Origin of the sequence: Arthrobacter sp. ES3-54, assembly GCF_029504395.1 — a bacterium.
In the GTDB taxonomy this organism is placed as follows: domain Bacteria; phylum Actinomycetota; class Actinomycetes; order Actinomycetales; family Micrococcaceae; genus Arthrobacter.
In genome coordinates this window covers 1-57413 of sequence record NZ_JAQFIF010000010.1, presented here as the reverse complement: position 1 = coordinate 57413, position 57413 = coordinate 1, and the positions used below count along the sequence as shown (strand labels likewise).

General features: G+C 67.3%; 50 protein-coding genes and 1 tRNA gene (1 of these 51 running past the window's edge). 19 read left to right on the top strand and 32 right to left on the bottom strand.

The annotated features are described in order from the left end of the window. Positions 1-59, top strand: the 3' portion of a protein-coding gene (locus M2428_RS16280) for an RNA polymerase-binding protein RbpA (RefSeq protein WP_026266329.1). 289 nt of this gene lie to the left of the window's left edge; the window shows 59 of its 348 coding nt (coding positions 290-348); its start codon lies off the left edge, out of view; the stop codon is at positions 57-59. A 109-nt stretch (positions 60-168) separates the two neighbouring features. Here the strand turns inward: M2428_RS16280 and M2428_RS16275 are convergent, their stop codons facing one another. The 18 genes from M2428_RS16275 to M2428_RS16190 form a co-directional block, all read right to left on the bottom strand. Next, on the bottom strand, positions 169-915 hold the full coding sequence (locus tag M2428_RS16275) for a polyprenol monophosphomannose synthase (RefSeq protein ID WP_277526991.1): 747 nt from the start codon (positions 913-915) through the stop codon (positions 169-171). 485 nt (positions 916-1400) lie between these two features. Next, the gene (locus M2428_RS16270; protein ID WP_277526990.1) at positions 1401-3044 is read right to left on the bottom strand and encodes an amidohydrolase family protein; all 1644 of its coding nucleotides are present in this window, start codon (positions 3042-3044) and stop codon (positions 1401-1403) included. A 117-nt stretch (positions 3045-3161) separates the two neighbouring features. Then, the gene (locus M2428_RS16265; RefSeq protein WP_277526989.1) at positions 3162-6098 is read right to left on the bottom strand and encodes a DEAD/DEAH box helicase; all 2937 of its coding nucleotides are present in this window, start codon (positions 6096-6098) and stop codon (positions 3162-3164) included. 24 nt (positions 6099-6122) lie between these two features. Then, entirely contained in the window at positions 6123-6917 is a 795-nt protein-coding gene (tatC, locus tag M2428_RS16260) for a twin-arginine translocase subunit TatC (protein WP_277527088.1), read from the bottom strand. Positions 6918-6965: 48 nt separating this feature from the next. Then, entirely contained in the window at positions 6966-7235 is a 270-nt protein-coding gene (tatA, locus tag M2428_RS16255; RefSeq protein ID WP_277526988.1) for a Sec-independent protein translocase subunit TatA, read from the bottom strand. 35 nt (positions 7236-7270) lie between these two features. Further along, complete coding sequence (locus tag M2428_RS16250; RefSeq protein ID WP_277526987.1) at positions 7271-7660, bottom strand: hypothetical protein; 390 nt, start codon at positions 7658-7660, stop codon at positions 7271-7273. A 10-nt stretch (positions 7661-7670) separates the two neighbouring features. Then, entirely contained in the window at positions 7671-9698 is a 2028-nt protein-coding gene (locus tag M2428_RS16245) for a WYL domain-containing protein (RefSeq protein WP_277526986.1), read from the bottom strand. 129 nt (positions 9699-9827) lie between these two features. Next, entirely contained in the window at positions 9828-10223 is a 396-nt protein-coding gene (locus M2428_RS16240; protein ID WP_277526985.1) for an FKBP-type peptidyl-prolyl cis-trans isomerase, read from the bottom strand. Between the two features lie 48 nt (positions 10224-10271). Then, on the bottom strand, positions 10272-11207 hold the full coding sequence (locus M2428_RS16235) for an FKBP-type peptidyl-prolyl cis-trans isomerase (RefSeq protein WP_277526984.1): 936 nt from the start codon (positions 11205-11207) through the stop codon (positions 10272-10274). 111 nt (positions 11208-11318) lie between these two features. Next, positions 11319-12683 (bottom strand): Pup--protein ligase, encoded by a 1365-nt coding sequence (pafA, locus tag M2428_RS16230; protein WP_277526983.1) that lies wholly within the window; start codon positions 12681-12683, stop codon positions 11319-11321. A 1-nt stretch (position 12684) separates the two neighbouring features. Then, entirely contained in the window at positions 12685-13392 is a 708-nt protein-coding gene (gene prcA, locus M2428_RS16225; protein WP_277526982.1) for a proteasome subunit alpha, read from the bottom strand. 1 nt (position 13393) lies between these two features. Then, positions 13394-14236, bottom strand: coding sequence for a proteasome subunit beta (gene prcB / locus M2428_RS16220; protein ID WP_277526981.1), 843 nt, complete (start codon positions 14234-14236; stop codon positions 13394-13396). Between the two features lie 86 nt (positions 14237-14322). Further along, positions 14323-14526, bottom strand: a complete 204-nt coding sequence (locus tag M2428_RS16215) for a ubiquitin-like protein Pup (protein WP_090581157.1) — start codon at positions 14524-14526, stop codon at positions 14323-14325. An 89-nt stretch (positions 14527-14615) separates the two neighbouring features. Continuing rightward, positions 14616-16226, bottom strand: coding sequence for a depupylase/deamidase Dop (gene dop, locus M2428_RS16210; protein ID WP_277527087.1), 1611 nt, complete (start codon positions 16224-16226; stop codon positions 14616-14618). A 59-nt stretch (positions 16227-16285) separates the two neighbouring features. Further along, positions 16286-18097 carry a proteasome ATPase gene (gene arc, locus M2428_RS16205; RefSeq protein WP_277526980.1) on the bottom strand — a complete coding sequence of 604 codons (1812 nt, stop codon included), beginning with the start codon at positions 18095-18097 and terminating at the stop codon, positions 16286-16288. 84 nt (positions 18098-18181) lie between these two features. After that, a complete protein-coding gene (locus M2428_RS16200; protein ID WP_277526979.1) occupies positions 18182-19282 on the bottom strand; it encodes a tRNA (adenine-N1)-methyltransferase in 1101 nt (366 codons plus the stop codon). Between the two features lie 102 nt (positions 19283-19384). Then, on the bottom strand, positions 19385-20572 hold the full coding sequence (locus tag M2428_RS16195; protein ID WP_277526978.1) for a site-2 protease family protein: 1188 nt from the start codon (positions 20570-20572) through the stop codon (positions 19385-19387). Continuing rightward, positions 20565-21326: an HAD family phosphatase gene (locus M2428_RS16190; RefSeq protein WP_277526977.1), complete on the bottom strand. Its 762-nt coding sequence runs from the start codon at positions 21324-21326 to the stop codon at positions 20565-20567. The genes M2428_RS16195 and M2428_RS16190 overlap by 8 nt, the downstream gene beginning before the upstream one ends. 164 nt (positions 21327-21490) lie before the next feature. Here M2428_RS16190 and M2428_RS16185 point away from each other — a divergent pair, with 164 nt between their 5' ends. Beyond that, positions 21491-22396 (top strand): PAC2 family protein, encoded by a 906-nt coding sequence (locus tag M2428_RS16185; RefSeq protein ID WP_277526976.1) that lies wholly within the window; start codon positions 21491-21493, stop codon positions 22394-22396. A 12-nt stretch (positions 22397-22408) separates the two neighbouring features. On the opposite strand, the gene mshC is transcribed toward M2428_RS16185, so the two are convergent. Both mshC and M2428_RS16175 read right to left on the bottom strand, forming a co-directional pair. Next, on the bottom strand, positions 22409-23698 hold the full coding sequence (mshC, locus tag M2428_RS16180; RefSeq protein ID WP_277526975.1) for a cysteine--1-D-myo-inosityl 2-amino-2-deoxy-alpha-D-glucopyranoside ligase: 1290 nt from the start codon (positions 23696-23698) through the stop codon (positions 22409-22411). 15 nt (positions 23699-23713) lie between these two features. Next, complete coding sequence (locus tag M2428_RS16175) at positions 23714-24547, bottom strand: undecaprenyl-diphosphate phosphatase (RefSeq protein ID WP_277526974.1); 834 nt, start codon at positions 24545-24547, stop codon at positions 23714-23716. Positions 24548-24598: 51 nt separating this feature from the next. On the opposite strand from M2428_RS16175, the gene M2428_RS16170 reads away from it, so the two are divergent. Next, entirely contained in the window at positions 24599-25534 is a 936-nt protein-coding gene (locus M2428_RS16170) for an aldo/keto reductase (RefSeq protein ID WP_277526973.1), read from the top strand. Between the two features lie 48 nt (positions 25535-25582). Here the strand turns inward: M2428_RS16170 and M2428_RS16165 are convergent, their stop codons facing one another. Further along, positions 25583-25855, bottom strand: a complete 273-nt coding sequence (locus tag M2428_RS16165; RefSeq protein ID WP_277526972.1) for a hypothetical protein — start codon at positions 25853-25855, stop codon at positions 25583-25585. Between the two features lie 39 nt (positions 25856-25894). Between M2428_RS16165 and M2428_RS16160 the strand changes: the two genes are divergently transcribed. Next, positions 25895-26128 carry a DUF5703 family protein gene (locus M2428_RS16160; RefSeq protein ID WP_018772920.1) on the top strand — a complete coding sequence of 78 codons (234 nt, stop codon included), beginning with the start codon at positions 25895-25897 and terminating at the stop codon, positions 26126-26128. Positions 26129-26200: 72 nt separating this feature from the next. Here M2428_RS16160 and M2428_RS16155 read toward each other — a convergent pair whose 3' ends face one another. Together M2428_RS16155 and M2428_RS16150 are read right to left on the bottom strand one after the other, a co-directional pair. Beyond that, complete coding sequence (locus M2428_RS16155; protein WP_277526971.1) at positions 26201-27364, bottom strand: acyl-CoA dehydrogenase family protein; 1164 nt, start codon at positions 27362-27364, stop codon at positions 26201-26203. A gap of 14 nt (positions 27365-27378) precedes the next feature. Continuing rightward, positions 27379-28695, bottom strand: coding sequence for a M20/M25/M40 family metallo-hydrolase (locus M2428_RS16150; RefSeq protein WP_277526970.1), 1317 nt, complete (start codon positions 28693-28695; stop codon positions 27379-27381). 164 nt (positions 28696-28859) lie between these two features. Here M2428_RS16150 and M2428_RS16145 point away from each other — a divergent pair. Further along, positions 28860-28942, top strand: a tRNA-Leu gene (locus tag M2428_RS16145). 501 nt (positions 28943-29443) lie between these two features. Continuing rightward, on the top strand, positions 29444-30175 hold the full coding sequence (locus tag M2428_RS16140) for a hypothetical protein (RefSeq protein WP_277526969.1): 732 nt from the start codon (positions 29444-29446) through the stop codon (positions 30173-30175). 60 nt (positions 30176-30235) lie between these two features. Here the strand turns inward: M2428_RS16140 and M2428_RS16135 are convergent, their stop codons facing one another. The 4 genes from M2428_RS16135 to malQ form a co-directional block, all read right to left on the bottom strand. Further along, entirely contained in the window at positions 30236-31333 is a 1098-nt protein-coding gene (locus M2428_RS16135; RefSeq protein WP_277526968.1) for an AI-2E family transporter, read from the bottom strand. A 37-nt stretch (positions 31334-31370) separates the two neighbouring features. Continuing rightward, a complete protein-coding gene (locus M2428_RS16130) occupies positions 31371-32891 on the bottom strand; it encodes a CYTH and CHAD domain-containing protein (protein ID WP_277526967.1) in 1521 nt (506 codons plus the stop codon). A gap of 188 nt (positions 32892-33079) precedes the next feature. Further along, positions 33080-33844 (bottom strand): alkaline phosphatase family protein, encoded by a 765-nt coding sequence (locus M2428_RS16125; protein WP_277526966.1) that lies wholly within the window; start codon positions 33842-33844, stop codon positions 33080-33082. Positions 33845-34237: 393 nt separating this feature from the next. Next, positions 34238-36454, bottom strand: coding sequence for a 4-alpha-glucanotransferase (malQ, locus tag M2428_RS16120; RefSeq protein ID WP_277526965.1), 2217 nt, complete (start codon positions 36452-36454; stop codon positions 34238-34240). 311 nt (positions 36455-36765) lie between these two features. Here malQ and M2428_RS16115 point away from each other — a divergent pair, with 311 nt between their 5' ends. From M2428_RS16115 to M2428_RS16095, 5 genes are all read left to right on the top strand, one after another. Then, positions 36766-37119 carry a TraR/DksA C4-type zinc finger protein gene (locus tag M2428_RS16115; protein WP_277526964.1) on the top strand — a complete coding sequence of 118 codons (354 nt, stop codon included), beginning with the start codon at positions 36766-36768 and terminating at the stop codon, positions 37117-37119. Beyond that, on the top strand, positions 37116-37907 hold the full coding sequence (locus M2428_RS16110; protein WP_277526963.1) for a M50 family metallopeptidase: 792 nt from the start codon (positions 37116-37118) through the stop codon (positions 37905-37907). Before M2428_RS16115 ends, M2428_RS16110 begins: the two co-directional genes overlap by 4 nt. Before the next feature lie 9 nt (positions 37908-37916). Continuing rightward, positions 37917-38984: a glutathione S-transferase C-terminal domain-containing protein gene (locus M2428_RS16105; RefSeq protein WP_277526962.1), complete on the top strand. Its 1068-nt coding sequence runs from the start codon at positions 37917-37919 to the stop codon at positions 38982-38984. A 65-nt stretch (positions 38985-39049) separates the two neighbouring features. Next, positions 39050-40174: a serine hydrolase domain-containing protein gene (locus tag M2428_RS16100; protein WP_277526961.1), complete on the top strand. Its 1125-nt coding sequence runs from the start codon at positions 39050-39052 to the stop codon at positions 40172-40174. Between the two features lie 82 nt (positions 40175-40256). After that, on the top strand, positions 40257-41408 hold the full coding sequence (locus M2428_RS16095) for an aromatic acid exporter family protein (protein WP_277526960.1): 1152 nt from the start codon (positions 40257-40259) through the stop codon (positions 41406-41408). A gap of 81 nt (positions 41409-41489) precedes the next feature. Here the strand turns inward: M2428_RS16095 and M2428_RS16090 are convergent, their stop codons facing one another. The 3 genes from M2428_RS16090 to M2428_RS16080 are packed head-to-tail and all read right to left on the bottom strand — an operon-like array spanning position 41490 to position 45167. Next, entirely contained in the window at positions 41490-42407 is a 918-nt protein-coding gene (locus tag M2428_RS16090; protein ID WP_277526959.1) for a MaoC/PaaZ C-terminal domain-containing protein, read from the bottom strand. Next, complete coding sequence (locus M2428_RS16085; RefSeq protein WP_277526958.1) at positions 42404-43744, bottom strand: 3-oxoacyl-ACP reductase; 1341 nt, start codon at positions 43742-43744, stop codon at positions 42404-42406. The genes M2428_RS16090 and M2428_RS16085 overlap by 4 nt, the downstream gene beginning before the upstream one ends. A 10-nt stretch (positions 43745-43754) precedes the next feature. Further along, on the bottom strand, positions 43755-45167 hold the full coding sequence (locus tag M2428_RS16080; protein WP_277526957.1) for an acetyl-CoA C-acetyltransferase: 1413 nt from the start codon (positions 45165-45167) through the stop codon (positions 43755-43757). Positions 45168-45228: 61 nt separating this feature from the next. Here M2428_RS16080 and M2428_RS16075 point away from each other — a divergent pair, with 61 nt between their 5' ends. Next, on the top strand, positions 45229-45981 hold the full coding sequence (locus M2428_RS16075; RefSeq protein ID WP_277526956.1) for a TetR/AcrR family transcriptional regulator: 753 nt from the start codon (positions 45229-45231) through the stop codon (positions 45979-45981). A 43-nt stretch (positions 45982-46024) separates the two neighbouring features. Next, positions 46025-48202 (top strand): acyl-CoA dehydrogenase, encoded by a 2178-nt coding sequence (locus M2428_RS16070; RefSeq protein WP_277526955.1) that lies wholly within the window; start codon positions 46025-46027, stop codon positions 48200-48202. A gap of 91 nt (positions 48203-48293) precedes the next feature. Here M2428_RS16070 and glgA read toward each other — a convergent pair whose 3' ends face one another. Then, entirely contained in the window at positions 48294-49499 is a 1206-nt protein-coding gene (gene glgA / locus M2428_RS16065; protein WP_277526954.1) for a glycogen synthase, read from the bottom strand. 96 nt (positions 49500-49595) lie between these two features. Here glgA and glgC point away from each other — a divergent pair, with 96 nt between their 5' ends. The 5 genes from glgC (at position 49596) to M2428_RS16040 (ending at position 54851) form a co-directional block, all read left to right on the top strand. Beyond that, positions 49596-51017, top strand: coding sequence for a glucose-1-phosphate adenylyltransferase (gene glgC, locus M2428_RS16060; RefSeq protein ID WP_277527086.1), 1422 nt, complete (start codon positions 49596-49598; stop codon positions 51015-51017). A 61-nt stretch (positions 51018-51078) separates the two neighbouring features. After that, a complete protein-coding gene (locus tag M2428_RS16055) occupies positions 51079-52587 on the top strand; it encodes an SDR family NAD(P)-dependent oxidoreductase (protein WP_277526953.1) in 1509 nt (502 codons plus the stop codon). A gap of 19 nt (positions 52588-52606) precedes the next feature. Further along, positions 52607-53074, top strand: a complete 468-nt coding sequence (locus M2428_RS16050; RefSeq protein ID WP_277526952.1) for a pyridoxamine 5'-phosphate oxidase family protein — start codon at positions 52607-52609, stop codon at positions 53072-53074. Positions 53075-53152: 78 nt separating this feature from the next. After that, the gene (locus M2428_RS16045) at positions 53153-53890 is read left to right on the top strand and encodes a VOC family protein (protein ID WP_277526951.1); all 738 of its coding nucleotides are present in this window, start codon (positions 53153-53155) and stop codon (positions 53888-53890) included. 229 nt (positions 53891-54119) lie between these two features. Continuing rightward, on the top strand, positions 54120-54851 hold the full coding sequence (locus M2428_RS16040; protein WP_277526950.1) for a response regulator transcription factor: 732 nt from the start codon (positions 54120-54122) through the stop codon (positions 54849-54851). A 62-nt stretch (positions 54852-54913) separates the two neighbouring features. Here the strand turns inward: M2428_RS16040 and M2428_RS16035 are convergent, their stop codons facing one another. Next, a complete protein-coding gene (locus M2428_RS16035) occupies positions 54914-56614 on the bottom strand; it encodes a GAF domain-containing sensor histidine kinase (protein WP_277526949.1) in 1701 nt (566 codons plus the stop codon). A gap of 158 nt (positions 56615-56772) precedes the next feature. On the opposite strand from M2428_RS16035, the gene M2428_RS16030 reads away from it, so the two are divergent. Beyond that, positions 56773-57270, top strand: a complete 498-nt coding sequence (locus M2428_RS16030) for a pyridoxamine 5'-phosphate oxidase family protein (RefSeq protein WP_277526948.1) — start codon at positions 56773-56775, stop codon at positions 57268-57270. Positions 57271-57413: the final 143 nt, after the last annotated feature.

Below are 57413 nucleotides of genomic sequence, written 5' to 3'. Positions count from 1 at the left end.
TCCTCGAAGACCGCCTCACGATCCTGCGCGAACGCCGCGGCGAACGCCGCTCAGCCTAGCCCAAAGAACACCGGCTACGGCAAGGGCCGGGCCTGCATCATTCTTTTGATGCGGGCCCGGCCCTTTTTAGTCCGGATTGCCATCCGGGGACGGGAGCCGTCCGTGCTGCTAGGCGTCCTGCCTGGCGTCCTGCTTGCCCCGGAGCTTGTTCCAGCGGGCAGTGAGTCCCCATTTGGTGACGTTGATCATGGCTTCGACGACGATGTTGCCGCTCATCTTCGAAGCGCCGAGCTCCCGCTCAACGAAGGTGATGGGGCGTTCCACGATCGTCAGGCCGAGCTTGGCCACGCGCCAGGCCAGATCCACTTGGAAGCCGTAGCCGACCGAGTCCACGGTATCCAGGTTCAACTTCTCGAGCGTGGTCCGGCGGAAGGCGCGGAAGCCGCCGGTGACGTCCTTGATCTTCACGCCCAGCATGATCCGGGCGTAGGTGCTGCCGATCCGGCTGATGGCCTGGCGGTAGATCGGCCAGTTGACCACGCGGCCGCCGGGAACCCAGCGTGAGCCCATGGCGAGGTCCGCGCCCTGTTCCACGGCCTCGATCAGCTGGGGCAGCTGCTCAGGCTGGTGCGAGCCGTCGGCGTCCATCTCCACGAGGATGTCGTAACCGGCGTCGAGGCCCCACTTGAAACCGGCGATGTACGCCGCGCCGAGCCCCGCCTTTCCGGCGCGGTGCAGGACGTGGACCTGGCCGTCTTCGGCGGCCAGGCGGTCCGCCAGCTGCCCCGTGCCGTCGGGGCTGTTGTCGTCGACAACCAGCACGTCGGAAGCGGGCACGGCTGTGCGCAGGCGACCGAGGGTCTTGGGCAACGATTCCAGCTCGTTATAGGTCGGGATGATGGTGAGGACACGCACAGCGAGGCCTTTCCTTGAAGGGAGCGGTCGGTGCGCCGAACGTCAGTCGTTCTGGATATTCAGGCGCAACTTCCCATTATAGGGAGTTACGCGCGCCGGACGGGGCCGGATGACCCCCCCGGGCAGGTCCACCCGCTTCGGGCCAGTTCCGGCAGGCCTCGAATTGCGACGCCGGAACCGTTTTCTGCTGCGAAGTGGACCCGCCCCCTGGGGGTGCCCGTGGTCATGACCAGAAAAGCTCCCGCGGGTGCGGCAACCTGGGATGGACCGGGGACTGCCGGAGCCTGCGCCGTGCGCAACCCTCCGTTGCCCCTCAATGCTACGGGGGCGGACCGATCTGTCAACCGAGCGGTGACCTGCCGTTATGTGCATCGTCCCAGTTCAGCGCATTGTTGCCGCCGTGAATGTTTCGGCTCCGCCGGCCGGATGACGGACCCAGGATCACGCGCCGGCTTCAGGGTGCCGAGGATTCACATGCCAAGGGTTCAGCCGCCGAGGGCGCCGCTGGCATAGAGTTCCTGGCCGTCCCGTACCGTCAGCAGGCAGGCCGGATCCTTGCCGGTGTCCAGCGCCGGCAGAAGTGGTGTGCGGGCGCGCGGATCGGTGCTCCAGGACTGCACCCGGCCGTCGGCAACCTGGACCATGAGTTCCTCGACCTCCCAGACCGCGAAGCTAGCCGGGGCCCCCGGCACCAGTTGCCCGGCCATGGGGTTGGGGTAGCGGGCGGCCCGCCAGCCGGCCCGCGTGTGGCCAAGGAACGCGGCCCGGGCGGAGATCTGTTCCGCAGGATTGGTGTGCTGCAGGCACGCACGCACGCTGGACCACGGCCGCAGCGGCGTCACCGGGCTGTCGCTGCCGAAGCAGATCGGCACACCGGCCGCGTAGAAGCTTGCAAAGGGGTTCATGCCCAGCCGGCGGGAGCCGAGCCGCTGCTGGTACAGGCTGTCCCCGCCACCCCACAGGGCGTCGAAGACCGGCTGCGCGCTGACGGTGACCGAATAGCGCGCCAGCCGGCCGATGGCCGCTGCATCCGCGAGCTCGACGTGCTCGAAACGGTGACCCGCGGCGCGGACGCGCTGCTCCCCCACCTCGGCCGCGGCGAGGTCGAGGGCGTCGAGGGCCGCGTCCAGACCGGCGTCGCCGATCACGTGAAAGCCTGCCTGGATCCCCAGGAGCGAGCACGCCGCAAGGTGGGCGGCTGCCTCGGCCACGGAGAGGTACAGGTTCCCGCGCTCCCCTGGTGCGTCGGCGTAGTCCTCACGGAGGGAGGCGGTCCGTGAACCGATCGAGCCGTCAATGTTCAGGTCCCCGGCGAGGCCGAGGACGGACACGCCCAGGCCGTCAAGGATGGACCGGGCATGCTCCTGCGATGTGGCCAGTTCGCCCCAGTACGGCAGGATCTCCGGGACAGCGTCCCGGCCGTCATTCCAGCCCGCCGCGAGCTGCAGGTCCTCGACACTCCCGATATGGGGGGCGGCCATCTCGGCGAGGGCCACGTAGCCGTTGGCGGCCGCTTCGGCGAGGGCACGCCGCTGGTAGCTGCGCAGGGCGTCGGCCGGCAGCTGGCGGGCCGTGCGGCGGGCCGCCGTGTGCGCCCCGCGTTTGACCTGGCTGCCGCCGGCGTCGCCGTCGAGCCCGTCCAGTCCGGCCGACGCCGCCAGGGAGCTTGAAACCAGGGCCGAGTGGACGTCCACGCGGGACAGATAGACCTGGCGGCCGCCGGCCGCGCGTTCGATTTCGTCCCGGCTGGGCAGGGTGGGATCGGCCCAGGTGCTCTCGTCCCAGCCGTGGCCCAAGACGGCGCCTTTGGCAGGGGAGGCGGCTACGGCGTCGAGCAGCTCAGTGGCCGAGCGCACGCCGGCGAGCTGGAGCCCATCCAGCGCGATTCCGGTTTCCGTCACGTGGACGTGGGAGTCGACGAAGCCAGGGGCCAGGAGCGCACCCTGCAGATCGATCACCTCCATGGAGGAGTCCGCGATCGAAGTGGCGGCCTGCTCGGAACCGACCCAGACGACCGTGTCGCCGTCGACCAGCATGGCCGTCGCAAAGGGATCGGCCGCAGTGTAGACGGAGCCGTTGCGGTACAGCGTGACTTTGCGGGGGGCGGGGGCGGCCGGCGAATTAGTCATGGGGCGGGAACTCCTTGTAACTGGTGGCCGGCCCAGCGCCGGCGGGTTCTAAAGTCGTGGCAGGCCGCGTTAGCGGGCCAGCGAGTGGGCCAGGGGGCGGGCGCACGGCCCGCAGCCCTACGCCACGGAGGAATAGGCGACGACGCCACGTTTGATGAGCTTGATGGCCTGCTCGCACAGCCGCGCAATCCGGGGGTCGAGGTTCGGGATGTCGGCCAGCTGGTCCAGGAGGTCAATCACCTGTTTGACCCAGCGGACAAAGTCGCCCGCAGCGAGGTCGGTGCCGCTCAGCACCTCCTGGAGGTGCCGGCCCTTGGCCCATTTGAAGATCGGCCAGACGAGGCCGAGCTCAGGCTCGCCGGTGAGCGGCAGCTTGTTGGCCTCTTCCACGTCCTCCAGTGCGGACCATTCGCGGACCACGATGTCGACCGCGGACTCCAGGGACACACTCGGCATCTTGGGCCGCAGGCCGCGGTCCTCGCGCTTGGCCTGGTAGACCAGCACGCTGGCCAGGGCGGCGATCTCGGCGGCGTCGAGGTCGTCGAACGCCCCCAGCCGCAGGGACTGCGAAATCAACAGGTCCTTTTCGCCGTAGATCCGCCGCAGGCGTTGCCCGTCCGGGCTGATGGACAGCACACCGGTGTCCGAGGTCTCCAGGTAGCCGTAGCCGGTCAGGACGCCGCATACACGGTCGAAGGTCTTGGCAATGGTGTTGGTCCGGCCTTGGATCTGCCGGATGAGCCCGTCCGTCTCCTGGCGGAGCTTCCACCAGCGTTCGGACCAGCGGGCATGGTCCTCGCGTTCGCTGCAGCCGTGGCACGGGTGGGCGCGGAGCTCGCGGCGCAACTCGTTAATCCGCTTCTCCTGGTTGGGCGCTGCGGAGGCCCGGCCGAAGTCGTCGTCGCGGCGCGGGGGCGCGGGCGGCCGGTGCTCGCGGATCGCGTTGCGCACCGAGGACGCCAGATCGCGGCGGGACTTGGGGACCTTCGCGTTGAAGGACTTGGGAATCCTGATCCGCGTGATCGGGGACAACGGACCTTCAACGTCGTGCAGTCCGATCCGGCGGAGCTGGTTGTCCAGCGTCATGACGGCGGGCCGGGGCTCCCGGGATTCGTGGTCGGAGCTGAGCACCACTGCCAGTCCGGGTGACTTGCCGGCGGGGACATCCACCACGTCGCCTGGCAGCAGCCGGCTCAGGGAGTCCTCGGTGAGGGACTTTTTGGCCCGGGAACTGCCCCTGGAGGCGGTGGTCTCGGCGTCGCCCAAGGCCCGCCGCAAGCGCGCGTATTCGGTGAAATCCCCCAGATGGCAGGTCATGGCCTTGCTGAACCCGGCGATGGACTCCTCGCGGCTCCTAACCTGCCGGGCCAACCCAACCACGGAACGGTCCGCCTGGAACTGGGCAAAGGACGATTCGAGGATCTCCCGGGCACGGGGCCGGCCGAACTGCGCCAGGAGATTGATTGACATGTTGTACGTGGGCCGGAAACTGGAGTTCAGCGGGTAGGTCCGCCGTGAGGCGAGGCCCGCGACAGCCGCGGGATCCGTGCCGGGCTGCCACAGGACCACTGCGTGGCCCTCGACGTCGATGCCGCGGCGTCCGGCGCGGCCCGTCAGCTGGGTGTACTCCCCCGCCGTGATGTTGACATGGGCCTCGCCGTTGAACTTGTCCAGCTTTTCCAGCACGACGCAGCGGGCCGGCATATTGACGCCGAGGGCGAGCGTTTCGGTGGCGAAGACGGCCTTGACCAGCCCGTCGACGAACAGCTTTTCCACAACCTCCTTGAAGGTCGGCAGCATGCCGGCGTGATGCGCGGCGAGACCGCGCAGCAGGCCGTCCCGCCAGCTCCAGAAGCCGAGCACATCGAGGTCGTCCGAGGGGATGTCCTGGGCGGCCTCGTCGACGCGCTGGGCGATGATCTGTTGTTCGCGCTCGGTGGTCAGCCAGAGGCCGGCCGCCACGCACTGGGCCACGGCGGCATCGCAGCCGGCCCGCGAGAAGATGAACGTGATGGCCGGCAGGAGGTCCTGCCGGTCCAGGCTGGCGATAACCTGCGGCCGGCTGGCCTTCCGCACCGGGCTGCGCTGGGCGCTTTGCGGCTCGTCCCGCTGACTGCGTTGGTTGCGGCGCTGGCTCCGGCCGCCATGGCCGAAGCGGCCACGGAAATTCATCTGGCTCTCGGCCCGCGCCATGGAGAGCAGTTCCGGGTTGACCTCGAAGCCGGCCCGCCCGGACAGCTCTGCGGTGACGGCCGCGGGGGCGCCGGCGGCAACTGCTTTGCCTGCTGAGGCCCGGCCGGCAGCCGCCTCCCCTGCAATCGCCTCACCCGGCAGCGCGATCTCATCAAAGCTGGTGTCGCCGGCAAACAGGTCCACGATCTTCCGGCCCACCATGACGTGCTGCCACAGGGGCACCGGGCGGTGTTCGGAGACGATCACGTCTGTCTGCCCGCGGACGGTGTCGAGCCACGCACCGAACTCCTCGGCGTTGGACACCGTGGCGCTTAGAGATGCCACCTGGACCTCGCTGGGCAGGTGGATGATGACTTCCTCCCACACCGCGCCGCGGAAGCGGTCAGCGAGGTAGTGGACCTCGTCCATGACCACGAAGCCGAGATCATTCAGGGTATCCGAGTCCGCGTAGAGCATGTTGCGGAGCACTTCGGTGGTCATCACCACCACGGGGGCGTCGCCGTTGATGCTGGTATCGCCGGTCAGCAGGCCCACCTGGGCGGCGCCGTACTTGGCGGCGAGCTCGGCGTACTTCTGGTTGCTCAGGGCCTTGATGGGCGTGGTGTAGAACGCTTTGAGTCCGCGCTGGAGGGCCAGATAGATGGCAAATTCCCCCACGATTGTTTTCCCGGCGCCGGTGGGGGCGGCCACTAGCACGCCGCGGCCGGCCTGCAGCGACAGGCATGCTTCGCGCTGGAAGTCATCGAGTTCGAATTCGAGCGAGCGGATGAACCCGCCAAGATAGGTTTTGGCTTCGGCGGCCCGCTCGACGCTGGCGCGGTAACGTTCGGACGGCGATTCCGGCCCGGGGTGTGACGACATGCTTCCAGCCTAATGCGCCAAAGGCTAGAGGTTCTCCAGCTCGGAGCTGGGGGTGGCCTGGTCGGCTGTGGCTTCGGTCTCGGCCGCGCGCTTGACGGCGCGCCGCTCGCGCCGGCGGTCGTTGAGCAAGCAGAGCCCGATCGCGGCGAAGAACAGCGCCAGCATGGGTCCGGCCAGGTAGAACATGCTCATCGCGTCGGCGCCGGGGGCGGCCATCGCGGCGAACAGGCAGACCAGGAACACCGTGACCCGCCAGCTCTTCAGGAGCTGCTGGCCCTTGATGAGCCCGGCCAGGTTCAATCCGAACAGGACCACCGGCAGGAGGAAGGCGATGCCGAAGGCGAGCAGCAGCCGCAGCACAAAGGACAGGTACACCTGGGCGCTGATGAAGTTGGAGCCGCCCGACGGCGTGAAATCGGTCAGGACGCGCACCGCGTTGGGGAGCACGAGCCAGGCCAGCAGGACGCCGCCCAGGAACAGCGGCACGGCCGCTGCGACGAAGGACAGGGCCAGGCGGCGTTCCTTCTTATGCAGCCCGGGCACAATGAAGGCCCACAGTTGGTAGAGCCAGACGGGGCTGGCGATGATCAGGCCCAGGAACACGGACACCTGGATCATGAGGTCGAACGAGCTCGCGACGCCGTCGAAGTTCAGGGTGGCCTGCCGGCCCTCGTGCTCGTTGAGGTCGCGGATGGGCTTGATCAGGGCCGCCAGCATTGGCTGGTAGACAAGGAAACCCACTACCGTGCCAAGGACGACGGCGATTGCCGCCTTAAAGAGCCGGTTGCGAAGCTCTTTCAGGTGGTCGAGGAGCGCCATCCTCCCCTCGGGGTTCGATCGCCGGCTCATGGTTAGTGCCATGCGGTCTTAGGCGCGGGTCGACGGCGGAACGTCGGTTCCGTCTCCCGTGCGGCTTTCCGGTGCGCCGGCCTGCGGGTGGTTGATGACACGGCCTTCGACCGGTTCGGAGCCATCCTTGGCCTCGGTGGTGCCGTCCTTCTTCATTTCCCGGACTTCCGACTTGAAAATGCGCATCGACTGTCCCAAGCTGCGGGCCATGCCCGGCAGCTTCGGCGCAGCGAACAGCACCAATGCCAGGACGATGATGATGATGAGATGCCAGCCTTCAAGCCTCATGAGGGGAGGTCCTTTCGTTTGAATACATCCTATGACTAACGAGTTTCGATGTCGCGCAGTGCCTGGGGTTGCCCGCGGTCCTTCTTGCGCTGGATGCGGCGCAGCCGGCGGGCGTTCTGCCGGGCGAACTTGGATGCGTGGTAATCATGTCGCATCCGGGCAGGCGAGGCAAAAACGGCGTCGCCGGGGAGCGGCCGGGGGCCTGTGTCCGTGCTGTCCGGGGCGCCGGCCTCGGCGTCGGCCGTTGCGGGCCCGGTTTCCGGGCCCGGCGGCGAGGGCAGGTGGGAGAACCGTTCGGCGGCTTCACCCAATTCCTCAAGCGTGGTCATGGCTTGCCGGTAGAGCCGCAGGCCGAGCACGCCGAAGAACAGCAGCGACAGCGCGATGAGCGCTATCCAAATAACGATCCAGGACCACCAAGGCATGCAGATCAGTCTATCGGGCATCGGACGAGGCTTCGTATTGCGTCAGGGCCGCGGCGATCCATTCCCGCGACGCGTCTGCGAGGGCGCCTGGCTGCAGGATCCGCACCATGCCGCCGTGCTGGGCTACGAACATCGGCAGCCAGTCCGTGCTGCCGAACCGGATTTCGGCGAGCATGCCGCCGCCGGGCAGGGCCGCGGTGCGCTCGGCGTAGTAGTCGTCAGCGAGGCCGGTGCCGCGGGGCGCAAGTTCCACTACCACCACCGTGTCGTCGTCGTTCGGGGTGAACAGTTTCACCGGAAAGCTGTCCGCCGGTTTCGCCGCGGCGGCCGCCGGCCGGCCGTTGGGTTCGAGCGCTTCGATCCTGTCCAGACGGAAGTTGCGCAGGCCCTTGGCGGAGTGGCAGTACGCCTCGAGATACCACGTGTTGTCCAGCGAATAGAGTCGCAGGGGGTCCACCTCGCGTTCGGACACGGCGTCGCGCTGCGGCGAGAAGTACTTCAAGTGCAGCTGTGCCCCGGAACCGATAGCCGAACGGGCGGTTTCGAGGATGGCGGAGTTGCCGGGGGCCACCTCGGGGCCTGAGAGCGCGGCCGCTTTCAGCCCTTCCTCCCCCGCCGCCGCCATGAGTTTGAGCGTCACCGATTCGAGTGCGCCGCCTTCGGCCAGCTCGGGGAGGCCGTTGAGGGTCTCCAGGCCGGTCAGGAGGGCGCAGGCCTCGTCCACGGTGAACCGTACGGGACGGGTCAGGTCCAGTGCCTGGGTGATGTAAACGTGGTCATCATCCCACTGGATGTCCAGCAGATCGTCGGGGTAGCCTTCCGGGAGGCCCGAGCAGATCAGGATACGCAGGTCGTCCTCGAGCGCCTTGCGGGTGATCCCAAACCTGGCGGCGACCTCGCTGATGTGCAGTCCTTGGTTGTGGACAAGGAAGGGCACGAGCTGCAGCATCCGCTTGAGCTGGTCCTCCGAGGTGCGTTTGCGGGTGCGGCCGGTGGGTCCTGCTGCGGGGAAGGCCACGTCCGGAACGGGCCTGGCGGCGAAGGCTGCGGCGGCGGTGAGCCGGCGGCGGACGGCGCCCTCCAGCTCGGGAGGTGAAATCACGGTGACCCGGGGACCGTAGGAGGCCAACTCCTCGCCCAGCGTCTCGGCATCCCGGAAGGGTAGGGTGAGGCGGTCCGTCCCGGCCGCGGGCCGTTGTAGCCCCAGTTCCTGAGCAGCGCGTTCCAGTGCTGGGTCCGGAACCGCCTGGGCGCGTTTGCGGAGCCCCAGGAGCCGTCCCTGCTCGACGTCGACGACGGCGTTCTGCACCGGCAACTCGGCCAGGGCCGCCAGCTCGGCGCGGACATTGAACGCGGCGGGAGACGCGAAGCTCTCCTTCTCCAGCACGGTCACGGCGGACGTCAGGCGGGAGAGCCGGAAGAACCGCTTGTCTCCCCTGCCGCGGTCGTGACCCACGAGGTACCACTGGCCGAAGCGGCTGCCCAGGCCCCAGGGCTCCACCAGCCGTTCCTGCTCCTGGCCCGTGCTGCTGGCGAGGTAGCTGAACCTGACCGGGTGCTGGGCGTGAATGGCGGCCACCAGGTCTTCGAAGGCCTGGCCGGCGGGCCGGATGCGCGGCTGGACGCCGGTGGGGAGTTCGGCGTCGACGAGGCCGCCGGCGGCCTGCAGCTTGCGGACCGCGTCCACGGCGGCGGAGCCGAGGGCGGCGTGCTCCCAGAGCTGCGCCGCGAGGATGAGGACGGTGCACTCTTCGGGGGTGAGGCTGACGTCGGGCAGCCGGTTCGATTCCTTGCCGATCCGGTAGCGGGTGGTTGCCGGGTCATCGGACCCCCAGCCCGTGTCCGTCACGGTTTCGACGTCGAAGCCAAACTGGCGCAACTCGCCTTTGTCGCGTTCGAACATGCGGCCGAAGGCGACGTCACTGCTCGTGGTGTCGTGGTAGACCTTTTCGCGCAACTCGCCGCGGCGCAGGCCATATTTGGTGTTGAGCAGGGCGATGAGCAGGTTCAGGAGGCGTTCTGTACGTGAGGCGGACACCCCGCAAGGGTACTAAAGCCGATCCCGGAAAATGACGAAAGCGCGGCAACAGCCGGAAGAACTTTTCCGATTGTTACCGCGCCTGCGCCGTGTGGGGCTGATTCAGCCGGTCCTGCAGCGTCGTGTGCCTTAGCGGACGGCGACGAGGTCCACGACGAAGATCAGGGCCTCGTTCGGGCCGATCGCCCCGCCGGCGCCACGGGCGCCGTAGGCAAGCTCAGAGGGGATCTCGAGGCGGCGGCGGCCGCCGACCTTCATGCCCAGCAGGCCCTGGTCCCAGCCCTGGATGACCTGGCCGACGCCGACCCGGAAGTCGAGCGGCGCGCCGCGGCCCCAGGAGGCATCGAATTCTTCACCCGTGGACCAGGCGACGCCCACGTAGTGCGTGGAAACGGTGTCGCCGGGCTTGGCCTCGGCGCCGTCCCCTTCGATCAGGTCGGTGATGACCAGTTCGGTGGGGACGTCTCCTTCGGGGAACTCAATTTCCGGCTTCTCGCGGTCGAGGTTGCGCTGTCCAAATGACATGGTTACTCCTTTGAGATGACGTGTGGTGGTTGCGGTTGTTGCGGTGGGTTACTTGACGCCGAGTATGTCGACCACGAAGACGAGGTCGCCCTTCGCGTCGCCTTGGCCCTGATCACCGTAGGCGAGGGCCTTCGGGACCACCAAAAGGACGCGGGAGCCAACCGTCTTGCCGGTCAGGCCCTGGGTCCAGCCCTTGATGACACCGGTCAGCGGGAAGGTGGCCTTCTTGCCACTTTCAAAGCTGGAATCGAAGACCTTGCCGGTGGCCAGGGCCACGCCGACGTAGTTCACGGTGATGGTGTCGGTCTCCTTGAGGGCCTGGCCCTTGCCGGTGATGAGGTCCTGGGAGATCAGCTTGGTCGGCGCCTTGACGCCGGCGACCGAGATCTCCGGGACGCCCTTGTCGTTGTCCTTGACGGTCGGCAGTCCGGCCGGCGGCGTGACGGCGTCGCCCTCAGGCTTGTCCAGAACCGGCGGAGCGTCCTTGGCGGAGAGCACCTTGACGACCAGGAGCTGCGTCGGCTTGGCCGCAGTACCCTCGGCGGCGGCCTGGCCGGGTACGGCCAGGGCGATGTGGGAGCCAATCTTGGCGCCCACGAACGCGTTATAGATCACGGGGCTGCTGGTCTTGAGCTCGTCGTTCAGCTCCAGCGGCTCGGGATCGTTCGGGAAGGTGTCTTCGAGGGTGGACCCGTCCTTGCCGTTGAAGGCAACGATCGAAATGTTGGCGATCTGGTTGGCCTTGACCCGCTCGCCACTGCCCTCGGTGACCACCTTGACAGTGGGTTCCTTGACGTCGAGCGGCTTGGTGAACTCGACACCGGGGGCCTTCTTGTCACCCTTCTCGGTCAATTTGACCGAGTCCAGCTTGGCGGTCTCACCCGCGGACTGGCTGGTGGGTTCCGGAGCCGGCGGCGCTTCGCTGCCGCCGCAGGCGGTCAGCAGCAGCAGTCCGGGAAGAAGAATTGCTAGTAGTCGGCGCACTTGGAAACTTTCGTCGAGGCAGGGTGGACTCAGTGCCGTTCGGTTTCCCGTGGCAAAGAAAGCAGCGACCGCAAGGCGGCCCTACCCCAGAATAACGTGCGAAGCTGGGTATCAGCCCATCGAGTCCAGCAGCGCATCCACCCGGTCGTCCACGCTCCGGAACGGATCTTTGCACAGGATGGTCTGGTGGGCGCGGTCGTTCAGCTTCAGATGGACCCAGTCCACGGTGTAGTCGCGGCCGAGCTCCTGGGCCCGCCGGACGAAGTCGCCGCGAAGTTTGGCACGCGTGGTCTGCGGCGGGGCGTCCACAGCATCCTTGACCGCGGTGTCGTCCACCACCCGGCGCACCGCCCCGCGGGCTTGGAGCAGGTAGAAGAGGCCGCGGCCGCGGGAAATGTCATGGTACGTCAGGTCCAGCTGCGCAATCCGGGGCGCGTCAAGCCCCAGCCCGTGCCGTTCCCGGTAGTTGTCCATGAGCTTCTTCTTGATGGCCCAGTCCACTTCGGTATCGATCGTGCTCGTGTCGCCGCTTTCGATGGCGTCCAGGGTGCGCTCCCAGAGGTCCAGGATCATGGGCACGTGTGGGTTGTGCGCGCCGTGTTCGGCAACAAACGCCGTCACCTTGCCCAGGTACTCGCGCTGGATTTCCAGGGCCGTAAGCTGCCGGCCGTTGGCGAGCCGCACCAGTGCCCGGCCGCTGAGGTCGTGGGAGATTTCCCGGATGCTGCGGATAGGGTTCTCCATCCGCATGTCGCGCATGATCACCCCGGCCTCGATCATCCGCAGGATCAGGTCTACGGTGCCGATCTTGAGCAGGGCCGTCGTTTCGGACATGTTGGAGTCGCCGACAATCACGTGCAGGCGCCGGTAGAACTCGGCGTCGGCGTGCGGCTCGTCCCGGGTGTTGATGATGGGCCTGGAGCGGGTGGTGGCGGAAGAGACGCCCTCCCAGATGTGGTCGGCCCGCTGGGAGAAGGCGAAGGTGGCCCCGTGCGGGGTCTTGAGGATCTTGCCGGCGCCAGCGATCAGCTGGCGGGTGACAAGGAACGGGATGAGGATCTCCGCGAGCCGGGAAAATTCCCCGCGGCGTGGGATGAGGTAGTTTTCGTGGCTGCCGTAGGAGTTCCCGGCCGAGTCCGTGTTGTTCTTGAACAGGTACACGGTCCCGTTGAAACCTTCCGCTGCCAGCCGTTCCTGGGCTTCGTCCACGAGGTCGCACAGGATCAGTTCCCCGGCGCGGTCATGCGCGATCAGCTGGGCCAGGTCGTCGCACTCGGCCGTGGCGTATTCCGGGTGGGATCCGACGTCCAGGTAGAGGCGTGAGCCGTTGGTCAGGAAGACGTTGGAGGACCGTCCCCAGCTGACCACCTTGCGGAAGAGGTAGCGGGCCACTTCCTCAGGCGCCAGCGGCCGGGACTCCGGACTTGAATAGGAAATTCCGAATTCGGTTTCGATGCCGAATATGCGCTTGTCCATCTCACTTCTCCTCAGCCAGCAATGCCACGATGTCCGGATCCTCGAGCCGGCGGAACGACCGGCGGGTGCCGCGGCCGCTTTCAGATCCCCGGTCCAGTACCGCTACTTCCAGTGCGGATACCGGCAGGGTGGTGGTTTCCTTGTCTGCCACGAGCCCGGCGAGGGCCAGCCGGATCGCGCCCGCGAAGTCGAGTTCGCCCTGCCAGCCCGCCGCGACAGCCTCGGAAACCTTGTCCGCCTGGCCGCCCATCACGATAAAGCCGTGCTCATCGGCGATCGACCCGTCAAAGGTCAGCCGGTACAGATGGTCCGCTTCCTGGGTCTGGCCGACTTCGGCCACGGCCAGTTCCACCTCGAAGGGTTTCTGTTCGGCCGTAAACACCGCGCCGAGGCTCTGCGCGTACACGCTCGCGAGGCCGCGGGCCGTGACGTCCTCGCGGTCGTAGGAATAGCCCCGGACATCGGCGTACCGCACCCCGGCTTGCCGCAGACTCTCAAATTCGTTGTACTTTCCGACCGCCGCAAACGCGATTTTGTCGTAGATCTCGCCGATCTTGTGCAGTGACGGGGACGGGTTCTCCGCCACGAGGGCAATCCCGTCCCGGCAACTGATGACCACCACCGAGCGTCCGCGGGCGATGCCCTTCCGTGCGAAGTCCGCACGGTCCTTCATCAGCTGTTCGGGGGAAACATAGAACTGCTGCGTCATCTCAGGCCTCCCGCTGGGCGACGGTCCGGGATTCGATGACGCGGCCGGCCACGGCGGCGAGATCGCGGTCCGGGACCCGGAAGGCGCCTGTTCGGTTCACGATATACACCACCGGCCATAGTTGCCGGACCGGGTCCGGCCCGCCGGTGGCGGAGTCGTCGTCGGCGGCGTCGTACAGTGCCTCGACGGCGACCGCCACGGCGTCCTGCTCCGAGAGGCCGGGCCGCCAGAGTTTTTTCAGCGCACCTCGAGCGAACATCGAGCCGGATCCCACGGCGTGATGCTCCTGCTCCTCGTAGCGTCCGCCCGTGACGTCGTAGGAGAAGAGCCGGCCGAAGCCCGCGGGCCGGTCGAATCCCGCGAACAGGGGCACCACGGCGAGGCCCTGCATGGCCATGGGCAGGTTGCCGCGAACCATGGCGCCGAGCCGGTTCGCCTTGCCGTCCAGGCTGAGCAGCGTGCCCTCGATTTTCTCGTAGTGTTCCAGTTCAACCTGGAACAGCCGGGTGATGTCCAGGGCGATTCCGGCGGTTCCGGCAATGCCCAGCACGGAGTACTGGTCGGCGGGGAAGACTTTCTCGATGTGCCGGCTCGCGATCACGTTGCCCATGGTGGCGCGGCGGTCCCCGGCCATCAGCACTCCCCCGGCGTAGGTCATCGCCACGATCGTGGTCCCGTGCGGGGCCTGGAGGGGCGCTGCCGGTTGGGCGGCGTGCCCGGTGCCGGGCAACTGGTTGAAAGGCACTTGGCCGAAGGGCATTAAGTCGGGCCGTTCGCGCTGCAGATGCTCGGTGAATGAGGACGTCGCGTTGGCTGCTACTCGGTTGGCTGTTGTTTCCTGCACTAACGCTCTCCCTCAACGTGGTGGATCAACGACACTTCCGGCCCGTAGCCCCTCCCGCCGCCCTCATCCGGCGGCCGGCGGCGCTCCTACTGGCCGCCCTTTTGGACGAATGCGCGGACGAATTCCTCGGCATTGGACTCCAGCACGCCGTCGATCTCGTCGAGGAGATCGTCGACGCCCTGGGTGGCTGCCGACGCCTGGGCGTCCCCTGGGGCCGGCGGCGCGGCGGGGACGTCCTCGTCAACCTCGGTGTCCCGCGACTGCGGCTGCTGCTGCTCCTGGCCTGCCATTGTTTTCTCCTTCATGTCCGTCCCTTTTCTCCTAAGGGACATCCTGTAGCAATAGTGCCACGCTCGGGGCGCCCGCGGGGGCTTTATTCCTAGGAACCGGGGCTGAGTCCCAGCAGTTCAGCCAGGAACGTCCCGGCCTCCCGGTGCCGGGCAAACAGGCCGCCTGTGAGGGCTTCGGTTCCGCGCAGCGGCTCGCGGGTAGGCACGCGCTGGAGCCTGCCTCGGCCGGGGACATCGAAGATCACCGAGTCCCAACTGGCCCCCGCGAGGTCCGCGCCGAACCGGCTGACGCAGCGTCCGCGGAAGTAGGCCCGCGTGTCCGACGGCGGTTCGGTCACCGCACGGGCGATCGCGGCGTCGTCCACGATCCGCTGCATCCGGTCGCGGGCCAGCAGCCGGTAGTAGAGCCCTTTTTCGGGGCGGATGTCAGCCCACTGCAGGTCCACGAGGCCAAGCCGCGCGTTGTCCCAGCCCAGGCCGTCGCGTTGCCGGTAGCCCTCCAGCAGGGACAGCTTGGCGAGCCACTCCACCGAGGAAGCGGCCGCCGCCCGGTCACTGCCGAGTTCGCTCAACGTGGCGGCCCACCGTTCCAGGACCTCGTGGGTGTGGCCGTCACCGTCCACCGCGTCCGCGACGCCGGTGTCCTGCGCGTGCTTCGAGGCGGCCTCCAAATAGATCCACTGCAGGTCCAGGGCGGTGATCCGTCGGCCGTCGCCTAGGCGCAGCAGCGCGGTGAGCGAGGTGTCGTGGCTGACGGCCTGTAGCGCGGCGACCGGCTCGTGGACTTCAATCCGCGGAGCCAGCCCTGCCTCGATCAGGCTTAACACCATGGCGGTGGTGCCGAATTTGAGGAAGTTGGACGCCTGGCTGAGGTTGGCGTCGCCGATGATGACGTGCAGCCGGCGGTACTTGTCCGCGGTGGCGTGGGGTTCGTCCCGGGTGTTGATGATGGGGCGGCGGATGGTGGTTTCCAGGCCCACTTCGGTTTCGAAGAAGTCAGCGCGCTGGCTGATCTGGTAGCCGGCCCGGGCACTGTCCTGCCCGAGGCCCACCCGCCCGGCACCGCAAATGATCTGCCGGGTGACGAAAAACGGCGTGAGGCCGCGCACGATCTCGCCGAACGGCACCGAGCGGGGCATCAAGTAGTTCTCGTGCGAGCCGTAGGAGACCGACTTGTTGTCCGTATTGTTCTTGTACAGGTTGACCGGCGGCAGGTCGGGATCTGCGGCGAGGCGCCGGACGGCGGCCAAAGCCACCAGGTCACCGGCGGCGTCCCAGGTGACGGCAGCCCGGGGGCTGGTCACCTCGGGGCTGGAATACTCCGGATGGGCGTGGTCTACGTACAGCCGTGCACCGTTGCCAAGCACCATGTTCATGAGCAGCGTGCCGGACTCGTCCTCGCCGTCGGCCTCGAGTTCCTGCCGCCCGTAGGCGAGGGCGATCGCCTCGGCGTCGAGGACGGGAGGCTGGTCGGTGAGTTGTTCCGGGTCCGCGCTGCTGCGCTCCAAGGTCCAGCCGCGGGCATCGTGCAGCGGCTCCTCGTCGGTGTAGTCCCACCGCGTTTCGGCGCCGCCGGCGGCGCGCTGCCGGGTCACCTGGGCGTACGCCTGGATGACCCGGGCGGACATCATCGTGGCGTTCGCTCCGGGGGCCGACGGTGCGTGGATGCCGTATTCGGTCTCCGAGCCCATCACCCTCATGGCCCCGCCGACCGGCAGGCCGCCAGAAGTATCGGCGGGCTTGCCGGGGACAACAGCCGTCACAGGTACTGCCCTGTGCTCGGCATCGTTTCGATGGACTTCCCGGGCTCCTGGCCGGCCTTGCCCTGGACGATGGTGCGGATGTACGTGATGCGCTCGCCCTTCTTGCCGGAGATCCGTGCCCAGTCGTCCGGGTTGGTGGTGTTGGGCATGTCCTCATGTTCACGGAACTCGTCCACGACCGCCCGGAGCAGGTGGTCGATCCGCAGGCCCTTCTGCCCGATGGTCAACAGGTCCTTGATGGCGTACTTCTTGGCCCGGTCCACGACGTTCTGCACCACGGCCCCGGAATTGAAGTCCTTGAAGTAGAGCATTTCGGTGTCGCCGTTGGCGTAGGTCACCTCGAGATATTCGTTGGACTTCTCGGTGGAGTACATCGCCTCGACGGTCCGCTGGACCATGGCGTCCACAGTCGCCTGAACGTCGCCGTTGTGCTCGGCGAGGTCGATCTCGTGGAAGGGCAGGTCCGTGGTGATGTATTTGTTGAAGATGTCGGCAGCGGCCTCGGCGTCGGGCCGCTGGATCTTGACCTTGACGTCCAGGCGGCCCGGGCGCAGGATCGCCGGATCGATCATGTCTTCCCGGTTGGAGGCGCCAATCACGATCACGTTGTCCAGCCGTTCGACGCCGTCGATCTCGCTGAGGAGCTGCGGGACAATCGTCGTTTCGACGTCGGAGGAGATGCCCGTGCCGCGGGTGCGGAACAGGGAATCCATCTCATCGAAGAACACCACCACGGGGCTGCCCTCGGACGCCTTCTCCCGGGCGCGCGCGAAGATCAGCCGGATGTGCCGTTCGGTCTCGCCCACGTACTTGTCGAGCAGCTCTGGTCCCTTGATGTTCAGGAAGTAGCTCTTCATGTCCGTCTTGCCGGCGCGCTCGGCGGCCCGCGCGGCGAGCGAGTTGGCGACGGCCTTGGCGATCAGGGTTTTGCCGCAGCCGGGCGGCCCGTACAGCAGGATGCCTTTGGGCGCCTTCAGCCCGTGCTCCCGGTACAGGTCCGGATGCAGGAACGGCAGTTCGACGGCGTCGCGGATCTGCTCGATCTGCGGGCCCAGGCCGCCGATGTCCTGATAGGTGATGTCCGGAACTTCCTCGAGCACGAGGTTCTCCACCTCGGAGCGCGGGATTTTTTCCAGCGCGTAACCGGTGCGTGAATCGATCGACAGTGCGTCGCCGACCCTGAGCCGCTGGGCGAGCAGGGCACCGGAAAGCCGGATGACCCGCTCCTCGTCGGCGCGGCCCACTACCAGGGCGCGGTCCGGCCCCAGCATCTCCTTCAGCGTGACGAGGTCTCCGGCCCGTTCGTAACCGAGTCCGGCGACCACCATCAGGGCCTCGTTAAGCAGGACTTCCTGCCCGACGGCCAGCTGGCTGATGTTGACCAGCGGGCTGATCCCCACGCGCATCTTGCGGCCGGCGTTGAAGATATCCACGGATTCTTCCGTGGCTGCCTGTCCGCTGTTTCCGGCCGTCGGCTGCCGCTTCGGGTTGAGCTGGAGGATTGTGCCGAAGCTGTATGGCGGCTGTCCCTCCTGGTCGAGGGCGTTTTTCAGCCGCAGGATCTCTGCCTTGGCCGTTTCCAGCATGCTGACCAGCTTGGAGTTGTTCTGGGTCGCGGCGGCAAGCTGGCGGTCAATGTGGCGGAGCTTGTCCCGGAGGATGTTTACCTGCCGCTCTGCGACGGACAGCTCACTGGCGGCGTACCGGTCACCCTCGCCGGCTGCGGCGCGGCCCGCGCCCGTGCGCGCGGCAGCATCCGCTGCGTCCTCGGCCGGTGTGCGGCCCGGGTCAGTATTCGGAGTCTCCATCGTGCATCAGCCCCTTCCTGCTCTTCTGTTAAGACCATAGCCCTAAGAAGGCGGGTGCCGCTGGAGACATCCGAAATATGCTGCCTAGTTCGTTATCTCCGGGGCGTCGACGACGTTTGTTCCGGCGATTGCGTCCCGGGCGGCGCGGCGCAGTTTCTTGTCCGAGACCGCACGTTCGCCGACAGCGCCCGGGGTCCAGGCATTGACGTCTTCTTCGTTAAAGTCGGTCTTGGAGGGGCGGCGTTTCACCGAAATTCCAGTGACGCCGTCGGCGAGGCGGCGGGTTACCAGCAGGAAACCGGTGTGGGCGACCATGCGGTGGTCCGGGCGCACGGCCAGGCCCTCGAGGTGCCAGCCGCGGACCATGGATTCCCACGCGTCGGGTTCGGTGAAACGTCCGTCTGCGCGGATGGCTTCGGCTGTCCGCGAAAGCTGCGTCACAGTGGCGACATAATTGATCCACACTCCGCCGGGTGCCAGGACCGTGGCGACGGCGTCGAGGCATTCCCACGGGGCGAGCATGTCCAGGACCACGCGGTCCACGGAGCCGGGTTCCTCGGTGCGCACCACTTCTTCCTGGAAGTCGCCGAGCGAGATCTTCCAGGCCGGGTGCGGGCCGCCGAAGATGGTCTCGACATTGCCGCGGGCAATGTCCGCGAACTCCTCGCGGCGCTCAAAGGAATGCAGGTACCCGTTGTCCCCCACCGCGCGCAGCAGGGAGATGGACAGGGCGCCCGAGCCGACCCCGGCTTCAACAACGCGCGCGCCGGGGAAGATGTCCGCCATGGTCACGATCTGGCCAGCGTCCTTGGGGTAGACCACGGCCGCGCCACGCGGCATCGAGAGTACGAAGTCCGAGAGCAGCGGGCGCAGGGTCTGGTACTGCTGCCCGACATTGTTGACCACCACTGAGCCGTCGGGCTTGCCGATGATCTCGTCGTGGTTCAGGAACCCGCGGTGGGTGTGGAAGGCCCCGCCGACTTCGAGCGTGATCGTGTTCATCCGGCCGCGCTCGTCCGTGAGCTGGACCCGCTCGCCTTCGCGGAACGGTCCGCGGCGGCGCGCCGCGCCGGTCGCACCGTTCGGGGTGGTCGCGGCGGTGGTGCCTGCGGCGGTGTTGGTGCCTGCGGCGGAGGCTGTGCTGGTGCCTGCGGGGGTGATGTTGGCGGCAGTGTCGCTGCTCATGAAGATGTTCCTCGCTCCTGTAAAGCTGTGTGGCCGCGGACATGCCGGCGGGCACCGGTCCTTGCGCGTGGGGGGCCGGAAAATCACGGCCGCCCAGTAACTCTACCGGTTCTGCCCCTGGTTCTGGCGTTCGTTCCGGTACTTGCCTGTAATGGCACGCAGGACGGCGGACTGGCGCAACAGCCCGGTGACCGCGCCCTCGCGGTCCACCACCGCGTACTCCTTCCCATCGAGCTGGGCCAAGTACTGGACCAGCTCCTGGCCCTTGGACCATTCGGGGACATAGGCGCCGGCGCCAAGGGGGTAGGAGACCGCGGTCAGGGCGGTCGCTGCGGCCAGGGCGGCGGGCACGGTGGCGGCGGCTGCGGCGTCGACGATGCCCACGGGCCGGCCGTCCCGGTCGCACAGCACCACGGTGGGCTTTCCTGCCGGCGCCCGGTCCAGGAAGTCGGCGACCGTGGCGGTTTCCGGGAGGCCGAGGGCGGGTTCGGCGAGGGCCGCGGCGTCGACAAGGTACAGCCGGCCCCGCAGGCGGGCCTGCTGGATCGACGCCGATGCGCCCATCCACAGGAAGCTGCCCACGAGGGCGGTGATGAGGGTGAAGGAAATATCCGGCCGTGCACCGCTGATCAGGGGCAGGACTATGAACCACAGGGCCAGGCCGATCACGATGATCCGGCCCGCCCAGCCGGCGGCAATGGTGCCCTTTTCCTGGTTGCCGGTAACTTTCCAGACGGCGGATTCGACCAATCGGCCCCCGTCCAGCGGAAGGCCGGGAAGCACGTTGAAGATGCCGATCAGCAGGTTGGCCCAGACAAAGATGTTGGCCAGGATATCGGCCACACCGCTCAGGTCCCCGTACGCGAGCGGAAGCCAGCCTGCGCCGGCCAGGACGAAATTCGCCGCCGGGCCTGCCAGCGCTACCAGGACGGAGCGGCCAGGTGAGGCAGTGAAACTCTCGAACTGGGTGTGGCCGCCCCAAAGGTTAAGGACAATTTTCTCCGTGGGCCAGTGGAACAGCTTGGCGGTCAGCGCGTGCGCGAGTTCATGGGCCAGCACGGAAATCAGGAGCAGCAGCGCGTAGGCGAAGGCGACGAAGAAAGCGGTCACGCCGAGGCGCGGGTTGTTGCTCTGCAGGACCGGGCCGTACGCGATCACCGTGAAGGCCGCGATGATGAACCAGGAGTACGCCAGAAAGACCGGGATGCCGGCAATGCGGCCCAGCGGGATCCCCTCCCGGCGGCTGGCCGCATTCTTGCCGGGCTGTTTCTGGCTGCCGGTGTCAGCCACGGGGAGCACTCCCGGCCGAGAGGGCGGTTGGCTCCGCCGCGCGCCCGAACGTGGCGTCCGGGAATTCATGCCGCAGGGCCACCAGCTCTTCCAGGTCCGCAACTGTGCGGCCTTCGAGGGTGTCCCAGGTGGCGCGGCGGGGATCGTGCGGGAGGGGCAGGATGTGAGGGATGGCGACCGTGACCACGCCCGAGGCGATGGCGGCGGCGACCCCCGGCACGGAATCTTCCAGGGCCACGCAGTGGTGCAGGCCAAGTTCTGGGTCCCGCTGTTGCAGGAGCTCAACGGCCGTCAGGTAGGCCTCCGGGTGCGGCTTCCCTTGCGTGACCGTGTCCCCCGTGATGAGGAACTCGAAGTAGGGCTCCGGCAGGCTCGCAACGATCTCCCGGGCCAGCGGGGCCTCGGACATGGTGACGAGGGCGCAGCGGACACCGGCCTTGTACAGCTCGTCGAGCAGCTCGCGGGCACCGGGGCGCCAAGGAACGGAGTTCCGGACCTGGCTGACCACATGGCCGGTGAGGGTGTCGATGATGTCGCGCCGTTCCATCGCCACGCCGGCTTCCTGCAGGATGCCCGCGGAAAACGTCAGGGACTGTCCCACGAGCTGCAACGCCTGGTCCTGGGACCATTGTCCGCCGTGGGCTTCAACGAGGGCGCGCTCGGCTTCGATCCAGTAGGGCTCGGTGTCGACAATGGTGCCATCCATGTCCCAGAGCGCTGCTTTAAGGAGGGGCCGGGAAGCTGAGGATCGCATGCCTTCCAGTCTACGGGGAAGCCTGCGGCCGGGCGCCCGCGCTACGCCTACGGCGAATTACGTCCGCCCGGCCGTGGGATTCCGGGCGGAAATTGGGCGAAAAGGGGGCACGCGCAGCGACCGATTGCCTGCGCGGGGCGGGGTCTTGGACGTAGGGTGATGGCATGAACAGCTTCGAGGCAGACCCCACCGAACCAGGCGCCGTCTCCGAGCCGGAGCGGCTGCTGCAACCCGTCCCCGAGGGCCGGCGCATCACCGTCATGCTGGCGGCCTTTGAAGGCTGGAACGACGCCGGGGAGGCCGCCAGTGATGCCCTGCGCTATCTGAACAAGCTCTGGGGCGGCAAGAAGGTCGCGGCGATCGACGCCGATGAGTACTACGACTTCCAGTTCACCCGGCCCACGATCCGGCGGACGGCGGCCGGTGAGCGGAAGATCAAGTGGCCGTCCACGCGGATCTTCAAGGCCAGCGTCCCCGAGTCGAACGTGGACGTCATCTTCGTCCAGGGCACCGAGCCGTCCTACAAGTGGCGTGCCTACACGGCGGAGCTGCTGGTGCACGCCGAGGCCCTGCATGTGGACTACGTCATCCTGGTCGGTGCGCTGCTGGCCGACGTGCCGCACAGCCGGCCGATTCCGGTCAGCACGTCCACGGACGACGCCGCACTGCGTGAACGGATGGACCTGGAGGCCTCGCAGTATGAGGGGCCCGTGGGGATTGTGGGCGTGCTCGGCGAGGTGGCGTTGCTGGCGGGGCTCCCGACCGTCTCGCTCTGGGCGGCCGTGCCGCATTACGTGGCCCAGGCCCCTTCACCGAAAGCGCAGCTGGCCCTGCTGCACCGGATCGAGGAGCTGCTGCAGGTCCCCCTGGACACCACGGAACTGGTGGAGGAGGCCGACGCGTGGGAGCGCGGCGTGGACGAGCTCGCCACCGAGGACCCTGAAATTGCGGCGTATGTCCGCCAGCTGGAGGAGGCCAAGGACACCGCGGACCTTCCTGAGGCCAGCGGAGAATCGATCGCCCGTGAATTCGAGCGCTACCTCAAGCGCCGGGGCAAGGACAAGCCCTAGCGCAGCGTCCGGCTAGAGTTCGACGCCCAGCAGGGCGTTGACGGCGTCGCTCACCAGCGCGGCGTCCGTGGCCGAGGCGGACGGGGTTTCCAGTGCGATTCCCAGGGCGGACTGGGCCCAGGCGTCGACGGCGGCGAGGGCGCCGGGCGCGTTGAGGTCATTGGCGAGCTCAGTCCGCATCCGGCCGATCAGGGCCGTAGCGGAGCCGCTGGGTGCCACGGCGAGGGCCTCACGCCAGGTGCGGAGGCGGTCTTTGGCTTCGGTGAACCCTTCGGCGGTCCAGGACCAGTCCGTGCGGTAGTGGTGGGCCAGGATCGCCAGTCGGATCGCGGCCGGCTCTTCGCCGTCGGTGCGGAGCTTGGAGACCAGGACCAGGTTGCCCTTGGACTTGCTCATCTTTTCCCCATCGAGGCCCACCATGCCGGCATGCGCGAAGTGGCGGGCCAGCGGCACGCCGGCCAGTGAGTACGCGTGGCCGGCGCCCATTTCGTGGTGCGGGAAGATGAGGTCCGAGCCGCCGCCTTGGACGGTGAACGGTTTGGGCAGGTACTCCTGGGCGATCACGGTGCATTCGACGTGCCAGCCGGGCCGTCCCTCCCCCAGCTCGCCGCCGGGCCAGCGGGGCTCGCCCTCGCGGGCAACCCGCCAGAGCAGCGGATCGAGCGCCTGGCGCTTCCCGGCACGGCCGGGGTCGCCGCCGCGTTCGGCGAAGAGTTCCAGCATTTCGGCGTCGGAGAGTCCGGAAATGGACCCCAGGGTCCAGGCGTCGACGGCGTCCGTCGAGTGTTTGCCGGCCGCCTCGACGTCGTAGTAGACGTCGCCGTCGGGCTCGCCACCGGTGCCAGGGACGCGGTACGCGAGACCGTTGTGCAGGAGGCGCTCGATGGCTGGAACGATCAGGGGAACGGCCTCGACGGCACCGATGTAATGATCCGGGGCGAGGACGTTTAGGGCCTCCATGTCGGTCTGGAAGAGCTCGATCTGGCTCGCAGCGAGTTCGCGCCAGTCGACGCCGGTGGCCGTCGCGCGCTCCAGGAGGGGATCGTCGACGTCGGTCACGTTCTGGACGTAGGCGACTTGCTGGCGGCCGTCCCGCCACGCGCGGTTCAGGAGGTCGAAGGCGACATAGCTGGCCGCGTGGCCCATGTGCGTAGCGTCATAGGGGGTGATGCCGCAGACATACATGGACTGCTCGCCCGTGGCCTCCAGGGTGACGATGCCGCCCTTCGCGGTGTCGAAAAGGCGCAGGGCGGGCATGCTGCCGGGGAGCTGGGCAACGGGGCGGGAGATCCAGGATTTCACAGCCCAAGCCTAGTGCTAGGCGCTGATGACATTGAAACCGAGCAGCAGGAACAGGGACATTCCCAGGAGGATCCTGTACCAGACAAAGAGCCGGTAGCCGCGGGTGGAGACGTACTTCAGGAACCAGCCGATGATGACATAGCCCACGATGAAGGCGATCACGGTGGCCAGGGCCGTTTCCGGGAGTCCGTACGGGCCGGTGATGCCTTCCTTGGAGACCACTTTGTACAGCTGGTACAAGCCGCTGCCGAACACGGCGGGGATGGCCAGCAGGAATGAGTAGCGGGCGGCCGCCCCACGCGTGTAGCCCATCAGGAGCCCGGCGCTGATGGTGCCGCCGGAGCGGGATACCCCGGGGAAGAGGGCCAGGGCCTGCGCGAGTCCGTAGTAAAGGCCGTGTTTGTAGGTCAGCTGCGTCAGTTCGCGGTCCTGCCGGCCGATGGTGTCTGCCACCGCGAGGACCATGCCGAACACAATCAGCATGGTCGCAACACCCCACAGGCTGCGGAGCACGGACTCGATCTGGTCCTGGAACAGCAGGCCGAGGACGATGATCGGGACGCTGCCCAGGATCACCAGCCAGCCCATGCGCGCATCCGGGTCGTGCCGGGACACTTTGCCGGTCAGCGAACCGGACCACGCGCGGATGATCCGCAGGATGTCGCGCCAGAAATAGACAATCACGGCCGTCTCGGTGCCCAGCTGGGTGATGGCCGTAAATGCCGCACCTGGGTCTGAGGCCTCCGGCAGGAAGGCGCCGACAATCCGCAGATGGGCGCTCGAGGAAATCGGGAGGAACTCGGTCAGCCCTTGTACCAGGCCCAGCAGAGCCGCTTGTATCCAGTTCACGTTTATAGACCCTACGTTATGAAGCACGGCGACTCCCGTAAGCTTGCTGGCATGCAGCAGCGTTATGTCGGCAACAGTGGGTTGCGCGTGTCCGCCCTATCCCTTGGCACCATGTCCTGGGCCCGGGAAACCGAGGAACAGGATGCCGCCGCCCTGGTGCGGTCCTTCGTCGATGCCGGCGGAACCCTGATCGACACCGCGGCGTCCTACGCCGACGGCCAGGCCGAGGCGATGCTCGGCGGAATGCTGGGCGACGTCGTCGCCCGTTCCGAAGTGGTGATTTCCACCAAGGCAGGACTGACGACGGCGGACGGGCGCCGCAGCGTCGACACGTCGCGCAACGGGATGCTCTCCGGGCTCGACGCGAGCCTTGCCCGGCTGGGAACCGATTACGTGGATCTCTGGTTCGCCCACGCCTGGGATGCCAATGTGCCGCTGGAGGAGACCCTGTCCGCGCTGGACCACGCCGTGCGGTCCGGCCGGGCGCGTTACGCCGGCGTTTCCAATTTCAACGGCTGGCAGACAGCCAAGGCCGCGGCCATAGCGGGCTTTCCCCTCGTGGCCAACCAGTCCGAATACTCGCTCCTGCAGCGCAGCGCTGAGATTGAGCTGATTCCGGCCATCGAGGACGCCGGGCTGGGCCTGATGGCCTGGGGGCCGATCGGCCGCGGTGTCCTGAGCGGAAAATACCGCGGGCACATCCCCGGAGATTCCCGCGCCGCCAACCAGCGGCTCGCCACGTACGTGGAACCGTATCTTGAGGGGCCGGCGTCAAGCGTGGTGGAGGCCGTCGCCATGGCGGCGAAGGGGCTCGGCCGGACGCCCCTCGATGTGTCGCTGAGCTGGCTCCTGTCCCAGCAGGGGGTGGCAACCGCAGTGGTCGGCCCCCGGACACCGGTCCAGCTCAAGGAGATCCTGGATTCGGCCCTCGCGCCGCTCCCGCCGGAGATCGCGCAGGCGCTGGAAGACGTGTCCGACCCGGCCTGAGGCCGGTCCGGGGAGTTCCGCGGGTCCCCCTCGTTCTCAGAGTCTTTGTCAGCTCTCTGAGTTCTGCAGGATTTCGAGGTCCTCTTCGTCGTCGATGTCGTCTTCGTCTTCGTCGTCGTCCTCGTCGATGACTTGGAGGGGCGTCACTTCCCCATACGCCTCGTACAGGGCGTCGTCGTAGACTTCAAAGGCGTCAGCAACGGCGAAGAACGCCGCTTCGACCGCGGGATCCCCGTCACTTCTGCGGGCGGAGGCCGCCGCCAGGTGTTCTTCCAATGCAGAGGTCAGTGACTGAAGCGCGACACGCGGATCGATGCTCATGACTTCACGTTAGTCGGAAAAAGACGAAAATGGAGAGCAATGAAAGAACATTTTCTGAGCAGCTCGGTCCGGCGGGAACGGGACTATGTCAAGCAGTACGAGTACCTCGTTCTGACGGTCGGCCCTGAGGATTCCCTGCCCGAGGCCCGCCGCCGGCTCGTGGAGCACTCCGAGTACGGCAAGTGGGAACTGGAACGCAGCCGCCTCTACGTGGGTGGCGGGCGGCGTTTCTGGTTGCGCCGGAAAGTCATCCAGGTCCAGCGCACCGTCTAGGACTCCCCCGCAAATGTTGCCACGGACATCGGCCGGAGCAAGGGCCCCGAACGCCGCGGCGTCCGGGGCCGCCTAGGGCGTGTCCAGCGGGCCCAGCCAGGCGTTCGCCACGGTATTGTGCGCCGACTCGTCATCTGACGGGTGGAACATGCCGGCCAGCACATCCCGATACAACCGCTCCAGCTCAGAGCCCCGGAAGTAGCTGGATCCTCCGGATACCCGGATCGCGAGATCCACCACGGCGCGCGCCGTTTCCGTGGCCCGGACCTTGAGGCCCACGAGCCGGGGGAACCACTGGCTGCCGTGGTCCACGAGTTCGTCGACATCGGCCGCCACGCGGGACAGCTGCGGGTAGAGCGCATCCATGGCCATCGCCGCCTCTGCCACTTTCCAGCGGATGTCCGGGTCCTGGGCGTAGCTGCGGCCGCCGTTCTTGAACGACGTCCGGCGCTCCACCGCCTCCACCCCGAGCGTGAGTGCCCGTTCGCCGATTCCCGCATACACGGCGGCGAGCAGGGTTTCGAAGCAGGCAAAGATCGCGAAGATCAGGGGGTCGGCGTTCGGGCCCACTGGCAGTTTCCGGAAGATCCGTTCCGCGGGCACGACGGCGCCGTCCAGGAGGGTGGTGTTGGACTGGCTGGCCCGCATGCCGAGCGTGTCCCAGTCCGGCAGGATCTCGTAGCCGGGCGTTGCCCGGGTGATGAATCCGTGGACTAGTTCCCCGGCGCCGTCCTGGGCGGAGGAGTCCTTCCCGAAGATCCCCAGCCGGGTCCATGCCGGTGACAGGCTTGTGAAGATCTTGCGTCCGGTGAAGCTGTAGCCGCCGTCGGGCAGCGGCACGGCCTCGGTGCGGGAATCGAACAGCACGGAGTCGTTGCCGGCTTCCGAATTGCCGAAGGCAAAGACCTCTCCCTGCGCGGCTTCCTGGAGGATGAAATCGAGCGACGAGTCACCCCGGGCGGCCAGCACCTGCGCGACGCCGGTCCACACCAGGTGCATGTTGATCGCCAGTGCGGTGGCCGGCGCAGCCGTCGCCAGCAGGCGCTGCAGCTGCGCCGCCTCCGTCAGCCCGAGTCCGAGGCCGCCGTCGACCGCGGGGACAAAGATCTTCAGGTAGCCGGCCGCCTGAAGGTCCGCGAGGTCCTCATGGAAGAAGGCGTTGTCGCGGTCGTACCCGGCGGCGCGGCCCCGGATCCGTTCCAGCAGCGGCCCGGTGAGAATGTCTTCGGGCGTCATGGCCGGGTGTCCGCTCAGTAGTTGGTGAGCAGGGTGTCCAGCACCCGCGCGCCGAATTTCAGTGAATCCGCCGGGACGCGCTCGTCGACGCCGTGGAACATGCCGGTGAAGTCGAGTTCGTCCGGAAGCATCAACGGGGCGAAGCCATAGCCGGTGATGCCCAGCCGGCTGAGGGACTTGTTGTCGGTTCCGCCGGACAGCGTGTACGGCAACACCTTGGCGCCCGGATCCTCGGAATGCAGGGCATCGATCATCGAATCGACGAGGTTGCCGGCGAAGGGCACCTCCAGGGAGACATCGTTGTGCACGTAGCTGATGTCCACTCCGGTGCCGGCGAGCTCCCGGACGATCTCCAGGACCTTCTCCTCCTGCCCCGGCAGGGTCCGGCAGTCGATGAGGGCCTCGGCCGATTCCGGGATGACGTTGTGCTTGTAGCCGCCCTTGAGCAGGGTGGGATTGGTGGTGTTCTGCAGTGTGGCGCCGACAAAGCGGGCCACAGTGCCGAGTTCCTTCAGGATCTTGTCCGGATCGTCGGGATCAAATTCGACCCCGGTCAGTTCGGTGACCCCGTCGAGGAACTGCCGGGTGGTCGGCGTGAGCTCGATCGGCCAGTTGTAGGCGCCAATCCGGGAGACCGCACCGGCAAGCCTGGTCACCGCGTTGTCGGTGTTGATCTGGGAGCCGTGGCCCGCGCGGCCGTGGGCAACGAGGCGGAGCCAAGAGAGGCCTTTTTCCGCGGTCTGGAGCAGATAGGTGCGCTGCCCGCCGATGGTGGCGGAAAAGCCGCCTACCTCGGAGATCGCTTCGGTGGCGCCCTCAAAGAGTTCGGGCCGCTTGTCGACGGCGTAGCGGGCGCCGTAGGTGCCGCCGGCTTCCTCGTCGGCGAAGAAGGCGAAGATGAGGTCCCGCTTAGGTTTGCGTCCCGTGCGGGCGAAGTTGCGCAGCACGGACAGGATCATGGCGTCCATGTCCTTCATGTCCACGGCGCCCCGTCCCCAGATGAGCCCATCTTTCAACTCGGCGCCGAAGGGGTCAACCGACCACTGCTCGCGGAGGGCGGGGACGACGTCCAAATGGCCGTGGACCACCAGGGCGCTGGCCGAGGGGTCCTCCCCCGCCAGCCGGGTCACCACGCTGGCGCGGCCGGGGGCGGCCTCGAAAATTTCGGCCTCCAGCCCGACTTCCGCCATGAGCCCGGCGGTGTATTCGGCGGCCGCGCGTTCACCGGGGCCGGAGCCGTCACCGTAGTTGGATGTGTCGATGCGGATCAGCTCTTGGCAGATCCTGACGACCTCGTCCTCGGGCCTGGGTTCGGTCCGGTTGTCAGTCATTGCGGCTCCTCTTGGCGGGTGGCTCAATTGCTGGCTTCAGCCTACCCACACCCCCCGGCAAAGCCCCGATTATTTGTTTCCGGAAAAGTCGTGCTAGAGTCTTTCTCGCTGCTTCCGAGAAAAGCAAAACGCTGAGAGGCGAAAACTTCCCGGAATTACCACCTGCGCGGGTGGCGGAATGGCAGACGCGCTAGCTTGAGGTGCTAGTCCTCGAAAGGGGGTGGGGGTTCAAGTCCCCCTCCGCGCACAAGGGAAAACCCCTGGAATCCAAGGATTCCAGGGGTTTTTTTCTGTCCTCACCCATCCGAGCTCCGGCTTCGCCCACACTGAGTGTGAAACGGCCAGGAATGAGAAGTTCTGACCGTTTGCCTCAGGCTCGGCGCGCCCTCGGTAGCGTCGCCAGTGCTCGCAGAGCCGGGTGGGCGATTGCCGGCCCGGTTTCCTATGCCCGGCAACAACAGCCCCGCCTGCGGTGTCAAAAAAAGGTAGTTTACTCTCTGTTGTGCGGCCGACCCGGGCCTGTAGCCTGACCCCATCGCGTCTGGGAGCGGTGCGCGAGGGGGGAGCGTTGCACCGGCCTTCCGTCACCACGGGCTGCCGACAGAAACCACCCCTCACGCCGCTTTCCGGCGAGTAGCTACAGGCCGCATCGGCCGGGGTCCTTACCGGGACACTTCGGCTGGTCGGTACCGGAGCGCGCCGCCCAAGACCGGGAGGCGGACCGGAAAACCGAGAAGGTGGACACTACATGCAGCGAAGAATCACATCGCCGGCCGTCATCCTGGTCGCATTCCTTGCCCTTACCGGCTGCGGGGCCGGCACTAGCACCGCGACGGCAACGTCCGCCGTAACGCCGGCGGCAGTTCAGACAGCCACTCCCACCCCGACTCCGACGAAGAGCTTCAGCAATGCGGACCTGAGCGGTCTGCTTTCAACGCTGAAGGATGCCCAGGGCAAGCCGCTGACTGTGGTCCCGTCAGCACAAATCGACCAGGGCATCCTCAAAGCCAAGGAATTGCTCAAGACAGCCGTATTCACTCCAGCGGCCTGCAAGTCCTTCGCTGACAGCAACGCCCAGATTCCGGACGGCAGCACCTACGCGGGCGCCACTTCGATCTCGGCAACGGACAAAACGGCAACTGTGGTTACGGTCATTGCCCTCAAGGACGCCCAAACCATGACCGAACAACTAAACGCATCCCAAGCCTCAGCTGCGAAGTGCAAGACTTTCACCATCGAAGCGGCCGGCCAGAAAATCACCACAGAGACCACGCCTGTTGCTGCCGAGACTAACGGGGATGTGTCTTTTGCGGCACTCACCAAGCAGCACCTTGCCACAGGCCAGGCCCAAACTGCTATAACCGTTACCGGCATCAAAGGCAACCTTGCCGCGACTGCCGTAAAAACAGGGCTGGCGGTCACTCAGCAAGCGTCAGCCGAACTGACCCAGCTGATCAACACGGTCCTCGCCCACGGCTGACGGTCCATTGGTCCAGGCTCCCCGGGCACCGGCGCCCCGTCCTGGGAGTCTGGACCAACGTTATTGCCGGCCTTCCCCCGCCGGCTGTTCAGGTTCGGCCAGCGGATCGCGGCCGGACCAGGTCTTGAGGATGGTCCAGGCAACGGCGGTGATCGGCACGGCCAGCAGCGCTCCGACGATGCCTGCCAGCACGGTGCCGGCGGCCAGGACGAGCAGGATGGCCAGCCCGTGGATGCTGAGCACTTTGCCCATCAGGACCGGCTGCAGGAAGTGGTGTTCTAGCTGGTTCACGCCGATGACGACGGCGAGGACGATAAGCGCCTGGATGGGGCCGTTGGAGATCAGGGCGACGGCGATGGCTAGGGTGCCTGCGACGGTGGCGCCGACGATCGGGATGAATCCACCCATGAAGATGAACACGCCCAGCGGGAGGGCCAGCGGTACCCCCATGATGGCCAGGGTGATCCCGACGACGAGACCGTCGATCGCGGCGACGATGGCGGTGCCGCGGACGTACCCGCCCAGGACGACGGTGCTGCGGTCCGCGGCCATGCGTGCCTTGGCGCGTTGGTCAGCGGGCAGGAAGCCGATGAGAAAGGTCCGGATCTCAGGCCCGTCCTTGAGGAAGAAGAACAGCGTCACGGCCATCAACACCGCGCCGGCGAAGATTTCCCCCAGGGTGCGTGCCCCCGTGAGGGCTTCTGCACCGAAAGTGCTGGAGGTGAAGAAGTCCCGCACTGAGCCGATGGCGGCGGTGATCTGTTGGTCGCTGACGGGGACAGGTCCAGTGGTGAGGAAGGAGTGCAGCTGGTCAACCCCGGATACGGCGCGGGCTGAGAGCTCGGCCCACTGGCGGGAGACCAGGATAACGATGCCGGTGATGACGCCGCCGACTACGGCGAGGATGGCCACGAACGAGGCAACGACGGCGAGGGCACGCGGGCACGAGCGCCCTGTGAGCCAGCGGACCAGCGGGGAGATTGCGGCGGCCAGGATCACGGCAATCAGGACCGGGATGATGACGAACGGAATGCGGGTCGCCGCCCAGATGATTGCCCAGGCGAGGGCGGCCACCGTGAGGGCCTGCACGGAACGGATGCTGGCGCGGCCGAGTCCGTCCGACCATATGGCCGCAATACCGGTGCGGGGCTCCGTCATGGGCGGTTCTCTCCTTCGCAGCGCTGAGATGTCGCCGCTACTTCCAGTTCAGGGGTTTCGGCCTGGACTTTTGCCACACCTCGTAGAACCGCGCCCGGGCCTGATCGCCGCGCAGCTGCTCCAACGCATGCAGGCGCCCGTAGCTGAATCCGTTGCCCCCACCGCCGGCGGACTGTGCCGCGAGTGCGAGCAGTGTTTCCCGGGTGACGACGCTGTCCTGGAATTCTCCAAGTATTTCCTGGATGCCCTCGGCGGCCCGGGCAAGGGCAGTTGCTTGTTTACCGAAAATCGGGGAAGCCGCCTCGCCGGCATAGCGCAGCCGCTTGGCGCTCTTTCGAACTTCATGCAGTGCGACATCCTGCGACCCCCGTCCGCTGGCACTATCGACGGCGCGGACCGCCTTCTTTAGGCGCTTTTGCTCGGCCGAGACGAGCCGGCCAACCGTCAGCGACGCTTCCTCTTGTGCTGAGGCGCTGAGCGGAGGTGCCGCAAGGAACGCGTCGAGGGAATCGAGGAGGCGGAAGTATCGGTCGCTGTCCAGCGCCGCCAAGCCTGCGGCACGGCCCTGTTGCTGGACGGTGCCGAGGTGCTCTTCGATTTCCTGCGCAACTGGACCGATCAACAGTTCCGTCGGTTCAGCGTTGATCATGTCCTTCAGCCGGGCGCGGATGACCTCGGTATCCCGGGCCTGTCCCACAGCGCCGGCGAGCCACTGCAGTTCAGCCCGCAGGACCTTGGCCGACGTCGTATCTGTGAGCTTCCGGAAGGTCGCCAACGCTGACCGTAACCGGCGCGCGGCCACCCGTAGTTGATGCACCGCGTCCGGCGCATCGGCTCTGACTCCAGGGTCATGCATCTTCAGGGCGAGTACTTGTTGGACAATGTATGACAGCGCGACGTCCGAGGCCGGGCTGTGCCGGCTCGGCTTTGGAACTGCGGCGGGATCACCCGGATAGTTGGGTCCGAGCGCCTTGGCCAGCTTGGACGGCAGGGCGGAAAGGGGCACTCCCTCGGCTGCGAGCAGTGTGTCGGCGTCCTGGAGCAGCTGTCGGGGACCGTCGGCGAGCTCAATTTCCCACTCCCGCCACCGCGACGGTTCCGCCGGGGTTAGCAGGGATTGCGCCTCGACGTGGTCGTCGCTGAAGTGAGCCAGGACCGCGCCGTCGGCGGCGTAAAAGGGGGTCGAAGTCCGGTTGGTCTTGATGCGTGCCACGGGCACCAGCATGTGGCTGCGGGTGTGAACGAGCACTAGCTGACGCAAAAGCTCCGGCACGGCATCCCGATCGCCGCCCAGCGGCTCCCCTATTTCCCGCCGCTCCCCCGCGGTGACTGGGAGCTTGAGGTGCCAGCCTGCCTCCGGACCGCCGGACCGGCGGCGCAGTGTGATCCGCTGCGCGGCCAGCGCCAGTGCCTCGGTATCAAAGTAGACGGCGTCCAGCTGTTCGTTGACGGCTTGCCCTACGCGATCCACCCCGTGGATTGATGCCAGTTGCGGGAGGGCGTCGGCTTCCGAAGGGCAGTACTTGTGTTCCACCTCAATGACTTCGGAGCCGGCCATACTCCATTCTAGGAATTGGCATGCCCGCTCGCCCGTGCCCAAAGCCCCCTATCAAATGGAACCCTTCACGGCGCCTGCGCTGGCCAGGGTGCACGTGGCGAAGCTCCGGTCAAATAGCGGTTGACCGGAGCTTCGGGACCATTATGGGCAGTGCTTCCTGTGTATTCGCAGGGAAAGGCCGCCCGCCGCTATTGGTTGAGCAATTCGCTCATGAGGGGCGCATTGCGGACGTGGTCGGTCAGGGGCGTCAGCCCCCACACGTCCTCGATGGTGTGCAACAAGGAGTAGTGCGAGTAGGCGGCATGGGAAGTGAAGCCTTTCCGCGCAGCCGGACCGGCAAATACCGTCGCCACCCTGTTGTCTTCTTTGCTGCCCTCATCCCACGTGAGCACCAACAGGGAGTTCTGCGTCGTGAAGGCCAGCGACCCAAGGATCCTCGGCACCTCACGGGAGAGCCAGCGGTCTCCGGTGCTGATGGGACAGTCGTGGGTGTCATTGCACATGTCTGGGCTGATGAAGGAGAAGTCCGGCAGGGCCGACGCCGACTGCAGATCCTGTTCCAGCCGTTCGTACGGCACAACATGGTCCGCGCACGAGCTCTTGTCGCTTGTAATCGTTGGGTAGTACAGAAAGGGATTGTGCTTCACCGCGTAGTCCCCGGAGTCCCGCGAAACACAGGGCGCGGGCATGCCCTCGGCGTACATTTTCCAAGTCCGCCCGGACTGTGTGATTTCATCGGCGATGGACCGCACATCCGCGGTGCAGGACTTCGGTTTGCAGTCGCTGGTAATCCCGGCGGTTGTTCCGCTCGTCAGGGCGATATAGTTCGGCAGGCTCGGGTGCATGATCGCCTGGTAGTTGGCAGCCGTTGAGAATTCAGCGGCCAGTTTGTTGAAGTAGCCCGCTTCGCTGGCGCCCATGATCTGCGAGGCCGCCTTGTTTTCCAGGACCATGACCACAATGTGCTGGATTCCGCCGTTGCCCTGCTGCCCCGGCGCCGGGTGCGGCGCTGGCTGTGCGAAGTACGGCGACGGCGGCGGGGTCGCGGCGGGAGGCGTGTCCAGGCTGGACGGTTGGGGCGCGGATTCGGCAGGAGCCGACTCGGCAGGCGCGGATTGGGAGGGCGCGGATTGTGAGGGCGCGGATTGTGAGGGGGCGGGCGGGCCGGCTTGGAAGGGTTGCACCGGAGTGCACCCCACTAACAACATCGCCAGCGCCCCAACGCCGGCCAGCGAGCCCCGGCCGATCCGCGTCATCGGACCATGCTAGCGCCCGGTAGCGGCGCGACCCAAGGCTGTCTGCGGGGCCCTCCTCAGGTCTGGCTCAGGTCCGTTTCAGGCCCCGTTTCAGGTCCCGGGATGGAGCGCAGTCCGGACGGTGCCCAGCAGGGACAGGAACCGTTCATGGCCCGGCAGGTCATCGATCAGTACCACGCCCTCGGGAGCGGCCAGCGGGATGCGCCAGTTTGGGTATTGGGTGCTGGTGCCCGGCTGGTTCTGGGTCCGGGTCTCCCCCACGGCGTCGACGAGCGCCACGCCCAGCAGCGCGGACGGGGCAAGTGCCGTGTAGGCATACAGCGCCTCCACCGTTGTCCGGACGTCGGTGGCGGTGTCCGTCAGCAGCCCGCGCGCCCGGACTTGGGCCAGCACAGCTTCCTGCTCGGCCGCGGCCTCGGCGCGTTCTTCATCAATGGGGCGCCGCAACAGCCCGAGCGATTCCCGCAAAGTGACGTGTTCACCGGCAAGGTAGCCCGCGGTCGGGGGCAGATCGTGGGTGTTGACGCTGGTCAGGCATTGCTGGCGGTAGTGTTCCGGCGGGATCGGGCCGCCGGCGTCGTGCTCGAACCAGAGGATGGATGTGCCGAAAATCCCCCGCTCCGTCAGGTAGCCGCGGACCCACGGCTCGAACACGCCCAGGTCTTCGCCGATCACGAGAGCCCCAGCCCGTTGCGCCTCGAGGGCCAGGATGCCGATGAGCGCCTCGTAGTCGTAATGCACGTATGTGCCGCCCTCCGGGCCGGCGCCCTCGGGGATCCACCACAACCGGAACAAGCCGAGGATATGGTCCACGCGGATCCCGCCGGCGTGCCGCAGTACGGTCCGGAGCATGTCCCGGTAGGCGGCATAGCCGGACTCGGCGAGCCGGCCGGGATGCCACGGCGGCTGGGACCAGTTCTGGCCCAGCTGGTTGAACATGTCCGGCGGTGCGCCCACCGAAACGCCCCGGGCGAGTACGCCGGACAGCGTCCAGGCGTCGGCACCGCCAGGTTTCACGCCAACGGCGAGGTCATGGACCACGCCGATCCCCATACCTGCCTCGCGCGCTGAACGCTGGGCCGCCTCGAGCTGCTGGTCGCAGAGCCACTGAAGCCAGCAGTGGAATTCGATCCGGGCTGCGAGCCTGGGACGCTGCGCGACACAGTACGGCGACGCCGGGGATGACGCCGCCCCGGTCCATTCCGGCGCCGACGGCGGCAGCTCTTCGGCGAGCGCACACCACAGCGCAAAGTCCTCAAGTCCCTGCCCCTGCTCGGCGCAGAAGTCCGCGAACTGCCGGGTGCGGGCCGGACCGCGGCGGACGGCAAACAGGAGTTCCAAGGCCGTGAGCTTCGCCGCGTAGCTGGCGTTGCGGTCCAAGAGGTCCCGGGACCGGTTGGCCGCCTGCAGACCTTCGGCGAGGCGTGCCACCTCGGCCCGGCCGGCAGCGTCCAGATAGCCGTATTCCGGGATTTCCTCCACCCGCAGGTAGAGCGGGTGGAAAAAACGCCGTGTGGCCGGCAGGTACGGGGAGTCTTCGACCGGCGGCGCTGGTTCGGCGGCATGCAGCGGATTGACCAGCACAAAGCCGGCCCCCTGCTCACCGGCAACCGCGGCGAGGTCACCGAGATCTGCGAAGTCGCCAATCCCCCACGACCGGGAGGACCGCACGGAGTACAGCTGGGCGGTCAGCCCCCAGGTGCGCCGTCCCCCGAGCACGGCAGAGGCCCGGAGCTGGCCGGGCGTTACGACAAGCGGGCACTGCGCCAAGGTGCCTTCGGCGTCGGCGTTCAGGGTATGCCAGCCGAGGCCGAGGTCGCCGGGAATGGTGAACGTGGCACGTCCTGTGAGGACGCCGTCGACGCCAACCGGCGCGTCCCAGTTCTCCCGCTGTGTGGGCTCGTGCCTGCTGCCGTCCTCGGCGTCGATCCAGACGCGGACGCCGCTGCCGTGCGGGACGTGGACATCCACGTGGGTTTCCCGTCCCTCCCTCACTACGAGAACCGGCGGGAGGATGCGCCGCCACGGTGCCAGGCGTGTCTCCGCCAGGGAGCGTTGCTGCTCCTCGGCCCCATCGGCGGGGACACCGAGGGCCGCCAGCACATCCCGGAGCGTTCCGGCGGCCACGGAGCGTTCCACCCCGTCCCAACCCCAGTAGCTCGTGTCGACGCCATGGGCCGCGGCGAGTTCGCGCAACAGCGCGTCGGCCGTGTCGGTGCCCCCGGCGTGCCCGGGACTTCCAGGTGTCCCTGTGTTTTCGGGCTGTGCGGGGTTTGCAGTGTTCTCGAGGTGCGTCTGGTCCGCCATGCGCCCACTCTAGACGCTGCCTCCACGCCCCGCGCCCCCCTTCGTGGATATGGAATTCACCTACTAGGTCGTCGAGTCCCTCCATGGTGGCCGCAAGCGACAGGTCGGCGTTCCCCACAAGGAACGGCAGCAGGACCCGGTTCTCGGTCTGCGGGTGCAGCAGCCCGTACAGTGAGCCCGCCTCGGCGAGCGCATGCGGGACGAGGTCGGTTTCGCACCGTTCCACCAGGACCGCGTGCGTGTTCCCGGAGCGGACGGCTCTTTCGGCCCGTTTAGACGCCGCCACAGGGTCCACGCTAGCCTTGCACTCTATGGTTGACGTCGAACGGTTCCGGATCCTGCTGCACGAGGAACGTCGTCGGAAGCTTGCCCTCCTCCCCGCTCTCAGCGAAGACATCACCTCGGTCAATGCCGCTCGCCGGGACTCGAATGTCGACGATGAACACGACCCCGAGGGCAGCACGATCGCCTTCGAACTGTCGCAGGCATCCGCGCTCCTGGAACAGAGCAGGGCTTCCCTCGTGCAAATCGATGCCGCCCTTGCCCGGATGGAAGAGGGCACTTACGGGATCTGCGCCGTGTGCGGCGCCGCGATCCCCGAGGGCCGGCTGGAGGCGAGGCCCTGGACCGCGTACTGCATCGAGCATGCCTCGGGCCGGGCATGACCCGGTCCGGCCTGCCGGTGGTGGATCCGAACCTCGCCCTGACGTGGTGGGAGCGGATCCTTGCCGGATTCACCCACTCCCCCAGCCCGCACGTGACCAGTACCGAGCTCGTTGCGGTGATCCTGCTGGCAGTCGCGGTGTCCCTGCCGCGCCTGACCTGGCGCTACTTTGGCCTGCTTGCCACCGTGACCCACGAACTCGGCCACGCATTTGCCGCCCTCACCACCGGCCAACGGCTCGGCGGCATCCGGCTGGGCCTGGACCACTCCGGCACCACCACGACCTACAGCAGGAGCCGGCTCTCCGCCGCCTGGTCGACCTTCTGGGGTTACCCCGTGCCCGCCGTCGTTGGGGCAGTGATGGTCTGGTGCGGTTTCAACGGCTGGGGCCCGGCCGCCATGTCGGTGGGCACGCTAATCCTGCTGGCGTCATTCCTGTTCCTCCGCAACGGCGTCGGCCTCCTCATCACCGCTGCCGCCGTGCTGGCCTCGGCGCTCCTGGTGCTCTTTGTCCCGCCGGTGTTCAACGGGCACGTGATGATTGTGCTGGGCCTGGCTCTCCTGGTCGCGGCCGTCAGGGACCTCGGCAAACTGGCCAACGTCCATCTGCGGCACCGTGACAGGCTCCCGACGTCGGACGCCTACCTGCTGGCCCGGGCCACCTCCGTCCCCGCCGCGGCGTGGATTGTGCTGTTCGCCGCGGTAGTGGCCGGTGCCTGGTGGTTTGCCTGGCAGCCCATGGCGCCGGTGTTCACGGCCTTGCTGGGATCGTTCAATGCCCGGCCTTAGGCTGGGACCATGAGCCAGAGTACCCACACCGACGATCCGGGATTCAGCACCAAGGGCGCCTACGTGACCGGCGGCGAGGAATTTACCCGCGACACCAACTACATTGAGGACCGGATCACGCGGGGCGGCGGCCCGGGCAGCAACGGCGAGCCCGGCTGGCCGGTGGAACCTGGCCGCTACCGCCTCATCGCGGCGCGTGCCTGCCCGTGGGCCAACCGCACGGTGATCGTGCGCCGGCTGCTCGGCCTGGAAGAGGTCATCTCCCTCGGCCAGCCCGGTCCCACCCACGACGCCCGGTCCTGGACTTTCGACCTCGACCCGGACGGCAGGGACCCCGTCCTCGGGATTGAGCGCATCCAGGACGCCTACTTCCGCCGTTTCCCCGGCTACCCCCGTGGGATTACCGTCCCGGCGATCGTTGACGTTCCCAGCGGGCAGGTAGTCACCAACGACTTCGCCCAAATCACGCTCGACTTTTCCACCGAGTGGGCGCAGTATCACCGGGCCGGCGCGCCGGAACTGTACCCGGAGCACCTGAGGGAAGAGATCGACGCCGTCAACAAGCGCGTCTTCACTGAGGTGAACAACGGCGTCTACCGGTGCGGGTTCGCCGGTTCACAGCAGGCCTACAACGCCGCCTATGATCGGCTCTGGACGGCCCTGGACTGGCTCGAAGACCGCTTGGCCGGCCAACGCTACCTGGTGGGCGACACCATCACGGAAGCCGACGTCCGGCTGTTCACCACGCTGGCCCGCTTCGACGCCGTCTACCACGGCCACTTCAAGTGCAACCGGCAAAAACTCAGCGAGATGCCCGTCCTGTGGGCCTACGCGCGCGACTTGTTCCAGACGCCCGGGTTCGGTGACACCACCGACTTTGTGCAGATCAAGGAGCACTACTACATCGTTCATGAGGACATCAATCCCACCGGCGTGGTCCCGCGCGGACCCGAACTGGGCAATTGGCTCTCGGAACACGGCCGCGAAGCGCTGGGCGGCCGGCCCTTCGGCGACGGCACGCCTCCCGGACCGGTCCGCGCCGGCGAAGAGGTCGCCGCGGGACACGGCGCAGCCTGATGCCGGCGGCGGCCGGCGCGGCGCCGGGATGGGGCACGGCAGCCGGCTCCGCGGACACCTGAGACGTGGGCACAGCAGCGCCGTCCGTCTCGGCTGGCCTTGCCACCCCCGAATTCGCGGAAGTGCGTGAGCTCTTCGACTCCTTCCTGTCCGATGACCCGGGCTACAGCGCGCAACTGTCCGTCTACCGCCGCGGCACCAAGGTGGTGGACCTGTGCGGCGGCCCGGGTTTGGTGCCAGGCGACATCACGGGCACCTATTCCTGTTCCAAGGGAGTCGCCGCGTTTGCGATCGCCCTCCTCGTCCAGGACGGCCGGCTCGACCTCGACCGGACCGTCGCGTCCTACTGGCCGGAGTTCGGCGTCCAGGGCAAGGACCGGCTCACCGTGCGGCAGGCCCTGTCGCATCAGGCGGGGCTGCCCGGCGTCGTCGGCGGTTTTCCCCTGGCGGAGCTCACCACGGCTGCCGCGGCTCGGCGTTTGGCGGCCTCGGCGCCGCTGTGGCGCCCGGGCACGGCCTTCGGCTACCACGCCCTGACCATGGGGATCCTGATGGAGGAGCTCTGCCGCCGCACCTCAGGGATGCCGCTCCAGGGGCTCTACAACGAGCGGATCCGCCGCCCGTGGGGCATCGACTTCTTCCTGGGCCTGCCCGAGGACCAGGAACCGCGATACCGCGAGGTGCTCTACGATCCGGCCCCGGACCAGCCGTGGCTGGATCCGCTCAGCATCGACGGCCTCAACAGCAACGCGCCGGTCAGCACCATCATGGAGCTGCCCAATCATCGCGTTGTGCGGGCCTCGGGAATGAGCAGCGCCGGCGGCGTGGGGTCAGCCGAAGGGCTGGCCAGGCTCTATGCCTCCGCCACAACGGGGGTGGACGGCCGTCCCGCTTTCCTGAGCCCCGCCACCATCGATCTCATGGCCGCGGAGCAAGTTTGGGGACTGGACCGGTGCTCCGGCTCGGACAATGCCTTCGCCGTGGTGTTCATGAAACCCCAGCCGGGACGGAACTTCGGCAGTCATCTGGCGTTCGGACACGAGGGCGCCAATGCGGCCCTTGGTTTTGCGGATCCCGGCTATGGCCTCGGGTTCGGGTATGTGCCCCGCCGCAGCGAAGAGGGCAGGACCGGGGGCCGTGCCCAGCGGCTGTCCGCGGCGGTGCGGCGGGCCGCCGACGCCGCGTCCTGACCGGCGTCGAACGGGCCGGACGGCACCGGGGCCGGTTTTGTCCACTTGTCGCAGCGACCTCCCGGCCCTAGGGTGAGCCGGGATGCTCACTCCAGAAAAGACAGCCGACAGCCCGCCCTCCCTGCCGCGCAGATGGGCCCGGATTGTGTACCGTGCTGTCTCCGCGGCAGTGCTGTGGCCCCGGCTCCAGCTGGCCCTTAAGGCGGCGCTGGCCGCAGGCATCGCCTTCGCGATCGCCCCTTACATGCCGGGCTCCGCCGCCGAGTATCCGTACTACGCGCCTCTGGGCGCCTTGGTGGCCATGTACGAGAACGTGGTCGGTTCCATGCGCCAGGGCCTGCAGACGCTCGTCGGCCTCGCAATCGGCGTCGGGCTGGCGTTCATGCTGTTCAGCCTCGGCTCACCGTCCCCGCTGACGGTTGCGGTGGTCATGGGCCTGGGCGTTATCCTGGCCGGACTGCCGAAGATCGGCTCGGGCCGGGACTGGATCCCGACGGCGGCGCTCCTGGTGCTGCTGGTCGGCGGCCATAATCCGGACACGTTCTCCTTCGGGTACCTCTTCCAGATGGGCGTCGGCGTCACAGTGGGCATCGTCGTGAACCTGCTGGTCTTCCCGCCACTGCACTTTCGGGCCGCGGCCCTGAGCATCGCGGAGCTCCGCCAGGCACTCGCCCAGCAGCTCTGGGATATGGGCAAGGCCCTCAAGGAAAGCTGGCCGCCGGAACATCAGGACTGGTCCCGTCGTTCGGAGGCGCTCGCAGCGCACGCCCGTGCCGTGCGCCTCGCCGTCGAGAAGGCCGATGCGAGCCGCCAGGCAAATCCCCGCCGCCGCCTGCATCCGCGCGATATAGAGCTCGACTACCGGAACCTGCGGGACTTGGAGCGGCTGACCTTCCACGTCCAGGACGTGACCCAAGTGCTCTCGGACGTCATCTGGGCCCATGACACCCCCTTCGTGGTCCCCGACGACTACGCGGCGCCCCTCGGGGACGCCATGGCTTCCGTCGGCGACGTGATGCTTGCCTTGGAGGAGGAACAGCCGGACCGCCAGGCCGAGCTGGCCGCCTCCGCCGACGCGACCATCAACGAACTGACCGCCCGGCTCGCCACCGAACAGCACAGCAAGGACGCCCCGAGCGCGGTGGAATCCATCCTCCTAAGCCTCCACCGCATGCTGCGGGTGGCCACGCCCGGCCGGCCTGAGGCACAACAGGCCAACGCACCCGCAAGCTAGGCCAACACGCGCGCCCGCTGGGCCGGCGTAGCGGAACGGGCGACGGCGGCTCCGGCTGATGTGTCCGGACCGGGAGTCTGGCTACGGCAGCGCCGCGACAGAACCGCTGAAGTGTCGGCGCCCCGACAGCGGGTTCCACGCCACATAGCCGGAACGCTGCCAGGCGCCGCCGTCGGCCTGGACCGTGCTGATGTCCAGCGCCACGCGGGCCGGCAGGAACACGGGCGCCTCGAAGGCCACGTCCCACCGGAACGAGTCCCCCCTGACCGCGCCGACGTCGGCCAGCGCCCGCGACGCCAGGTACATGCCGTGGGCAAGGGAGCGGCGCATGCCCAGGGCCTTGGCAGTCAGGACGCTCAGGTGGATGGGGTTGAAGTCGCCGGACACCGCGGCGTAGGCCCGCCCGGTGTCGACGCCAAGCTGCCACAGGGCCGTGGGGTCCGGCACCGAGAACGGCGGCGGCGGCGTCACGGGCACCGAGGGCTTGTCGATCCCGGGCAGGAACACGCCCTTGGCCAAGTAGGTAGAGACCCCGCGCCAGCGGACTTCTTCCCGCCCGGCGGCACGGACCTCGGCAACGACATCGAGCTGCGTGCCGGCCCGGTGGCCGCGCAGGTTCTCCACTTGGGCCCGGATATCCAGGGCCTGGGTGAACAGGACCGGCGCGGACTGCACCACCTTGTTGCTCAGGTGGATCATGCCCAGCAGGGGCAGCGGAAAATCGTCCCGGTTCATCACGCTCATGGCCAGCGGAAACGCCAGGGCATGGATAAAGCCGGCCGGGAGGACATCGCTCGCGCTCTCACCGATCAGGTGCTGGTAAGCCGTCAGGTTGGCGACGTCGGCCTTCACCCCACGGACCTCGTGGGTGTAGGCGGGCAGTTCGGTGCCGCCGTGCGTGCCCAGGACCCTGCGCCGTGCCGCCGCGGCCGCCGCATTGACGTAGAGCTTGGACAGCGACGGCATCTCGCCCAGGATGACGGTCTGGGATCCGCTCATGCGCCCACCAGGTTCTGCCCGCAGACGCGCAGCACCTCGCCGGAAATTCCGCCCGCGGCGTCGCTGGCCAGGAACGCGATGGCCTCGGCGACGTCACCTGGCTGGCCGCCCTGCTGCAGGGAATTGAGCCGGCGCGCCACTTCGCGGGTGGCGAAGGGGATCCTGGCGGTCATCTCCGTTTCGATGAAGCCCGGAGCGACGGCGTTGATGGAGCCGCCGCGCTCGCCGATCAGCGCCGCTGTGGCGCGCACCATGCCGATCACGCCGGCCTTGGACGCGGCATAGTTGGTCTGGCCACGGTTTCCGGCGATCCCGCTGGTGGAGGCCACGGACACGATCCGGGGCGCGTCGCCGAAGTGCTCCGAAGCCAGGAGGGCCTCGTTGATGCGCAGTTGCGCGGCAATGTTGACGGCGATCACGGAATTCCAGCGGCCCGCATCCATGTTGGCCAGCAGCTTGTCCCGGGTGATGCCGGCATTGTGGATCAAGATGTCCAGCCGGCCGTGCCGTGTCGCGGCGTGGTCGATGATCCGTTGGCCGGCGTCGTTGCGGCTGATGTCCAGCTGCAGTGCCGTCCCGTGGACCTCGTTGGCCACCTCCGCCAGGTGGTCCCCGGCTGCCGGGATGTCGACGAGGATGAGGGTGGCGCCGTCGCGGTACAGCGTACGGGCGATCGCAGCCCCGATTCCCCGGGCGGCGCCAGTCACCACGGCCACCTTGCCGGCCAGCGGCTTCTCGACGTCGTCGGGCAGCTGCCCGGCGCCGGAGCTGACCGTCAGGAACTGCCCGTCCACAAACGCCGAGCGGCCCGACAGGAAGAACCTCAACGCCCCCAGCGTTGCGGGGCTGGTGGTCCGTGCACCGTCCGCGAGCAGGACGCCGTTGCCGGTGGCGCCGGCCCGCAGTTCCTTCGCCAAAGACCGCAGGAGGCCGTCCACGCCCTGCCTGGCGGCTGCCGCTGCCGGCTCAGTCGCGGAGTCTGCGGTGCGGGACACGGTGATGACGCGGGCGTTCGGCGCGAGATCACGCAGCGAGGCGGCGGCCGTGAGCACCGGCTTCTCGAGGTCGCCGGGATGGGCCAGTTCGTCCAGCACCAAGATGATGGCGCCGAGCTTCTCCTTGGGTATCGCGTGGCGGCGGACGTCGAGGTTCCAGGCCAGGAGCGTGGCGGCGAGGTCGTCGGCGCCGCTGGTTGACCCCTGGACCAGGACGGGCCCTTCGATGAGGGGGCGGCCGGGCTCGTGCCGCCGGAGGGCCACCGGCTGCGGGAGGCCGAGCCGCTTGGCGATGTCCTTGCCGAGTCCGTGGCTGACGAACCGGGTGTACTTGTCGCTCATCCGATTCTCCTTAGAGTGCTTCGAGGATTGCGACGACGCCCTGGCCGCCGGCGGCGCAAATGGACACCAACCCGCGGGCCGGGCGCCCGTTGACCTGGCCTTGGGCGTGCAGCATTTTGGCCAGCGACGCCACGATCCGGCCGCCCGTGGCGGCAAACGGGTGTCCGGCGGCAAGGGACGAACCGTTGACGTTCAGTTTGGTCCGGTCGATGCTGCCGAAGGCGCCGTCCAGGCCAAGGCGGGTGCGGCCGAATTCCTCGTCCTCCCACGCGGCCAGAGTACTCAGCACCGTGCCGGCGAAAGCCTCATGGACCTCGAAGAAGTCGAAGTCCGCGAGTGTGAGATTGTGGCGTGCGAGCAGCCGGGGCACCGCGAACGCCGGCGCCATGAGCAGCCCGTCCTTGCCGTGGACAAAGTCGACCGCGGCCGCCTCGCCGTCGACAATAGTGGCCAGCTTGGGGAGGTCGTGGGCGTCGGCCCATTCCTCGGACGCCAGCAGCACGGTGGAGGCGCCATCGGTCAGCGGCGTGGAGTTCCCGGCCGTCATGGTCGCTGCGGCGCCCAGGTTCTTGCCGAATACGGGCTTGAGCGTGGCCAGTTTCTCCAGGCTGGTATCGGCGCGCAGGTTGGAGTCCCTGCTCAGTCCCCGGTAGGGGGTCAGGAGGTCATCGAAGAAGCCGGCGTCGTAGGCCGCGGCAAGATGGCGGTGGCTGTTGAAGGCGAGCTCATCCTGGGCCTCGCGGGTGATCTTCCACTGCGCGGTGGTCAGCGCCTGGTGCTCGCCCATCGACAGGCCGGTTCGTGGCTCCCCCGTGTTCGGGGCATCGGGGGCCAGGTCCTTGGGCCGGAGCCGGCTGAGGACCTGCAGCTTCCGGGACACGGTCTTGGCACGGTTGAGGTCAAGGAGCACCTCGCGGAGTCCCTCGCTGACGGCAATGGGGGCATCAGAGGCGGAGTCGACGCCGCCGGCGATCGCGGAATCGATCTGGCCCAGCTTGATCTTGTTCGCCAGGCCGAGCACCGTTTCCAGGCCGGTCGCGCAGGCCTGCTGGAGGTCGTACGCCGGGGTCTCGGCGGAGAGGGCCGAGCCGAGCACGGCCTCCCGGGTGAGGTTGAAGTCGCGGGAGTGCTTGAGAACGGCGCCGGCAGCGACTTCCCCGATCCGTTCGTCCTGAAGGCCGAAGCGGGCGATCAGTCCGTCCAAAGCGGCGGTGAGCATGTCCTGGTTGGAGGACTTGGTGTACGCGCCGCCGGTCCGCGCAAACGGGATGCGGTTGCCACCCACCACCACGGCCCTGCGGAGCTGCGACGAGGCCGCGCCGCCGTGCTCCTTCTTCCCTGCGGCGGCCTCCACGGCGGAGGTGCCGGCGGCTGGTGCGGGGGCCGGTTGGGGGCGGGGCACTGACGGTCCGTTGACGGACATGGGCTGTCTCCTTCGATCAAAGCGATTACCGATACCCAGCGTACCTGATACGCTTGGTATCGTGAACATCCCCAACGACACTCCGCCCGCCGGGCAGGCCGCCGTGGACGGCCGCGCTTCCCGCTGGCAGTCCCACCGTGAGGAGCGGCGGCGGGAGCTCATCAAGTCGGCCCGGAGGGCGGTGCACGCCCTTGGCAGTGACGCGTCCATGGAGGACATTGCCGCGGCCGCGGGAACCTCAAAGTCCGTCTTTTACCGCTATTTCGGCGACAAGGCCGGACTCCAGCAGGCCGTGGGCGAAGTGGTCCTGAGCCAGATGCAGCGGCGCATCCAGGAGGCGGTCCAGAGCGCCCAGACGCCCCGTGAAGGCCTGTTCGCCATGGTGTCCGCCTACCTGCAGATGGCCGAGACCAGCCCGAATGTTTACACCTTTGTCACGCGCCATGCCCCCGGCGAAGCGGATACCGCCAGCCCGTCCATTTCCACAGCCGGCGCATTGAGCCATTTCTTCGCCGCCATCAGCGACATGATTGCCCGGCCCATGCGCAGCCATCTGGGCGGCGGCCAGGACAAGGAAGCCGTGATCGGCTACTGGCCCAATGCCGCGATCGGCCTGGTGCGGAACGCCGGAGAGCAGTGGCTCGCCAGCCCGCCGGGGCCCGCCAGGCCGGACCAGGAAGCCATGGCGCGGCAGATCACGGACTGGCTCTGTTTCGGCATCGCCCCCGAGCTGCAATCGCCGGCGGACCCGGCAACGGCGGACCCCGCAGGCCAGGGCACGCCGGCGGCGGCTCCGGCCCCGCCTACGAACTGAATTGTCAGCACTAGAGATTGTCAGAACCACAGAAGGAAACGACATGACTGAACTAGCCGACCGCACCACGGGCAACGCGGCCCGCCGCACCTCGACGCCGGCAGCGACCACAACAGCCGGCCGTTCCGGCGCCCAATCCGGCTCCCCTGAGGCGCCCGCCGTCGACGTCGCGGCCCTTGGCGAGCAACTGCTCGGCAAGTGGGCGGCCATCCGGCTGAAGTCCAGGGCCCTCGCCGGCCGCCCGGAACTGCACAAGATCGAGGGGCTGACCCACACCGACCACCGCCAACGCGCGTTCGGACAGCTCAGGATCCTGGTGGACAACGGCGCCGTACACCGCGCGTTCCCCCAGTCCGTGGGCGGCTCGGATGATCACGGCGGGAACGTGGCCGGTTTCCAGGAGCTGGTCATCGCCGACCCGTCGCTGCAGATCAAGGCCGGCGTCCAGTGGGGACTGTTCGGCTCCGCAGTGAACCACCTCGGCACCGCCGGACACCACGAGAAGTGGCTGCCCGGGATCATGAGCCTGGACATCCCGGGCTGTTTCGCCATGACTGAGACCGGCCACGGTTCGGACGTGGCCAGCATTGCCACCACCGCCACGTACGACCCGGCGGCCGAGGAGTTCGTGGTCCACACGCCGTTCCGGGCCGCGTGGAAAGACTACATCGGTAACGCCGCCACCGACGGCCTCGCCGCCGTCGTGTTCGCCCAGCTGGTGACAAAGGGCGTCAACCACGGCGTGCACGCGTTCTACATGGACCTCCGGGACCCCGAGACCAAGGATTTCCTGCCGGGCATCGGCGGCGAGGACGACGGCGTCAAGGGCGGCCTGAACGGCATCGACAACGGCCGGCTCCACTTCACGAACGTCCGGATCCCCCGCAGCAACCTCCTGAACCGCTACGGCGACGTGGACCCCGAGGGCAACTACACGTCCCCCATCGCCAGCCCGGGCCGCCGCTTCTTCACCATGCTCGGCACGCTGGTCCAGGGCCGGGTCTCCCTCGACGGCGCCGCCGTGACGGCGTCGAAACTGGCGTTGAAAACCGCCATCCAGTACGCCACGGAACGCCGGCAGTTCAATGCCTCATCCCAGACCGATGAGGAAGTCCTGCTGGACTACCAGCGGCACCAGCGCCGCCTCTTTACGCGGCTGGCCACGACGTACGCCGCGAGCTTCGCCAGCGAGCAGCTGTTGCAGAAATTCGACGACGTCTTCTCCGGCCGTCACGACACCGACCAGGACCGCCAGGACCTCGAGACCCTGGCCGCGGCGCTCAAGCCGCTCAGCACCTGGCACGCACTGGACACCCTGCAGGAATGCCGCGAGGCCTGCGGCGGCGCGGGATTCCTGATCGAGAACCGTTTCGCCTCGCTCCGCGCCGACCTCGACGTGTACGCCACCTTCGAAGGCGACAACACGGTCCTGCTGCAGCTGGTCGCGAAGCGCCTGCTGGCCGACTACGCCAAGGAATTCCGCACCGTGAACTTCGGCGTGCTGGCCCGTTATGTCGTGGGCCAGGCCACCGGTGTCGCGATCCACCGCACCGGACTGCGCGGCGTCGCCCAGTTCGTGGCGGACTCCGGATCAGTGCAGAAAGCGGCCCTGGCGATCAAGGACGAAGCAAGCCAGCGGACCCTGCTGACGGACCGCGTCCAGACGATGGTCGCGGAGGTGGCCACAGCCCTCAAGGGCGCGAACAGGCTCCCGCAGCAGCAGGGCGCCGCCTTGTTTAACGCGCACCAGCACGAACTCATCGAAGCCGCCCAGGCCCATGCGGAGCTGCTGCAGTGGGAGGCCTTTACAGAGGCGCTCGGGAAAGTGACAGACCCGGGCACGCACAAGGTCCTGACGTGGCTGCGTGATCTGTTCGGCCTGTCCCTCATCGAGAAGAACCTGTCCTGGTACCTCATGAACGGCAGGCTCTCGATGCAGCGCGGACGCACCGTGGGCGAATACATCAACCGCCTGCTCGTGAAGATCCGCCCGCACGCCCTCGACCTGGTGGATGCCTTCGGGTATGGGCCTGAGCACCTCCGCGCTGAGATCTCCACCGGCGCGGAGAAGGTCCGCCAGGACGAGGCCCGGGACTACTTCCGGAAGCAGCGGGCCAGCGGCCAGGCTCCCCTGGATGAGAAGATCCTGCTCGCCCGCGCGGCCCACGAGACAAAAGCCCACGCAGCAAAAGCCCACGGAACAAAAGCCAGCGGCGCCTGACCCAGCGGCGCCTGACCCAGCCGAATTACGACGACGGCGCCGCCCCCTCAGCCGGGGCGGCGCCGTCGTCGTACTGCCGTTTGGACGCGGGTCAGGAGTCCTTGTTGAGCACCGAGCGGTAAACCTCAAGCGTGGTCTCCGTGATGGATTCCCAGGAGAAGTGCTCCTCGGCCCTGCGTCGGCCGGCTTCGCCCATGGCGCGCGCCCGGGCGGGATCGGACACCACTTCGATGAGGGCCTCGGCAAAGTCGGTGACGAACTTCTCCGGGTCCAGTGGGATGCCGGTGCCGTCCGTGACCTGCTCGATCGGAACAAGCAGTCCGGTCTTGCCGTGCTCGACGACCTCCGGGATACCGCCGGTGGCGCTGGCCACCACGGCGGCGCCGCACGCCATCGCCTCCAGGTTGACGATGCCCAGCGGTTCGTAGATGGACGGGCACGCGAACGCGGTCGCGTGGCTGAGCACCTGGATGACCTCGTTGCGGGGCAGCATCCGTTCGATCAGGATCACGCCGCTGCGCTGGCTCTGGAGCTCCTCGATCAGGCGTGCCGTCTCGGCCGCCAGTTCCGGAGTGTCCGCGGCACCGAGGCACAGCACCAGCTGGACGTCGGCCGGGAGCTTGGCGGCGGCCCGCAGCAGGTACGGTACGCCCTTCTGCCGGGTGTTCCGGCCCACAAAAACAACGCTGGGGCGCTCCGGATCGATCCCGAGCGGACGGATGATGTCATCAGCCTCGTCCCGGTTCCACTGGCTGACATCGATGCCGTTGTGGACCACCTTGACCTTGTCCGGATCAACATCCGGATAGCTGCGCAGGATGTCTTGGCGCATCCCTTCCGAGACGGCGATGATGGCGGCAGCGGCCTCGTAGGCGGTCTTTTCCACCCATGAGGACACCGCGTAGCCGCCACCGAGCTGCTCGGCCTTCCACGGGCGCAGCGGCTCCAGGCTGTGGGCGCTGAGGACATGCGGGATGCCGTGGAGCAGCGACGCGATGTGTCCGGCCATGTTGGCATACCAGGTGTGGGAGTGGACCAGGTCCGCGCCGGCTATATCCGGAACGATCCTCAGGTCCACCCCGAGGGTCTGGATAGCGGCGTTTGCTGAGCCCAGGTCTTCGGGCACGGAATACGACGTGACGGTCGCTCCGTGATATCCGGGCTCGCGGGGCGCGCCGAAGGCACGCACCTGAAGGTCCACGCGTTGGGCCAGCACCCTGCTGAGCTCGGCCACATGGACCCCGGCGCCGCCGTAGATTTCCGGCGGGAATTCTTTAGTCACAATATCTATTCGCACATGCACCAAGGTAGTCGTTACGGTGGAACTGATCTAGTGTGAAGACGTTCGGGCATGCCGGACAGCATTGGGGAGTAACGAAGGCGTTCAGGAGCGATCACCATGCCGCATCAAAAGAGAGTTTTGGCAATTGTCCTCGCAGGTGGCGAGGGAAACCGGCTCATGCCGTTGACGGCGGACCGGGCCAAGCCTGGTGTCCCGTTTGCCGGCAGCTACCGGCTAATTGACTTTGCCCTTTCAAATCTTGTGAATTCCCGCTATCTGCAAATTGTGGTGTTGACGCAATACAAGTCCCACAGCCTTGACCGGCACATTTCCGAAACGTGGCGCATGTCCACCCAGCTGGGGAACTATGTGGCCTCGGTCCCGGCCCAGCAGCGCGTGGGCAAGAGCTGGTTCCTGGGCAGCGCCAACGCCATCTATCAGTCCCTGAACCTTATTCATGACGCCAATCCCGACATCGTGGTAGTGGTCGGCGCAGACCACGTCTACCGGATGGACTTCTCCCAGATGGTGGCGCAGCACGTCGCCAGCGGGGCCAAAGCCACAGTCGCCGCCGTCCGCCAGCCGCTGCACATGGCGGACCAGTTCGGCGTGATCGAAACGGACGCGGACAACCCGGAGAAGATTGCCGCGTTCGTCGAGAAGCCGTCCTCGACGCCCGGCCTCGCGGCCGACCCCAGCCAGTTCCTGGCCTCGATGGGCAACTACGTGTTCGACGCCGATGCCCTGATCGAAGCCCTCCACGTTGACGCCGAGCGGCTCGACACCAAGCACGACATGGGCGGGGACATCATTCCCTACTTCGTGAACCAGGGCGAGGCCGGCGTGTACGACTTCACCCTCAACGACATCCCCGGCTCCACCGAACGGGACCGCACCTACTGGCGCGACGTCGGCACCATCGATTCGTTCTACGACGCCCACATGGACCTGATCTCCCCCGTTCCGGTCTTCAACCTCTACAACTCCGAGTGGCCGATCTACACGCGCCAGACCATCTCCCCGCCGGCCAAGTTTGTCCGCGGCAAGTCCAACACGGTGGGCACGGCACTGGATTCCATCGTGGCCAGCGGCGTCGTCGTCTCCGGCGGCATCGTGGAGGGGTCCGTGCTCTCCAACGACGTCTACATCGGCACCTCGAGCCGGGTCCTGGACTCGGTCCTGATGGACAAGGTCAATGTCGGCGAAGGCGCAGTCATCAAACGCGCCATCATCGACAAGAACGTAAAGGTTCCGGCCGGGGCCGCGATCGGACTCGACCCGGAGCTGGACCGCGCCCGCGGGTTCAAGGTCACCGACTCCGGGATCACGGTCCTGTCCAAGGGGCAGCTTGTCCCGGATCCCAGCGATGCGGAACGGGCGCTCTCCGCGGCCAACCTGCGCCTGGTGCCGGATGCTGTCCGGACCGCGACGGAAAACTGGCCCGAACTACGGGAGTCCGTGGACAAAGTGGCCGACGTGCAGGCCGCCGCGGTCGGTGCGGACGCAGCGGCCAAGCAGTCGCCCACGGCATAGGCAGGCGGGGGCCCGGCACTGCGGTCAGGCCGGGCACCCCGCACCCTGTAAAATTAGGGCAATGAGCTTCCCCGATCTGTCCTCCGATCTTCCCACTGCCGAGTCTGGTCTTGCCGAGCTTGGCCTTGCCGAGCTTACCCCGGAGGAAATCCAGGCCTGCCTGAAGGTCCTGAACACGATCCACGCCTATGACGAGGAGCACCCGGACTACGTTTCCGTGCGCCGCGCCACCGGGAAGATGTTCAAGGCCGTCAAGCGCCACCGGCGGGTCAGCAAACGGGATGAGATCGCCGAAGCGGACCGCGCCGTGATCGCCCAGACGGCGACGGCGGCCCCCGACAGGATCGACGACGAGACGCGCGGCAACAAGCTCGCCACGTCCGCGACCGGGGAGATCGCCGGCCATCTGATCAGGTCCCGGCCGTGCTACATCTGCAAGCAGCATTACACCCAGGTGGACGCCTTCTATCACCAGCTGTGCCCCGAGTGCGCCATGTTCAGCCACAGCAAGCGCGACGCCCGCACCGACCTGACCGGGCGCAGGGCCCTGCTGACCGGCGGCCGGGCAAAGATCGGCATGTACATCGCGCTCCGGCTCCTCCGGGACGGCGCCCACACCACCATCACCACAAGGTTCCCGAAAGACGCCGCCCGCCGCTTCGCCGCCATGGAGGACAGCCCCGACTGGCTGCACCGGCTCCGGATCGTTGGCATCGACCTCCGCGACCCGTCCCAGGTGATGGCCCTGACGGATTCCCTTGATGCCGCGGGACCGCTGGACATCATCATCAACAACGCGGCCCAGACCGTGCGGCGCTCCGGCAACGCCTACAAGCCCCTCGTCGACGCCGAGGACGAGCCGCTGCCCGCCGCCCTCCAGGCTGCCAACGGCGGCCCGGAGCTCGTCACCTTCGGCCACGCCCACGACAAGCACCCGCTTGCCCTCGCGAGCAGCGTGCTGGACCATCCCGTACTGGCCGGGGACGCAATCACTTCCCTGGCCCTGTCCACGGGTTCCGCGTCGCTGGAACGTATTGCCTCCGGCACCGCGATCGACGCCGGCGGGCTGGTCCCGGACCTCGCCACGATCAACAGCTGGACCCAGGTACTGGACGAAGTGGATCCCCTGGAAATGCTCGAAGTGCAGCTGTGCAATGTGACGGCTCCGTTCCTGCTGGTCAGCCGGCTGCGCGGCGCCATGAAGCGCTCCACCGCGCGGCGGAAGTACATTGTCAATGTCAGCGCCATGGAAGGCCAGTTCTCCCGCGCCTACAAAGGCCCCGGGCACCCGCACACGAACATGGCCAAGGCTGCGCTGAACATGATGACCCGGACCAGCGCCCAGGAAATGCTCGACGCCGACGGCATCCTCATGACGGCCGTGGACACCGGCTGGATCACGGACGAGCGGCCGCACTACACCAAAGTCCGCCTCATGGAAGAGGGTTTCCACGCGCCCCTGGACCTGGTTGACGGCGCTGCCCGCGTGTATGACCCCATCGTGATGGGCGAGTCCGGCGAGGACCAGTACGGCGTCTTCCTGAAGGACTACAAGCCCAGTCCTTGGTGACAGGTGTAACGTGCTCCACATGGACACCACTACGCCCCCGCCGGATTACTCGCTGACCATGGACCAGTGCTGGGAGCTGCTTGATGCCCAAATCGTGGGACGTGTAGCGCTGATCGTGGACAGCCATCCGGAGATCTTCCCGGTGAACTTCGTGCTGGAGCGGCGGACGATTGTCTTCCGCACCTCTGGCGGCACGAAACTGTGGGGCGCCATCACGGGCAAGCCGGTGGCATTCGAGATCGACGGCTACGACGCCCACGACGAGTCGGCCTGGAGCGTGATGGCGCGCGGCGAAGCCGAACTGATCGAGAACCAGGCGGACAAGGACGCGGCGGACGCCCTGCTCTTGGAACCGTGGCAGCCCGGAGACAAGCCGTATTACGTGCGTGTGGCTCCCAAGGCGCTGACCGGCCGACGCTTCAAGGTCAACCGGCCCGATGTGTGGACCACCCGCCCCTCGGACCAGCGCCGCGCCTCGTTCGAATAGGAAGGGGTTGGCCTAGGACGGGGTTCGCCTGGGGCGGCCCTCCCCTATCGGGTATTACTTGGGGTAGGGTCTGGCGGTATGGCGCTGCGACTTGTTCAGGTGAATTTCAAGGCCCGGGATGACATCGCGCTCGGCCGGTTTTGGGCTGAGGCGCTCGGCTGGGGTGTTTCCAGCGAGGGACCCGGTGTGACCAATGTTGAGCCCGTAGGCTTCGTCTGGCCGGACCCCGTCGCCGTCTGCGTCGATGTAGTCACCGTCCCGGACCCCGAGACGGTGAGGTACCGCGCGCACCTCGATCTCACCACCACCTCTGCGGCCCATCAGGCGGAGCTGGTAGCGCACTTGTTGGAGCTCGGTGCGACGCCCGCCGACGGTTGCCAAGGTGATGTGCCGTGGACAGTCCTGGCCGACCCTGAGGGCAACCTGTTCCGCGTGCTGGAGCCCCGATCGATCTATAGGGACACCGGGCCGATCGCCGCGGTGGTGGTCAGCTGTGCGGATCCGCGGGCCATGGCCCGGTTCTGGAGCGAGGCGACGGACTGGACCCTGCACGAGGTGACCGACGATCATGCCAGGCTGCGCTCGGCCAAGGGCGTCGGACCGTATCTGGAGTTCCTTCGCACGCCCGCCGCGAAGTCCGTGTGTGGCCGTGTCCATCTCGACCTGATGCCGTACCTCGGTGATGATCAGGCAGCAGAGGTGGCCCGGCTGCGCGCTCTGGGCGCCGCTGACGCCGACGTCGGCCAGGGCGATGTGCCATGGGTGTGCCTCGCCGACTCAGAGGGCAACGAGTTCTGCGTCCTCACCCCGGGCTGACGCAGAGCCTCGGCTCCTAAACGCGCGTCCAGGCGATGCAGACGCAGTGGATGTAAGCGTGACACGCCTTAGCACGGCTCGACCCGCAGGCGGCCCGCTGGGCATAATGACCCTTGTCCGTGGCCCCGCAGTGCAGAAGAATGGCAGAGGCTGGGGTAAGTCAAAGAACCACAGAATTCAATGAAACACAGATTCGAGCGGTCCTGAAAAGCGGCCGGACGGGAGAACCATGATTGCCTGGGCAGACGCAGGTCTCACTGCCGCCGATGGCGTGCAGGCGGTGATCCGCGTCTTTATCCTTGATGACCACGAACTTGTTAGACGCGGGCTGCAGGAACTCCTCGAGGGCGAGGGATTTGTGGTGGTCGGCAGTTCCGGATCCGCGGTGGAGGCGACCCGCCGCATTCCCGCACTGCACCCCGATGTCTGTGTGCTGGACGCCCGCCTGCCGGACGGCACCGGCATTGAGGTCTGCCGGGACGTGCGGTCGGTGGACCCGTCCTTGAACTGCATCATCCTGACGAGCTTCGACGACGAGCAGGCCCTGCGCGGCGCTGTCCTGGCCGGTGCGCGGGGATATGTGCTGAAGGAGATCGGCGGCACGGACCTGATCGGCGCCCTGCGGCGGGCAGCAGCGGGCGAGACCCTCTTCGAGGAAGGCGTCGCCGCCGGCATCGTGGACAGCCTGGTGGAGGCCGAGGAGGTTGACCCGCGCACCTCATCCCTCACGCCCCAGGAACGCAAGGTCTTGGAGCTGGTGGGCGGCGGACTGACCAATCGGCAGATTGCCGCCGAAATGTTCCTGGCGGAAAAGACCGTCAAGAACTATGTGTCCTCGCTGCTGGCCAAGCTCGGATTCGAACGACGCACCCAGGCTGCTGTTTTCATCGCCAGCCCGGCGTTTCCCGTGGCCTCCGGCGCCAACGCCGGCGACGGAACCCGGCCGCACAGCGTCCGGTAGCGTCCCGCGCTCAAAATAGCCCCGTCGGCATCGGCCGGCGGGGCACAGCCGGAGGGGCACGGCTAGAGGGGCACTGACCATTCCAGGCTGGTACCGGCGTCGGGCGCGCTCGTGATGATGCATTCGCCGTCGAGCATGCGTGCCCGGTCCTCGAGATTGCTCAGCCCGTTGCGTATTCCGGGTTGGGCGAATCCGGCGCCGTTGTCGCTGATCACCACCGTCACCCGGCCCTTGACCACCGCCACTGAAACCGAGATGGTATCCGCCCCGGAGTGCCGGATGGCGTTGCTGAGCCCTTCCGAAACCACAGCCACCACGTTGTCGGCCTTGTCCGGCGTCACGGCATCCACGGGTCCTGTGATGGTCAGGCGCGGCGCGAAGGGCATGGACTTCGCCGAACTTCGCGTGACCCGACGGATCCGTCCGCTGAGCAATTCGGTATCGGCGATATTGCTCTTCAGAGAGTAAATAGTGTCGCGCAGGCTGCGGATCGCCTCGTCGAGTTCACCTGTGATGATATGGATGCGCTCCCGCGCCAGGTCGTCCTTGGTGAACCGGGTCAGGCTCTGCACGCTCAGCCCGGCGGCGAACAGCCGCTGGATGACGAGGTCGTGCAGGTCCCGGGCGATCCTGTCGCGGTCCGTGAAGACCAGAAGCTCCTCGCGCAGCCGGTGCACCCGGGACAGTTCCAAGGCGAGGGCCACGTGGGAGCCGAAGACGGCCCCCATCTCGATGTCGGTCCGGGCGTAGCGGACCGAATCCTTGTTCCGTGCCAGCAGCAGGAGGCCATGGTGGGCGCCCTGGGTGCTCAGCGCCACTGCCAGCAGCGGACCGGTGACGCCGGCGTCGACCTCCCCGACCACTTCCGACGCGTCATCAAACAGCACCGGCTCGCCGCCTTCGAGGACACTTTCAAGGAGCCCTGATTCCAGGTGCAATGACCTTCCGGAAAACGCCGTGCCCCGCTCCCCGGCAACTCCGATAACGACGTGCGCAACGCCGTTGGCGGCGGGAGCCACCAGCAGGGCGAGATCGGACGCGGACTCCTGGAGCGCGCGGCCGGCAATTGGGTCCAGGCCGCCCGAGGTGTAGTCGCGGTCCGTGCTCAGCATCAGCCCGGAGACGTCCATGCAAGCTTCCAGCCAGCGGGCCCTGCGGCGGGCATCGTCATAAAGCCGGGCATTCTCAATGGCCACACCGGCGGCGGCCGCCAACGCGACGGCCAAGGCCTCGTCTTCGGCGGTAAAGTCGTCCCCGCCCTCTTTTTCCGTCAGGTAGAGGTTCCCGAACGCCACCTCCCGGACCCGGACCGGGACCCCCAAGAAGGACTGCATGGGAGGGTGGTGTGCGGGGAACCCGTAGGCTTCGGGGTGCTTGCTCAGATCATGCAGACGAAGCGGCCTGGGGTCTGTAATCAAGAGGCCGAGGACGCCGTGGCCTGTCGGCAGCGGACCGATCTGCCGCGCCAGTTCGCCGTCGATCCCGACAGTGATGAAGTGACTCAGCGCGTGGTCATCACCGATGACTCCCAGGGCACCAAAGCGTGCGTGCAACAACCGGCAGGCAGACTCGACCACGCGTTCCAGGACGGCATCCAGGCTCAGGTCCTCGGCCAGAGCGACGACCGCTTCCAGCAGGCCCGCCATGCGTTCCTTGGATTGGAGCAGCTCTTCTGCCCGGGCGCCGAACCCCTTCAGCAGTTCCTCAACCACGGGATTTGGCTCGGATACAGCATGGCCTGAACCTTCACCCGTTGAATGCATGTCATTGCCCCCACTCGCTCCGGCCCGTGTCGACGCTGACGGCCCTATGCCAGAATACAGCGAACCACTCAGGAAAGCCTCAGGCTTCACAGTTTTTAACCGGCGGCTGGGACCATTTGCCCTAGCCGCCCTCAGCCCGGCGGCGTACTCTCGCCGGCATGAGTACTGATTCGAGCCCGGGCAGCCACGAGTCAAGGGACCAGGCCCACACGGTGGAAAACCTGGACCATCACGAATGCTGGCAGCTATTGCGCAGCGTCTCGATCGGCCGGCTGGCGGTCTGGGTGGACGATCACCCCGACATCTTCCCCCTCAACTACAAAGTGGACCACGGCACGCTGGTCTTCCGGACCGCCGAGGGCACCAAGCTGCAGGCGGCCACCGGCGACACGCCGGTGGCCTTGGAGGCCGATGGCGTGGACGCGGACACCGGAGTCGCCTGGAGCGTCGTCGTCAAGGGCCAGGCCGCGCCGGTGCAGAACCCCCAGGAAGTCATGGACACGGTGGGCCTGTTGCTGTTCCCATGGCAGGCCGGACAAAAGGAACACTTCGTCCGGATCACGCCGGACACCGTCACCGGCCGGCGCTTCAAAGTGGTGCCGCCGCAGACATGGTGGACGCCGTTGGACGACTCCACCCGCTCCGGCCTCGAATAAAGTCCCCAAAACACAGCTTGCGCTATCAGATCGGGTTGCTCTGAGCGCGGCAGAGTCATATGGTCGCAGCAACGCTCTGATTGATGGAGCGTTAGATGGCCAGAGTGTTTTCCCTCGATGCGCGCACTGAGTTCTTCGATTTG

Excerpts from the sequence above, each read along its gene's own strand:
- M2428_RS16070 (WP_277526955.1), top strand. The coding sequence starts at position 46,025 with ATGACTGAACTAGCCGACCGCACCACGGGCAACGCGGCCCGCCGCACC.
- M2428_RS16110 (WP_277526963.1), top strand. The coding sequence starts at position 37,116 with ATGACCCGGTCCGGCCTGCCGGTGGTGGATCCGAACCTCGCCCTGACG.
- M2428_RS16185 (WP_277526976.1), top strand. The coding sequence starts at position 21,491 with ATGAACAGCTTCGAGGCAGACCCCACCGAACCAGGCGCCGTCTCCGAG.
- M2428_RS16085 (WP_277526958.1), bottom strand. The coding sequence starts at position 43,744 with ATGAGCGACAAGTACACCCGGTTCGTCAGCCACGGACTCGGCAAGGAC.
- M2428_RS16165 (WP_277526972.1), bottom strand. The coding sequence starts at position 25,855 with ATGAGCATCGATCCGCGTGTCGCGCTTCAGTCACTGACCTCTGCATTG.
- prcA (WP_277526982.1), bottom strand. The coding sequence starts at position 13,392 with ATGACGCAGCAGTTCTATGTTTCCCCCGAACAGCTGATGAAGGACCGT.
- M2428_RS16040 (WP_277526950.1), top strand. The coding sequence starts at position 54,120 with ATGATTGCCTGGGCAGACGCAGGTCTCACTGCCGCCGATGGCGTGCAG.
- M2428_RS16250 (WP_277526987.1), bottom strand. The coding sequence starts at position 7,660 with ATGCCTTGGTGGTCCTGGATCGTTATTTGGATAGCGCTCATCGCGCTG.
- M2428_RS16030 (WP_277526948.1), top strand. The coding sequence starts at position 56,773 with ATGAGTACTGATTCGAGCCCGGGCAGCCACGAGTCAAGGGACCAGGCC.
- M2428_RS16240 (WP_277526985.1), bottom strand. The coding sequence starts at position 10,223 with ATGTCATTTGGACAGCGCAACCTCGACCGCGAGAAGCCGGAAATTGAG.
- M2428_RS16170 (WP_277526973.1), top strand. The coding sequence starts at position 24,599 with ATGCAGCAGCGTTATGTCGGCAACAGTGGGTTGCGCGTGTCCGCCCTA.
- dop (WP_277527087.1), bottom strand. The coding sequence starts at position 16,226 with ATGAGGGTGATGGGCTCGGAGACCGAATACGGCATCCACGCACCGTCG.
- M2428_RS16090 (WP_277526959.1), bottom strand. The coding sequence starts at position 42,407 with ATGAGCGGATCCCAGACCGTCATCCTGGGCGAGATGCCGTCGCTGTCC.
- M2428_RS16080 (WP_277526957.1), bottom strand. The coding sequence starts at position 45,167 with ATGTCCGTCAACGGACCGTCAGTGCCCCGCCCCCAACCGGCCCCCGCA.
- M2428_RS16150 (WP_277526970.1), bottom strand. The coding sequence starts at position 28,695 with ATGACTGACAACCGGACCGAACCCAGGCCCGAGGACGAGGTCGTCAGG.
- M2428_RS16130 (WP_277526967.1), bottom strand. The coding sequence starts at position 32,891 with ATGGCCGGCTCCGAAGTCATTGAGGTGGAACACAAGTACTGCCCTTCG.
- M2428_RS16140 (WP_277526969.1), top strand. The coding sequence starts at position 29,444 with ATGCAGCGAAGAATCACATCGCCGGCCGTCATCCTGGTCGCATTCCTT.
- M2428_RS16200 (WP_277526979.1), bottom strand. The coding sequence starts at position 19,282 with ATGAGCAGCGACACTGCCGCCAACATCACCCCCGCAGGCACCAGCACA.
- M2428_RS16135 (WP_277526968.1), bottom strand. The coding sequence starts at position 31,333 with ATGACGGAGCCCCGCACCGGTATTGCGGCCATATGGTCGGACGGACTC.
- M2428_RS16190 (WP_277526977.1), bottom strand. The coding sequence starts at position 21,326 with ATGCGATCCTCAGCTTCCCGGCCCCTCCTTAAAGCAGCGCTCTGGGAC.
- M2428_RS16055 (WP_277526953.1), top strand. The coding sequence starts at position 51,079 with ATGAGCTTCCCCGATCTGTCCTCCGATCTTCCCACTGCCGAGTCTGGT.
- M2428_RS16215 (WP_090581157.1), bottom strand. The coding sequence starts at position 14,526 with ATGGCAGGCCAGGAGCAGCAGCAGCCGCAGTCGCGGGACACCGAGGTT.
- malQ (WP_277526965.1), bottom strand. The coding sequence starts at position 36,454 with ATGGCGGACCAGACGCACCTCGAGAACACTGCAAACCCCGCACAGCCC.
- M2428_RS16035 (WP_277526949.1), bottom strand. The coding sequence starts at position 56,614 with ATGCATTCAACGGGTGAAGGTTCAGGCCATGCTGTATCCGAGCCAAAT.
- M2428_RS16095 (WP_277526960.1), top strand. The coding sequence starts at position 40,257 with ATGCTCACTCCAGAAAAGACAGCCGACAGCCCGCCCTCCCTGCCGCGC.
- M2428_RS16160 (WP_018772920.1), top strand. The coding sequence starts at position 25,895 with ATGAAAGAACATTTTCTGAGCAGCTCGGTCCGGCGGGAACGGGACTAT.
- M2428_RS16155 (WP_277526971.1), bottom strand. The coding sequence starts at position 27,364 with ATGACGCCCGAAGACATTCTCACCGGGCCGCTGCTGGAACGGATCCGG.
- M2428_RS16115 (WP_277526964.1), top strand. The coding sequence starts at position 36,766 with ATGGTTGACGTCGAACGGTTCCGGATCCTGCTGCACGAGGAACGTCGT.
- M2428_RS16105 (WP_277526962.1), top strand. The coding sequence starts at position 37,917 with ATGAGCCAGAGTACCCACACCGACGATCCGGGATTCAGCACCAAGGGC.
- M2428_RS16270 (WP_277526990.1), bottom strand. The coding sequence starts at position 3,044 with ATGACTAATTCGCCGGCCGCCCCCGCCCCCCGCAAAGTCACGCTGTAC.
- M2428_RS16265 (WP_277526989.1), bottom strand. The coding sequence starts at position 6,098 with ATGTCGTCACACCCCGGGCCGGAATCGCCGTCCGAACGTTACCGCGCC.
- tatA (WP_277526988.1), bottom strand. The coding sequence starts at position 7,235 with ATGAGGCTTGAAGGCTGGCATCTCATCATCATCATCGTCCTGGCATTG.
- M2428_RS16050 (WP_277526952.1), top strand. The coding sequence starts at position 52,607 with ATGGACACCACTACGCCCCCGCCGGATTACTCGCTGACCATGGACCAG.
- tatC (WP_277527088.1), bottom strand. The coding sequence starts at position 6,917 with ATGGCGCTCCTCGACCACCTGAAAGAGCTTCGCAACCGGCTCTTTAAG.
- M2428_RS16125 (WP_277526966.1), bottom strand. The coding sequence starts at position 33,844 with ATGGTCCTGGAAAACAAGGCGGCCTCGCAGATCATGGGCGCCAGCGAA.
- pafA (WP_277526983.1), bottom strand. The coding sequence starts at position 12,683 with ATGGACAAGCGCATATTCGGCATCGAAACCGAATTCGGAATTTCCTAT.
- M2428_RS16045 (WP_277526951.1), top strand. The coding sequence starts at position 53,153 with ATGGCGCTGCGACTTGTTCAGGTGAATTTCAAGGCCCGGGATGACATC.
- arc (WP_277526980.1), bottom strand. The coding sequence starts at position 18,097 with ATGGAGACTCCGAATACTGACCCGGGCCGCACACCGGCCGAGGACGCA.